The sequence below is a fragment of the Mariniphaga sp. genome, from assembly GCF_041687215.1.
GTDB lineage: Bacteria > Bacteroidota > Bacteroidia > Bacteroidales > Prolixibacteraceae > Mariniphaga.
The window spans coordinates 1-44,866 of sequence record NZ_JAWLCI010000042.1 but is presented as its reverse complement, the minus strand read 5'-3'; the positions used below and the strand labels follow the sequence as shown (position 1 = coordinate 44,866).

At 42.8% G+C, this 44,866-nt stretch carries 33 protein-coding genes and 1 tRNA gene; 17 read left to right on the top strand and 17 right to left on the bottom strand.

What is annotated here, in order from left to right:
- Positions 1-172 precede the first annotated feature (172 nt).
- The 14 genes from ACESMA_RS14350 to ACESMA_RS14285 form a co-directional block, all read right to left on the bottom strand.
- Positions 173-877: a LytR/AlgR family response regulator transcription factor gene (locus tag ACESMA_RS14350; RefSeq protein ID WP_372949534.1), complete on the bottom strand. Its 705-nt coding sequence runs from the start codon at positions 875-877 to the stop codon at positions 173-175.
- Complete coding sequence (locus ACESMA_RS14345) at positions 870-1,880, bottom strand: sensor histidine kinase (RefSeq protein WP_372949533.1); 1,011 nt, start codon at positions 1,878-1,880, stop codon at positions 870-872. The genes ACESMA_RS14350 and ACESMA_RS14345 overlap by 8 nt, the downstream gene beginning before the upstream one ends.
- Positions 1,881-2,239: 359 nt before the next feature.
- A complete protein-coding gene (locus ACESMA_RS14340; RefSeq protein ID WP_372949532.1) occupies positions 2,240-3,400 on the bottom strand; it encodes an endonuclease/exonuclease/phosphatase family protein in 1,161 nt (386 codons plus the stop codon).
- A 21-nt stretch (positions 3,401-3,421) separates the two neighbouring features.
- Positions 3,422-4,135, bottom strand: a complete 714-nt coding sequence (locus ACESMA_RS14335) for a queuosine precursor transporter (RefSeq protein WP_372949531.1) — start codon at positions 4,133-4,135, stop codon at positions 3,422-3,424.
- Between the two features lie 63 nt (positions 4,136-4,198).
- Entirely contained in the window at positions 4,199-5,293 is a 1,095-nt protein-coding gene (locus tag ACESMA_RS14330) for a carbohydrate-binding family 9-like protein (RefSeq protein ID WP_372949530.1), read from the bottom strand.
- A gap of 123 nt (positions 5,294-5,416) precedes the next feature.
- Positions 5,417-5,887 carry a methylglyoxal synthase gene (locus ACESMA_RS14325; RefSeq protein ID WP_372949529.1) on the bottom strand — a complete coding sequence of 157 codons (471 nt, stop codon included), beginning with the start codon at positions 5,885-5,887 and terminating at the stop codon, positions 5,417-5,419.
- 170 nt (positions 5,888-6,057) lie between these two features.
- Positions 6,058-7,440, bottom strand: a complete 1,383-nt coding sequence (gene glmM / locus ACESMA_RS14320) for a phosphoglucosamine mutase (protein ID WP_372949528.1) — start codon at positions 7,438-7,440, stop codon at positions 6,058-6,060.
- A gap of 68 nt (positions 7,441-7,508) precedes the next feature.
- On the bottom strand, positions 7,509-8,189 hold the full coding sequence (locus ACESMA_RS14315; RefSeq protein ID WP_372949527.1) for a hypothetical protein: 681 nt from the start codon (positions 8,187-8,189) through the stop codon (positions 7,509-7,511).
- 6 nt (positions 8,190-8,195) lie between these two features.
- Positions 8,196-8,684, bottom strand: coding sequence for an RNA polymerase sigma factor (locus ACESMA_RS14310; protein ID WP_372949526.1), 489 nt, complete (start codon positions 8,682-8,684; stop codon positions 8,196-8,198).
- 50 nt (positions 8,685-8,734) lie between these two features.
- Positions 8,735-9,556, bottom strand: a complete 822-nt coding sequence (locus ACESMA_RS14305; RefSeq protein WP_372949525.1) for a 3-ketoacyl-ACP reductase — start codon at positions 9,554-9,556, stop codon at positions 8,735-8,737.
- Positions 9,557-9,655: 99 nt separating this feature from the next.
- Positions 9,656-10,825: a Gfo/Idh/MocA family protein gene (locus ACESMA_RS14300; protein WP_372949524.1), complete on the bottom strand. Its 1,170-nt coding sequence runs from the start codon at positions 10,823-10,825 to the stop codon at positions 9,656-9,658.
- Position 10,826: 1 nt separating this feature from the next.
- A complete protein-coding gene (locus ACESMA_RS14295) occupies positions 10,827-11,657 on the bottom strand; it encodes a sugar phosphate isomerase/epimerase family protein (protein ID WP_372949523.1) in 831 nt (276 codons plus the stop codon).
- A 45-nt stretch (positions 11,658-11,702) separates the two neighbouring features.
- Positions 11,703-11,858, bottom strand: coding sequence for a hypothetical protein (locus ACESMA_RS14290; protein WP_372949522.1), 156 nt, complete (start codon positions 11,856-11,858; stop codon positions 11,703-11,705).
- 41 nt (positions 11,859-11,899) lie between these two features.
- Entirely contained in the window at positions 11,900-13,270 is a 1,371-nt protein-coding gene (locus tag ACESMA_RS14285; RefSeq protein ID WP_372949521.1) for a hypothetical protein, read from the bottom strand.
- Between the two features lie 115 nt (positions 13,271-13,385).
- Between ACESMA_RS14285 and ACESMA_RS14280 the strand changes: the two genes are divergently transcribed.
- From ACESMA_RS14280 to ACESMA_RS14210, 15 genes are all read left to right on the top strand, one after another.
- On the top strand, positions 13,386-14,540 hold the full coding sequence (locus ACESMA_RS14280; RefSeq protein ID WP_372949520.1) for a homocysteine biosynthesis protein: 1,155 nt from the start codon (positions 13,386-13,388) through the stop codon (positions 14,538-14,540).
- Complete coding sequence (locus tag ACESMA_RS14275) at positions 14,533-14,943, top strand: NIL domain-containing protein (protein WP_372949519.1); 411 nt, start codon at positions 14,533-14,535, stop codon at positions 14,941-14,943. Before ACESMA_RS14280 ends, ACESMA_RS14275 begins: the two co-directional genes overlap by 8 nt.
- Positions 14,940-15,719, top strand: a complete 780-nt coding sequence (locus ACESMA_RS14270) for a UPF0280 family protein (protein WP_372949518.1) — start codon at positions 14,940-14,942, stop codon at positions 15,717-15,719. The genes ACESMA_RS14275 and ACESMA_RS14270 overlap by 4 nt, the downstream gene beginning before the upstream one ends.
- Before the next feature lie 63 nt (positions 15,720-15,782).
- Complete coding sequence (gene metH, locus ACESMA_RS14265) at positions 15,783-19,451, top strand: methionine synthase (protein ID WP_372949517.1); 3,669 nt, start codon at positions 15,783-15,785, stop codon at positions 19,449-19,451.
- Positions 19,452-19,834: 383 nt separating this feature from the next.
- Positions 19,835-22,810 (top strand): Ig-like domain-containing protein, encoded by a 2,976-nt coding sequence (locus ACESMA_RS14260; RefSeq protein ID WP_372949516.1) that lies wholly within the window; start codon positions 19,835-19,837, stop codon positions 22,808-22,810.
- 190 nt (positions 22,811-23,000) lie between these two features.
- Positions 23,001-24,854 (top strand): DUF5060 domain-containing protein, encoded by a 1,854-nt coding sequence (locus tag ACESMA_RS14255; protein WP_372949515.1) that lies wholly within the window; start codon positions 23,001-23,003, stop codon positions 24,852-24,854.
- 32 nt (positions 24,855-24,886) lie between these two features.
- Positions 24,887-26,773, top strand: coding sequence for a glycoside hydrolase family 36 protein (locus ACESMA_RS14250; RefSeq protein WP_372949514.1), 1,887 nt, complete (start codon positions 24,887-24,889; stop codon positions 26,771-26,773).
- Positions 26,774-27,326: 553 nt separating this feature from the next.
- Positions 27,327-27,488, top strand: a complete 162-nt coding sequence (locus ACESMA_RS14245; protein ID WP_372949536.1) for a hypothetical protein — start codon at positions 27,327-27,329, stop codon at positions 27,486-27,488.
- 277 nt (positions 27,489-27,765) lie between these two features.
- Positions 27,766-28,941 (top strand): InlB B-repeat-containing protein, encoded by a 1,176-nt coding sequence (locus ACESMA_RS14240; RefSeq protein ID WP_372949535.1) that lies wholly within the window; start codon positions 27,766-27,768, stop codon positions 28,939-28,941.
- A gap of 36 nt (positions 28,942-28,977) precedes the next feature.
- Positions 28,978-30,462, top strand: coding sequence for a beta-galactosidase (locus tag ACESMA_RS14235; RefSeq protein ID WP_372949513.1), 1,485 nt, complete (start codon positions 28,978-28,980; stop codon positions 30,460-30,462).
- A gap of 107 nt (positions 30,463-30,569) precedes the next feature.
- On the top strand, positions 30,570-32,018 hold the full coding sequence (locus ACESMA_RS14230) for a DUF4832 domain-containing protein (protein WP_372949512.1): 1,449 nt from the start codon (positions 30,570-30,572) through the stop codon (positions 32,016-32,018).
- A 34-nt stretch (positions 32,019-32,052) separates the two neighbouring features.
- Positions 32,053-34,728 carry an InlB B-repeat-containing protein gene (locus tag ACESMA_RS14225; RefSeq protein ID WP_372949511.1) on the top strand — a complete coding sequence of 892 codons (2,676 nt, stop codon included), beginning with the start codon at positions 32,053-32,055 and terminating at the stop codon, positions 34,726-34,728.
- Positions 34,729-34,736: 8 nt separating this feature from the next.
- Complete coding sequence (locus ACESMA_RS14220) at positions 34,737-35,774, top strand: family 43 glycosylhydrolase (RefSeq protein ID WP_372949510.1); 1,038 nt, start codon at positions 34,737-34,739, stop codon at positions 35,772-35,774.
- Positions 35,775-36,060: 286 nt separating this feature from the next.
- Positions 36,061-38,709 carry an alpha-glucuronidase family glycosyl hydrolase gene (locus ACESMA_RS14215; RefSeq protein WP_372949509.1) on the top strand — a complete coding sequence of 883 codons (2,649 nt, stop codon included), beginning with the start codon at positions 36,061-36,063 and terminating at the stop codon, positions 38,707-38,709.
- Positions 38,710-38,718: 9 nt separating this feature from the next.
- On the top strand, positions 38,719-40,017 hold the full coding sequence (locus ACESMA_RS14210; protein ID WP_372949508.1) for a hypothetical protein: 1,299 nt from the start codon (positions 38,719-38,721) through the stop codon (positions 40,015-40,017).
- A 248-nt stretch (positions 40,018-40,265) separates the two neighbouring features.
- Here the strand turns inward: ACESMA_RS14210 and ACESMA_RS14205 are convergent.
- Positions 40,266-40,338, bottom strand: a tRNA-Gln gene (locus tag ACESMA_RS14205).
- A gap of 173 nt (positions 40,339-40,511) precedes the next feature.
- On the opposite strand from ACESMA_RS14205, the gene ACESMA_RS14200 reads away from it, so the two are divergent.
- Positions 40,512-43,574 carry a protein O-mannosyl-transferase family gene (locus ACESMA_RS14200; protein WP_372949507.1) on the top strand — a complete coding sequence of 1,021 codons (3,063 nt, stop codon included), beginning with the start codon at positions 40,512-40,514 and terminating at the stop codon, positions 43,572-43,574.
- Positions 43,575-43,592: 18 nt separating this feature from the next.
- On the opposite strand, the gene ACESMA_RS14195 is transcribed toward ACESMA_RS14200, so the two are convergent.
- Positions 43,593-44,114, bottom strand: coding sequence for a hypothetical protein (locus ACESMA_RS14195; RefSeq protein ID WP_372949506.1), 522 nt, complete (start codon positions 44,112-44,114; stop codon positions 43,593-43,595).
- A gap of 50 nt (positions 44,115-44,164) precedes the next feature.
- Between ACESMA_RS14195 and ACESMA_RS14190 the strand changes: the two genes are divergently transcribed.
- The gene (locus ACESMA_RS14190) at positions 44,165-44,590 is read left to right on the top strand and encodes a (deoxy)nucleoside triphosphate pyrophosphohydrolase (protein ID WP_372949505.1); all 426 of its coding nucleotides are present in this window, start codon (positions 44,165-44,167) and stop codon (positions 44,588-44,590) included.
- On the opposite strand, the gene ACESMA_RS14185 is transcribed toward ACESMA_RS14190, so the two are convergent.
- Positions 44,546-44,866: hypothetical protein (locus ACESMA_RS14185; protein ID WP_372949504.1), on the bottom strand; the 321-nt coding region annotated here is incomplete at its 5' end. The two genes, ACESMA_RS14190 and ACESMA_RS14185, sit on opposite strands and share 45 nt — an antisense overlap.

Below are 44,866 nucleotides of genomic sequence, written 5' to 3'. Positions count from 1 at the left end.
TTAAAAACAAATATAACCACTATTACCCAATTGAAATTGAATTCTCAAATCGTTTTTGTTTTTACGTTTCAAATGTATTCAAAAATCAAAGAATTTCACAGAACGTTTTTCAGGTAGTTCGAACAACTTTCTGGCATCTTTTCTAGAGCAGTCGGTTTTTTCACACAGTTCGTCAGTTTTTTCCCTCTTTATTTATCCACAATTGAAATTTCTTTTTATAAACTCTGCCAAGTGGAATTATAGCTTTTTCTATTTCAATTTGGGTGGAGGAAAATTTATTTACAAGTTGCAGATTAACAATATAGGAACGATGAACCTGAATGAATTGATTAATAGGTAAGTTATCTTTCCAGTATTTTAAAGAATAAGAAACATGGTGTTTTCTGTTTTTACAGAATATGATTGAATAGTCTCCATCTGCCTGAATATGTGTAATATCATTAAATTGAATTTTAACAAAATCGTATCCCATTTTTATTAAAATGCTTTCCGGGATTTTACTTTCGGCGAATATGGAATTGCTTTCAGCTAAACCCTCCACCTTTAAAACAGCTTTTAAAAAGCGTTCAAAAGAGAAAGGTTTTAAAAGGTAATCCACCACCTCAAGTTCATAACCCTGCAGGGCATAATCAGGAAAAGCTGTAGTTATGATAACGAAAGGTTTCTTGTTTAATACGGTTAAAAAATCGATGCCCGAGAGCTTGGGCAAATGAATGTCAAGAAATATCAAATCAATTTGATGATTACGTAAATACTCCATGGCATCCAGGGCATTTGAAAACACCCCCTTTAGATCCAACTCATTTATATCGCCAATGTATTTTTGCAGAATTCTGCGGGCCGGCTTCTGGTCTTCTATTACAATGCAACTAATCATCTGATAAATCGATTTTAAAAAAAACTTTATACCAATTGTTCTTCGTCTCAATAGTTAGCTTGTACTTATCCGGATAACTCAAATCCAAACGTCCCTTCACATTTTTTAATCCAATTCCATTACTCAGGTTATCTGTATTGGTTTGCCCTGAATAATTGTTTTCGCAATAAAAAGATAAGGTATTATTTAAAACTTTTACCGAAATATTAATTTGAACATCGCTGAGCTGACTGGCAGGCGCATGTTTAAAAGCGTTTTCAACAAAAACCATAAGAATAAGGGGAGCAATTCGTAAAGTTCCCGGGTCACCCTCAACATTAAAAGTAACTCTCCCTTCATCGCCCAACTGTAGCTTGCTAAGTTCTATATAATCATTCAAATTATCTAATTCCTTGCTTAACAATACAGTTTTATCCCGGCAATCATATAACATATACCTTAAAATAGAGGATAATTGAAGGATAATTTCAGGCGTTTTGGGTGAATTCTCCAGCGCAAAAGCATACAGGTTGTTTAGATTATTAAAAAGGAAATGAGGATTGATTTGCGAATTTAAAAACTGTAATTCACTTTCTGCAACCATCCTTTTTAAAGAGTCGATTTTTTGTTGTTTTTGAGTGGCGACCCACGCAAATTTAAAACCAATTATGAGCAAAATTGTAGGCAGACTTTGGATCAGTGTCATTAAATACAAAACGTTTTCATATCGTGGTGAGTTGCGATAAAACAGCCATTCCACAAGATATTCATCAATAATAACAACTGCCGCAAGTACAATTATAAAACAAAACACAAACGCACCATACTTTTTAGCATAAAAATAGCGTGGGAGCAGGTAATAATTTACAGTAAGTGCAGCAAAAATGTAATTGAGTTTATAAACAATTTTATGCCACTGCAAACCCGGTTCATTTTTATCAAAAATATCCAGGAAAATTAATAATGCTATGAAAATGCCTAAAAACAGGTATTCTCTGTTTGTTCGTTTTAATAGTCGGACCATGCAATAACTATATTATAACGAAGATAGTTGCCTTTTTTGAAATGTTTATTTGGAATCGATAAATAACAGAATAAACAGGTCGAACAACAGTAAATAATCTTATCTGGCTATTCAACCAGGATTTTAAGTAGTCAGTCGAAAATATTTTACCTGACGAATATTCTAAACTATCTTGCGGGTAAATTATATAGAAATTTATTGTTCCATACGATAGATTTAGCACATTAATACAGCCTGATACAGAGGTATCAGGCTTTTTTAATGGAATTCTATCTGTTTTGCGGGGAAGCCTTTGCCGGGATACGAAAACTCGTTCCACTTCCTGAACAGCCTCTTGTATTCAGGAAGTTGACAGTTCTTTACCAACTAACATCCACCCACACCAAACGGTGGTCGGAACCTTCGCGGCCGGTTGTGAGGTACGACAACGAATCGGATGGAGCGAACCAGAAAACACCGCTTTCGAGTGGTTGCAAATCGGCCGACGGCAAAACGTAATCAACCCGCCGGTTGAATACAGCCGTTTTATGCTCCGGGTGGCTGTCGTTCGGATTCTCTTCATGCCAGGTTTTGCTTCCCTCGCTCGACGGAACCAATTTACCAGTGGCGGGTTCCGGATGAACGCGGGGATGCTCCAGCAAAAGGTTGATGGCATCTCTGAAACTATTGCCACCAAAAGGATCGGCGTTCATGTCGCCCAAAATAACAAATGAACTGTATTGATTCAGCGAGGCCGGATTGCCATTATCGTCGTACAAATAATCTCCTTCTTCAGGAGAAATGTAATCGGCAAAAAGCCGAATCTCATCGTGATTGCGTTTGCCGTTGCGGTCTTCATCTCCATCAAATCCCGGAGGTGTGGGATGAGCCATCAGCACGTGAATTGTTTTTCCATGGATAGTTACAGGAATATCCACATGATTTTTGCTCGACAACCGGAAAATCTCCAAAACTTCCTGGGAATACCACGAAGTGCTGTCTTCATCAACCGGCAGATGGGCGCCGGGCATATCTTTCCATAAAAACTCCCGGAAAGTGACTAAACTATCCGTTACCAGTGGATATTTCGACAAAATGGCAAATGCATACTGTCCGGGATAAACACCATAGCCAAAAGCATCCTCCGGTGTATTGGTTTCTCCGTCGTTGTTCAGGTCAAGGCCCGATGGAACTCCGGTATTGGAACGAAAGGCCAAAACATACGGATAATGAATGGGTCCTGAACCATTAAACGATTTACTGAGATAATTTTCTTGAAAGAGTTCCAGGTTTTTGCCTGCCTCATTAAAATCAAACTCCTGCAGTGCCAGTACATCGGGCCTTACACGCTGAATGATTTCAGCAATAATTTTAACTTGTTCATCGTCTCCTTTTTCAAGGTCTTTTTGGAGCCGCCCTCCTTCATCTCTGTAAAAAGCCACATTAAAGGTGGCGAAGCGAACGGTTGTTGATTTTTGTTCCGTCCGGCAGCCTGAAAGTAAAAAGGCTAAAAAAATAATGGTGAATGTAAACTGTTTCATGGTTTTGAATTTTTGTATCAATCACTCCATCCAGTAACTGCCTTTCTTAAAAATCCGCCGTGCCCAGTAAACAAAAGGCGTGTCGGCTGCAGCTACAATCCATTTTAAAAAATAGGTAGTGATAAAGATTTCGAACAGCACAGCAGTTTCAAAAACACCGTAAAAAGCGATGAAAACAAAAACCGAACTGTCAATCAATTGCGAAACCATAGTACTAAGATTATTGCGCAACCAAAGTTGGTTTTCCTTGTGAAAACGTTTCTTCCAAAGGTGAAACGCCCACACATCGTGGCGCTGAGAAAGCAAGTAGGCAATTAAACTTGCCACGGCAATGCGGGGCATTAATTTAAAAATGGTACTGGTGGCTTCGTGGGTAATTAGTGAAAATTCATCACCTTCCAATGGTTTAAAGTACAAGGCGAGATTCATCAGTAGTGTCATGGAAATGAGACTAAAAAAGCCAATCCACACTGCTTTTTTGGCCTCCTGTTTCCCGTAATTTTCAGAAAGAATGTCGGTTACCAGAAACGAAGTGGCATATACGATGTTGCCCAGCGTGGCGGCCAGTCCGAATAACTTTACCGTTTGCACTACCTGGATGTTGGCCACAATCACCGAAACGGGAATCCACATAATTAGACCCCATTTACCAAACAGTTTGTATGCGAAAATTATGAGCAGGAAATTTGCCAGCAGCATAGCCAGCCATAACAATTCATTTTGCATTTTTTTCATTTTTAGCCGCAGGGTGATGCCACCTGCGAAAGTTTGTAATTATTTTTTCGGGCGCAAATGTAACTAATTTTTAGAAATCCTTCCTTCGTGGTTGATGGTCAGTTTCAACCCTTCATCAGTTTTCAATTCAGCAAAAAACTGGTTACGGGTTGCCTGCATTTCAATAACAACATCCTTTTCGGAGTTTGCCGGAAAATCCAGCTCCTCCAGCGTTTTTGCAAAGGTTTTATTTTCGCCCCTAAATTGGGATTGTTTGTAGTACAGCAACCAAAGGTAGTCGAGGTATTTTTCTTCGGGAGGCAAAATAAACTCCGCAACTTTTTCACCAGCGTTAAAGGTTGAAAACTGAAGGATTCCCCAGCGTTCGGGGAAATGCATATTGATTACCCCTGCCGGACTCCAGACCCAGTTGTTTTCGGGCAGAATCCGGCCTGTTGTTTCATCCTTCTTCCGAACATATTTCCCGTCAATAACATCGGTTTGCCATTGCACCCGCGAAAAATTGATGCTCCAATACGTTCCGTTTTCGGGCTTTTGAGTATGAACTCCCAACCTCAAATCGTGAAACGGGATGGCCATTTCAATCGTCCAGCTTTTATCGGTATCGTTGGGCTGATTTAATGTTCCATTCAAATGCACCGCACTGCGGAAACCATTCGCATTCCATGAAATCAGCGGAATTCCCCCGTTTCGGTAAGGTTTGGTCATAAACAAATCGAACAAGGTATTTTGCGCATTGATTTCAAATTCAAAATATTCGTGTATATTCCGGTTGGGGTCGATAAAAATTTCAAAATCATTTTCGTGATAAACAATCTGGTCGTGTTTTGTGTAATAGGCCCAAATGTGCGGTTCGGTCAGTTCGGCAAGAATGTATAAGTTTTTATCATCCCACAACATTTTAATTTTTGTTGACCAGGTTGGCAATTCTTTGTTTTCACCTTCAATGTCAACAAACAAATCGGTCCACTGCGCTCTCTCCCAGGAAATCTCGTTGGCTTTTCCATCAATTGCAATTTTTTCAGGAGTTTTATAAACCACATAATTTTTTTTGGGCTGAAAAAGGTGTTCCCAGCCTTCAAAAATATTTTGGGCTTTTCCTTGAAAATCAGCTAAAATGACAAGAAACAGTAATACGAATAAACCGGCAATTCTCATTTTTCAATTTTTGTAATATGCTGCAGTCTGTCTGCCTAAAAATAAACCACTACAAAAAAACAAAAATTCCTTCCGGTTGAGGCAACTTTTTATCAAAAACGAACAGTTTACAATTTTTCAGATTTACATATCAACGTCACGGGAAATGTAACCCGAATAATCTTTCAGAATGGGCTGATAACTTTCGTGAAATAGACTTGACGATACAATAAAATCGGCAGTGGAACGGTTTGATGCGGTTGGAATATTGTACAAAACCGTGATTCGAAGGAGCGCTTTTACATCCACGTCGTGGGGTTGTGGCTGCATGGGGTCCCAGAAAAATATCAGGATATCCACAGCGCCTTCAGTAATTAATGCACCCAGTTGCTGGTCGCCACCCAGCGGGCCCGATTTCAGACGGGTTACTGTTGGGGGAACCACGTTTTCTTCCATACATTTTAAGGTAAGAGCTTCTTCAATTAACTTCCCGGTAGTGCCGGTGCAGATTAAATCATGCGGAACCAGTTCTTTCCAGTTGTATTCGGCCCATTCAATAATATCTTTTTTGCGGTTGTCGTGTGCTACAATGGCTATATTTTTTTTCTTTTTCATAACTTCAAGTTTTAGGGAAACAAATGTTTAAAGGCATTTATTTCCGGTTTTCACGACAAAGATAAACTACATTCTCAAAAGGCCAAAGTAGTAACTTGCTGTATAACAAAAACTTATTTAAATCTTAATTTTCGGCAGTTTAATGATAACGAATTGTTAAGTGAATGTTTCTAAATGAAAGATTCGATTTCTTCAATCATTTTTTGAGCCAGGTTGTCTGCTTCCTTCGCCGATTTTGCTTCGGAATAGATGCGGATGATCGGCTCGGTATTCGATTTGCGCAAATGCACCCACGAATCGGCAAAATCGATTTTTACGCCGTCAATGTCGGTTACCTGCTCATGGGCATATTTATCTTTCATTTTTAAAAGAATACCGCCCACATCAATTTCCGGGGTAAGTTCAATTTTATTTTTCGACATGAAATAGTCGGGATAGGTTTTTCGCAATTCGGAACATTTTTTACCTGTTTTAGCCAGATGGGTGAGAAACAGTGCAGCACCAACCAGTGCGTCGCGTCCGTAATGGCTGGCTGGATAAATGACGCCGCCGTTTCCTTCGCCGCCAATAACCGCGTTGGTTTCCTTCATTTTGGCCACCACGTTGACTTCGCCAACAGCCGCGGCAGTATATTTCTGTCCGTATTTTTCAGTTACATCGCGTAGCACCCGGCTCGACGAAAGGTTGGAAACGGTGTTCCCGGGGGTTTGGCTCAGCACATAATCGCTAACGGCGGCCAGTGTATATTCCTCGCTGAACATGCTGCCATCCTCGTTAATAATCACCAGGCGGTCCACATCCGGGTCCACCACAAAACCTAAATCCACATTGCTTTTTTTGATAATTTCTGAAGTTTCCACCAGGTTTTCGGGAATGGGTTCCGGTGTGTGCGCAAAATGCCCGGTTGGTTCGCAGTTGATTTCCACCACGTTTCGCACACCCAACGCTTTAAGTAATGCCGGCATGGCAATTCCGCCAACTGAATTCACGGCATCCACAGCTACTGAAAATCCGGCAGCTTCAATGGCGGTTTTATCAACCAGTTTCAATCCCAACACTTTTTGAATGTGAATGGTGGTGTAATCTTTTTCAGTAACCGCGCCAAGATCATCCACTTCAGCAAAACAAAAATCACCCTTTTCTGCCAGTTCCAGCACTTTTGACCCTTCATCGGCATTCAGAAACTCTCCTTTCGAATTGAGCAGTTTCAGGGCGTTCCACTGTTTCGGATTGTGACTGGCCGTGAGAATCAAGCCGCCATCGGCATGTTCTTCGGTTACGGCAATTTCGGTGGTTGGTGTGGTAGCCAGGCCAATGTTCACCACATCGCAGCCCATTCCCACAAGTGTTGCAACAACGAGCGAGCTTACCATTTCGCCTGAAATGCGGGCATCGCGCCCCACGACTATTTTGAGTTTTTCGTTTTGCGAATTTTGTTTGGCCCAGGCGGCGTATCCTGCGGTAAATTTAACCACATCGAGCGGACTGAGCCCTTCGCCCGGTTTTCCGCCAATGGTACCACGAATTCCTGAAATAGATTTTATGAGTGTCATTTTATCATGATTGAGTTTGAAGAAACAAAAATAATAACCCTTTGGAAGATGAAGTCACATTTTTGGTATTAATTGTCGATTTCGTTCAACTCGCTAAGGTTTTGTTTTAGTTTGCTGATGTAATTTCCGTAAAGCCGGCGGAATCCCCAGCGCATGAGCAGATAAATGCCGCCAACAGTAATAATTAAAACAATTAACCCAATGACTGCAACCAAAAACCATTTGCCAAGTGGCACATCTGCCGGTAAAATTCCCTTTTGTTCCAGACCTTCGTGCATTCCTGTAAACAGGCCCGAAATGAACTGCAAAATCAGTGAAATGGTTAAAATAATCAGAGCCAGGTAGAATAAGCGTTTGTATATGCGCAGGGTGCCTATTATTTTCACCAGGGTTTCTTTGAGGTTACAGGAAATATCGCAACTTTTTTTCACCCGGTAATATTGAATAACAAAATAGATAAATGTTGTAATAATGAGCGTGTTGGCAAAAACACTTGTAAACATCAGCCATCCAGGAATTACAATATCTGCTGAAACTTCTTTTAACAGCATGGGAGCAAATACAAAATCATCGAGAATGAATAAAACAATCAGTACAAAAAGTACAACAAAACCAATACGAACATTCCGGTCAATCCGGTCGATCAAATTGCTTGTTCTGTGCCGGAGCATCTCCCTAATCTGGTCTTCATCCAACTCTTTGCGGGACGAAAGTTGTTCCCATGTTTTTTTTAAATCTTTTAGTTCCATATCTCCCTATTCCTCCTTATCCATCAGAATTTTCAGTTTCTTTTTAATCCTGTTCATTTTTACCCGCACATAATTCTGGGTAATGCCGGTTATTTCTGCAATTTCTTCGTACTTTTTGTTTTCGAGAAATAACAGGATTATCGATTTTTCAATACCTGTGAGTTGGGCAACAGCGCGGTGCAGGAGTTTAATGTTTTCTTCCGTTTCAGCTTCGTGGTTTTCATCGGCCACCTGAAAATTTTCAAACGACAAACGGTTTTGGTCAGGTCGCCGTTTATTTTTTTTGAAGGATGTAATGGCTGTATTTAATCCTACCCGGTACATCCATGTTGTCACTTTCGATTCACTCCGAAAAGTGGGATACGACTTCCACAACTGGGCAATAATTTCCTGAAAAAGATCATTCCGATCTTCTTCGGCATCGCAGTACATGTTGCAAACCTTGTGGATGATGCCCTGATTTTCGCGGATGATGTGTAAAAATTCCTTTTCCAAAATTAAATTATTGGTAAAACTGCCGGGGAAAAAATTACAACAAACTTCATTTATAATCTTTGAGTGGTCATCCCGCCGTCAACCATTACCACCTGGCCTGTGGAATATGGCAACAATCCGGTGGCCATGGCCATGGCTACTTTACCAACATCTTCAGGCATTCCCCAGCGTTTTTGAATGGTTAGCCCCTGGTTAAACAACCTGTCGTATTTTTCAGTAACGCCGGCTGTCATGTCGGTTGCAATCACTCCGGGCTGAATTTCGTAAACCGGAATGTCAAATTCGCCTAAACGGGCAGCCCAAAGTTTTGTAGCCATGGCAATTCCTGCTTTTGAAATGCAGTATTCGCCCCGGTTTGTTGAAGCCACAGTTGCCGAAACCGATGAAACATTGATGATGCAACATTCAAATTCAGGATTTTCTTTTTTGATTTCCGCCATGTGGCTGGCAAAAATTTGAGTCAGAAAATAAGGACCTTTCAGGTTGATATTCAGCACCTCATCGAAAATTTCTTCAGAAGCTTCCAGTATATCTTTTCGTTCACGTGGCGCCACACCGGCATTGTTCACCAGAACGTTTAGCTGTCCGAACTTGTCAATTACCGTTTGGAAAATTTGTTCCCGGTCTTCCTTATTCGAAACATCTCCCCGGGCATAAACTACTTCCACACCAAATTCACTCAGTTCATTTAAAATATTCTGAACTGATTCCTGTGGCCTCACTCCGTTAATAGCCAGGTTAAACCCGGCATTGGCCAGTTCTTTGGCAATGCCAAGCCCAATGCCACGCGAACCGCCGGTGATAAGTGCCAGCCCCCTAAATCCCCCGGTGGGGGACTTTTTATTATCTGCAAAATTGGTTTTTTTAATCATAATTTTCACCTTTTATCCTCCCTTACATTTGTGGAGGTTTGAAAGAGTCTTTTCTCCTTTCTGCATTTTGGCAGAGAAGGTCGGGCATTTGTGCTTTTCCTATCTTTCCCCCTTCGGGGGAATAAGAAGGGGGCTTACTTCCACCCATGTTTTCTTTTCCCAGCTTTCCAGACCTTTTTCGGCCAGTTGAACCCCTTTGGCCCCCTCGAGCAGGTTCCACGGGAAAGGATCATTTTTAACCACATGCTTCAAAAAAAGTTCCCATTGCGCTTTAAATGCATTGTCGTAATGTTCCTGTTCCGGCACTTTGCTCCAGCCTTCGAAAAAGTTTATAGGTTGCTGAATATCCGGATTCCAGACCGGTTTCGGGGTATTTCCATAGTGTTGTGTCCAGCATTCACGCAAACCGGCCACGGCAGAGCCTTTGGTACCGTCCACATGCAGGGTAAGCAAATCATCGCGGCGCACGCGCGTTACCCACGAAGAATTAAAATGTGCAATTACATCGTTTTCCAGTTCGAAAGTGGCGTAGGCAGAATCGTCGGCAGTACATTCATAAGGTTTTCCCTGCTCGTCAACCCGCTCGGGAATGTGCGTGGCACCCAAGCAAAATACACCTTTCACCTTTCCAAATAAATTATCGAGCACGTAACGCCAGTGACAGAGCATGTCCACAATAATGCCGCCGTCGTCTTCCTTCCGGTAATTCCAGCTTGGCCGCTGCGCCGGAACAGTATGTCCCTCGAAAACCCAGTACCCGAATTCGCCTCGCACCGATAGAATTTTTCCGAAGAAACCGTTTTCCATCAATCTTTTAAGTTTGATGAGGCCGGGAAGCCAGAGTTTATCCTGCACCACGCCGTGTTTTACACCTGCTTCTTCACAAACCCTGTAAAGTTCCATAGCAGTTTCAGTATCGGTTGCCACCGGCTTTTCGCAGTAAATATGTTTTCCGGCTTTGGCCGCTTTTATTACTGCATCGGCGCGGCGGCCGGTTGTCTGGGCATCGAAATAAACGGTATAAGCTTTATCGTTCAGCACTGAATCCAAATCAGTAGTCCATTTTTCAACCCCCGACATTTCAGCCAGTTTTTTCAGCTTGATTTCATTGCGGCCAATCAAAACCGGGTCGGGTACAATAAATTCCGAAGGGCTAACCTGTACGCCTCCCTGTTTAATAATTTCAACAATGGAACGCATCAGGTGCTGATTGGTTCCCATACGGCCGGTTACGCCGTTCATTATTATTCCTACTTTGTGAATTGTCATTTCAGGTGTAATTTAAATAAGCATTTTTTATTTTTTCAAGATACGTTTTTTGATCCATTGCCCAGTATTTATCCGAAAAAATTTCCACTTCATTGTACCCGGAAAATCCGGCATCTTCCATCCAGCCACGTATTTGTGGAACATTGATGCATCCGTCGCCCATCAAACCGCGATCGTTCACAAAATCTCTGGTGGGCACATTCCAGTCGCACACATGAAAAGCAAACAGGTTTCCGTTTTGTCCACACCGCTGAATTTCCCGCTGCAAATTATTGTCCCACCACAGATGATAAACATCAACTGCCACACCTACAAATTCCGAATTGATTTCTTCAGCCATTTGGTTGGCCTGTTCCAGCGAATTAATGGCAGAGCGATCGCCGGCATACATGGGATGGAGCGGCTCGATAGCCAACTTTACGCCTGCATTTTTGGCTTGTGGCAAAATGCGCAAAATTCCTTCCTTAATCTGTTCCCTTGATTTTTCCAGCGATTGTTTTGGGTCTGCACCACATACCAATACCAAAACCGGCGCCCGAACCAGAAAAGCCTGGTCTATTGCCCACAGGTTATCGTCAATAGCAGCCTGCCTTTTCTCTTTTTTTACCGAGGGGAAAAAACCACCCCGGGCCACCGAAACAATCTCCAAATCATAGTCGTTCAGCATTTCACGAACACTGCTTAAATTCTGTCCTTCAAGTACATTCCGCCAGATGGTTATTCCATGGATTCCGGCTGCACTAAAGTTTTTGATGCATTGCTTTAAATTCCAGGGTTTTGTTGTAAGCGTGTGTACACACAGTTTTGAAAAATCTTTTAATTCTGTTGCCATTAAAGTTGCTTTAGTTTTTTCGGATTTTGCTTGTTGTTAAGTGGATTATAAATATTTCTCATAGATTTTACGGGCAGTTTCATGCGAATGAATCCGTCCCTCTTTTAAATCTTGTAACCCTCTTTCAATCGACTCCATTTCTTCTTTTTCCAATTCGGCCAACCTGCCTTTTGAACTATTATGATTTTCAGATTTACGCATTTTTTAAAAAAATTATTATCTATGTGACTTACATGCGGCTTTTAAAAAAACGTCAAATATTCCTCCGCATTATTTACCCGCTGCAAGTACAACGCTGCCTCCCTGGCATGGTAATCGCCCCACATGGACGATTCTCCGCAGGCAATTTTCTGTTTGGCAGGCACATGGTCCCATCCGTTTGGCTGATGATAAATGCTGTGCAGGATTAATCCCTGGTGGCGCGGGTTGGTACTCAGGTACGGATAATCAAGCAGCGTGTTCATTACTGTTAATCCTGCCTGCCAGTATTTTTCGCCCGCCTCCGGTTCATTTTTTTCTTTCAGAAATTTTCCCAAACGTAAAAGTCCCTGTGCACCAATGGCAGCCGCCGAACTGTCAACTGGTTCCCAGGCATTGTAGGGGTCGGCCGGCCTGTTCAGATAATCGCCCAGTTTGTGCAGATTTGGTGCGCCGGTATCCCAGTAAGGAATACCATCAACCGGCGTGTTTTCAATATAAAAATCGCAGGTTGCCCGGGCAGCTTTTAGCATCATCCGGTCTGTTTCTTCTTTTCCGCCAAACGACTCGAACTCCTTTTCACTAATTTGCTGAAAAGCTTCCAGTTCTTCGGCAAAACCGAGCATCGCCCATGCCAGTCCGCGAGTCCAGGTAGAAAAGCCGGTGTAGCCCTGCTGTGAATTGGGGCACCTGAAATTTCCATCGTTCACATTGAAAATACTCTCGTGCGCTGTTCGACCCCAAACATCGAATCGGTCGCGACCTTCGCCGTAAAACACGGAGTACTTTGCGGTAGCCGAAATGTGTTGAACGGCTCTTTCCAACAGGGAAATTTTTTCATCGTTTTCGCTTTGCAAAACGTGTCCAAGGATATGGGAAGCAACCAATATCCTGCATGAACGGATGGTATCCACAAACAGTGAATGTGGTCCGTTAAATGAATAAATAAACCCGCCGTCTTTAATTTTTGTCCAGCGGCCGGCCTGCACCGCACCAGAGATTTTCAGGGCCAGTTCGTAAAAATGCTTTTCCCATTCATTGAACGGAATTTTACCTTCATTCATCAGCCGAAGTAAATTTCCGTAGGTGCTCAGGTTGTTAAAGCCGTGATCGTGAACTCCGGTGTGGCTCACGTGCGGCGCCATTTTTTGCAGCGTGGCTTTCCTGCCAGTTTCCAGGAAATATGAATCCCCTGTGGCATCGAATTGCAAAATGGAAGAACCAAATTGAAATCCCTGCGTCCATTCGGTCCAGCCGCGGGTAGTGTATTTTCCGTCAACCGTAAAAACAGGCGATCCTTTAGATGAATCGTAAATTTTGTCGATGTGTTTAATTTTTTCAGCCGAAAGCTCCCAAAATAATTCAAGTTTTTTCTTTAAATCTTCCGGTTGAATTTGAAAATCAATGTTAATCATTTTGCTGTTTCTCTTTTAGGCACGTAAAATTAGCAGAATGGTTAAAAAAATTGAGGTTATTTGAGCTAAATTTGCAGAATGTCGAATTTTCATTGCAATTTATTACATGTCGAAAATGAAAACCTACGCAGAAATTAATCAAAAACTGAAGCAGGGGAAAGCCGTTGTGCTCACTGCCGAAGAAGTTACTAAAATGGCTGAACATGCCAGTCCGGCTGAAATTGCCGAAAAAGTGGATGTGGTAACCACGGCTACTTTTGGCGCCATGTGTTCTTCGGGCGCCATCATCAATTTTGGTCATGCCAGCCCGCCCATTCGTATGGAAAAAATCAGACTGAATGGCGTGCCCTGCTACGAAGGACTTGCTGCTGTTGACAGCTACATTGGCGCCACAGCATGCGATCCTGACAATCCTTCCTACGGTGGTGCGCATGTTATTCAGGATTTGCTGGAAGGAAAAGACGTAATTCTGGAAGCCTGGGGCAAAGGCACCGACTGCTATCCACGAAAATACATAAAAACATCAATTAACATCAACACCATCAACGAGTTGACGTTGTTTAACCCGCGGAATGCCTATCAAAATTATAATGTGGCGGTGAACACCACAACAAACATGATTCATACTTACATGGGAACGTTGCTTCCCGGAATGCGAAACGCCACCTACTCCACCTCGGGCGAACTCAGTCCGTTACTGAACGACCCCGATTTGCGCACCATTGGCATTGGCACACGCATTTTTTTGGGCGGCGCACAAGGTTTTGTGGTTTGGAACGGAACACAGTTTCACACCACCAAACCCAAAAATGAATTCAGAGTGCCGGTGACCAACGCAGCTACCATTGCTGTTATCGGCAACCTGAAGGAAATGTCGCCGGAATACCTGCAGGCGGTGTACTACGAAAAATATGGCGTAAGCATGTTCATTGGCATCGGAATTCCCATTCCCATTCTCGATGAAGAAATGGCACTCCGGGTTTCCATATCCAACAGCCAGATTGAAACCTCGGTGCTCGATTACGGAACGGAAGGTATGCCAAAGCTGGGACAAGTGACTTACCATGAACTGCAATCGGGCTCCATTAAAGTGAAAGGCAAAAAGGTGCGCACAGCTCCGGTTTCGAGCCTTTCAAAAGCCCGGAAAATTGCGACAGAACTGAAAGAATGGCTACAAAATGGCCGGTTCGAAATAACACAACCAGTGCAGCTTTTCCCGCAAAATACATCGTTAACCAGTTTAAAAGAAACGGAGGCGGACCATGATTAAAAAACGATATGTACTGAACTTTCCGCCCGAGAGCGGCGACAAACCACTGAGTTACCACCTGGTGCGTGACTACGACATCCGCATCAATATTCTGAAAGCCGAAGTTTACCCGGGCAAACGCGGCAGTTTGCTGCTGGAATTGCAGGGAAAAAAGGAAAATATTGAAAAGGGAGTTCAATACCTCACCGACCACCAGGTGATTTGTGAACCACTGGACAAGCGCATTCATTTTCAGGAAGAAAAATGCATTGACTGCGGCAACTGTACCGCGGTGTGTTTTGCCGGTGCACTCACCATGAACCGGGAAACCTGGAAACTGGAGTTCGACAAAAACAAGTGCGTGGTTTGCGAATTGTGCATTCCCGCCTGCCCGCTGCACCTTTTTGAAATTGATTTCAGATGAACCAGGAATTGGAAAAATTACTTCGCCAAAAGTTTGAACAACGAACTTACCGCAGTCAGTTTAACACTTCCCGTTTTACCGGATTCGAAGTAAAACACCGGGAAACTGATTTGTGGATTGGCGTTGATCCGGCATCTTTCAAACCAGAGATGAAAGATGTGGCCTTAAAAAAAATTGAATCGCTTCGCGAAAAACTCGAAAGCTACATTCAATCCGAACCCTTTTTTAAAAAAAGCCTGAAACCATTTCAACCAGCTGAAAACGCACCGGACGAAGCCTTTGAAATGGCACAGGTTGCCGAAAAAGCAGGCATTGGCCCCATGTCAACCGTAGCAGGACTCTTTGCCCGCGAAGTAAGCAATGAAATTATTCAGAACTTTTCGGTTGAGGAGTTGGTTATTGAAAACGGCGGTGACATTTTTGCGCTGCTGAAAAAAAACCTCGTTCTTTCGGTTTTTGCAGGTGATTCTCCGTTATCAGAAAGAATCGGGCTGGAAATAACGCCGCAAAACAGTCCTCTGGGAATATGCACATCAGCCGGAACAGTTGGCCCGTCAATGAGCTTCGGAAAAGCTGATGCGGTTGTGGTAGTTGCCAAAGATGTACTGGTTGCAGATGCCTTTTCCACAGCGTTTGGCAACAAGGTAAAATCGCCGGATGATGTGGAAAAGGTTATTAATCAGGCAGAAAAGTATCCCGAAATCCTTTCGTTATTAATTATTTGCGAAGACAAAATCGGAGTTTGGGGGGAATTTGAAATAAAAATTTTAAAATAGAAGCCCCTCCTAACCTCCCGCCAGCTGGCGGGGAGGGACAAGAGGCAAAACAAAATAGCTGTAATGATAAATAAAAAAGATATTCAAAAAGAACTGGAATCGCGTGTGCTGGTGATGGACGGCGCCATGGGTTCGCTGTTGCAGGAATACAAACTTTCGGAAGAAGATTACCGTGGGGAGTTATTGAAAGATACTTCGCACGACCAAAAAGGGAACAACGACATTCTTTCGCTCACAAAACCGGAAGTAATTTTAGAAATTCATTGCAAATACCTGGAAGCCGGGGCAGATATTTTGCTCACCAACACGTTCAACGCCAACCGCATTTCGCAGGCTGATTACAATTTACAGCATTTGGTTTACGAAATGAACAAAGCTTCAGCTGAAATTGCCCGGAAAGCAGCAGACAAATTCACGGAACAAAATCCGGATAAACCCCGGTTTGTGGCCGGAACACTGGGCCCGACAAACAAAACCTTATCGCTTTCGCCCGACGTGAACGACCCCGGTTACCGGGCGGTTACGTTCGACGAGGTAAAAACAGCTTACCGCGAACAAATTGAAGGCCTCATCGACGGCGGGATTGACCTGCTGCTCATCGAAACCATTTTCGACACGCTGAATGCCAAAGCGGCCATTTTTGCCATCGAGGAAGCGCTGGAAGCCCGAAAAATGCGGTTGCCACTCATGATTTCGGGAACCATTACCGATGCCAGCGGACGTACCCTTTCCGGACAAACACTGGAGGCTTTTCTGAACTCTGTTTCACACATCGACTTGCTGAGCATTGGCCTGAACTGCTCGCTGGGTGCTTCTGATTTGCGCCCTTACGTGAAAGAGCTTTCGCAAAAAGCGCCATTTCACATCAGCGCGCATCCCAACGCCGGCCTGCCCAACCAGTTTGGCGGCTACGACGAAACACCGGAAATTATGGCCGGGTACATCAAAGATTACCTCGACCACAGTTTTGTGAACATTATTGGCGGTTGCTGTGGCACCACGCCCGACCACATCCGGGAATTTGCCAAACTGGCTGAAAAAGCCAAACCGCACAACATTCAACCGAAAGATGAAAACACCCGGCTGAGTGGTATGGAGCCGGTTACACTCACACCCGAAGCCAATTTCATGAATATCGGTGAACGGTGCAACGTTTCCGGATCGCGCAAGTTTGCACGCCTCATCCGCGATAAAAAATACGAAGAAGCGCTCGCCATTGCACGCGACCAGGTGGAAAACGGCGCACAGGTGATTGATGTGAACCTGGACGACGCCATGCTCGATGCTGAAAAAGAGATGGTCACCTTTCTGAACCTGATGATGGCCGAACCCGACATTGCCAAACTTCCGGTAATGGTTGATTCTTCGAAATGGACAGTAATTGAAGCCGGTCTGAAATGTTTACAGGGAAAAGCCATTGTAAATTCTATTAGTTTAAAAGAAGGCGAAGAAATTTTTATTGAGCAGGCCCGGACTATCAAGCGGTTTGGCGCCGCGGTAGTTGTAATGGCTTTCGACGAAACCGGCCAGGCCGATTCGTACGAACGGCGCATTGAAATCTGCGAACGGGCATATAAAATTTTGACGGAAAAAGTGAACTTTCCGCCTCAGGATATCATTTTCGACCCCAATGTGCTGACCATTGGTACCGGCATGGAGGAACACAACAACTATGCGGTAGATTTTATCAAAACTATCAAATGGATTAAGAAGAACCTGCCGCACGCCAAAACCAGCGGCGGTATCAGCAATGTTTCCTTTTCATTCCGTGGCAACGATGTGGTGCGCGAAGCCATGCATTCGGTTTTCCTGTTCCACGCCATCCGTGCCGGCCTCGACATGGGCATTGTAAACCCGGGCATGTTGCAGATTTACGATGAAATTCCCAAAGACTTGCTGGAAAAAACCGAAGACCTGATTCTGAACCGCCGGCCCGATGCCACCGAACGGTTGCTGGAATTTGCCGAACAGGTGAAACAGGGAGACAAAAAAGAGGCAAAAAAAGACGAATGGCGCGAACAAGCCCTCGAAAAACGACTGGAACATGCGCTGGTAAAAGGCATTCCCGATTTTGTGGATGAAGATATGGCCGAAGCGTTGAAAAAATATCAGCCGGCGCTCAACATCATCGAAGGGCCGCTGATGGACGGGATGAACGTAGTAGGCGACCTGTTTGGCTCCGGAAAAATGTTTCTGCCACAGGTGATTAAATCAGCCCGCGTAATGAAAAAAGCTGTGGCCATCCTACTTCCTTACATCGAGGCCGACAAGGCTAAAATGAAAGACGTTTCCAAACAAAAGAAAGTATTGCTGGCCACGGTAAAAGGCGATGTGCACGACATCGGCAAAAACATTGTGGGCGTGGTTTTGGGTTGTAACAACTACGATATAATTGATTTGGGCGTGATGGTCCCCACTGAAAAAATTCTGGATACAGCTATTAAAGAAAAGGTCGATATTGTTGGGCTGAGCGGTCTGATTACACCTTCTTTGGAAATTATGGTGGACATAGCCAAAGAGATGGAACGGCGGAAAATGAATCTGCCGTTACTGATTGGTGGCGCCACTACTTCAAAAATTCATACGGCGGTGAAAATTGAACCGGAATATTCGCATCCGGTGGTGCATGTAAAAGATGCGTCGCTGGCAGTGAACGTGGTTTCGAACCTCATTGCAAAAAATGAAAAATACATTCAGTCGGTAAAGGAGGATTACGAACAAATCAGGCAATTTCAGGGGCAACGCAAACCGAAAGATTACCTGCGGCTGGAAGAAGCACGTGCCAATAAACTGCAAATCGACTGGAACAACACGCCGCTGTACAAACCCAATTTCATTGGCGTAAAACATCTGATAGATTACCCGTTGGAAGAGCTGCGGCAATACATCGACTGGACTTTCTTTTTCCTTACCTGGGGAATGAAAGGCCATTATCCGCAGATATTGAGCGACGAAAAGCAGGGCGAGGCAGCCAAAAAACTGTATGCCGAAGCCAACGAGCTTCTCGACGAAATCATCGAAAAGAAAATGTTACAGGCCAACGCCACCTTTGGAATTTGGCCAGCCAATGCCGATGGCGACGATGTTGTTCTTTTTAAAGATGAAAACCGCCAAACTGAAATCGGACGTTTTTACCATCTTCGCCAACAAGAAAAGAAAAAAGAAAACTCGCCCAACCTGTGCCTGTCTGATTTTGTTGCGCCGGTTGAATCGGGGAAAGCCGATTATGTGGGGGGATTTGCCACGACTGCCGGAATTGGCATCGAACCATGGAAGGATGAATTCAGGAAAGACCTCAACGATTACAAAGCCATTATGCTGGAAGCACTAGCCGACCGTTTGAGCGAAGCGTTTGCCGAACTGCTTCATTTGCGCGTCAGAAAAGAGTTCTGGGGTTATGCGCCAGATGAAAACCTGTCGCACGACGATTTGCTGAAAGTGAATTACCAGGGCATCCGTCCGGCGCTGGGTTACCCGGCCTGCCCCGAACATTCGGAAAAAGAAAATCTTTTCGATTATTTACGAGCAGAAGAGGTGGGCATAAAACTCACAGAGCATTTTGCCATGTACCCCAATGCTTCGGTTTCAGGGCAGTTTTTTGTGCATCCCGAATCGCGCTATTTCAGTCTTGAGAAAGTAGGCCGCGACCAGGTGACCGATTATGCCCGCCGCAAAGGGAAACCGGTGGAGTTTATCGAAAAATTCCTGCCAGCTAATTTGAATTACAAATAGAAAAATACCGCAGGAAATTTCATTTAATGATATGTCATGCTGAATTCATTTCAGCATCCCCATTATCAGTAACAGATTCCGAAATAAATTCGGAATGACTTCGGAATGACTTCAGAATGACTAATGCAGAACCTTGAAAATCTAAAATCAAACTTTTAAGTTTTAAAAATAGCGATGCCCGAAAATAATCGGGTTAAAGGAGAACTGAATATTATCCCAAACGGACAATATTTGCACCCTTGTTTTTAATAATAGAAGTAATTTTGTTTAATGATATTTTTGGTAACATCATTTCTGGAAAAATAAATTCAGGAATAAACAAATCATACAACTGGCAATAATCAATTTTACAGCTTGCATTAATGACTTTAAACATTAATATGATGAAAATTCGTACTTTACTGCTTGTGATTTTTCTTTTTTCAAAAATCACCCAAAGTGTTGGTCAAACTGAATGGACAAATCTGGAATACAATCCGGATGTACCCAATATAGAACATAATCCTATGAAGGGTTGGATGCCAGGCTATAAAAACATCAACAGCGATTTTCCATATAGTGTTGACCACTTCTATATTCGGCTAAGTGATGTTTATAAGAACTGGAATGATTTTGACTGGACGGCGTTTGAAAATGAGCTTGACAGAATCACCGGCGGAGGAAGGCATGTTGTAACCCGTTTTTGGATAAATTATCCCAATCAACCTACCGGATTCCCGGCTTTCCTGTCAGGTGATGTCCCGCTTTATGATGATGGTTCTCCCAATTGGAATGACGAAGACCTGATGCGTGCGCTGGAAGAATTTATTGCCGAATTTGGCAGCCGGTACGACGGTGATAAACGAATTGCCATGATTGAGGCCGGATTGTATGGTAAATGGGGCGAATGGCACACATTTCCCGAAAACGAACGGCAAATGACCCAGGCTAACAAAGACCGTTTGCTTATCGCTTACAGGAATGCATTTGATACTACGCACATAGGGCTTCGCCAATCGAACCATGCAAGTACCTATGAATTAAAGATGTCTGTTGGTTATTACGATGACTCATTTGCCTATAATACATTATGTACGGGTGGTTGGTGCTCATGGAATGGAAATATTGTACGCGATGGGATTACCGATAATTTTAAATACCATCCTTTTGCCGGTGAGCTCCGTCCCGAAATTCAATCCACCATTTTTGATGCCTGGCCCAACGTTACTTCCAATGGCGAAGAAGACCTTGAAACCTGTATCAGAACCACCCATCTGAGTTTCATGAAGGCAATGTATCTTTATTCCAATATCCCAACTCCCACCGAATGGGAAAACGCACTGAAGACACACAAAATGATGGGCTATGAATTTTTTGTCGATTCTGTAAAGCTTAATTCAGATTTGGCAAGCAATATTTCTGTTGATGTTAAAATTCAAAACAATGGTGTCGCCCCTTTTTATTATAATTGGGAGGTGGAGTTTGCTGCCATAAAAAGCAATGGACAGTTTAAAGGCACCATTGGCAGAACAGACTGGGATATTACAACAATTCTACCCGATTCAGGAAATTACTCCCGATCTTTTAATGCAGCCATTTATGGAAATGATACTTATAAAATACTCATGCGATTTGTAAATCCTTTGGAAGAAATTGACGATGATGCACGGGATTTGCGCTTTGCCAACAACCAACAAGATAGCGATCTGGATGGATGGTTAACATTAGGCACAGTTACAATTGAAGCCGATAATGTTGATGTTACCGGTGTGATAATCGAAAACTGCCCTGCGGATAGTATAGATATAGGAACTGCCCATACACTTACGTCTACTATTGTTCCTTTTAATGCTACCAATCAAAACGTATCATGGAGTTCATCTGACCCTTCTGTTGCAACCGTTGATATCAATGGTGAAATAACGACTTTATCCAAAGGATCGACCATCATTACATTGTACAACCACGATCTTACCCTTAGCGAACAATGTTTGATAAAGGTAAAAGAACCGGAAATAACAGATGATGAACTTATCAGCGTTAACTTCCCAAAGCAGGTTTCTCCGGGGGAAACAGTTACCCTGGCCGTTGAATTTTCGGCTACTCAGGAATTGGATATCAGAGGATTTATTCAGCTAAATTCTCCACCGTGGGATACTTACGGAGGAAAAACAATTACCGTTCCCAGAAGTAAAGGGACATTGGAAATTGAATTTCAGGTAAGTGAAACCATTCCGGTGGCCAATGGTGCCTATAAGTTTGTTGTAAACTTACTGCCTGTTGGAGCAGGATGGAACGATAGAATTGATGAGATTATTATACCAGAGATTAGTGTGGTTGTTTTTGTTGACGGGGTAGGTGTTGAAAATTGTCTGGAAGGCGATTTGCCCAAAGGCGATTCACATCAGCTCACTGCAACGGTGACTCCAACGAATGCAAGCAATCAATCCTTAACATGGAGCTCGTCTGATACTAATGTAGCAACAGTAAATGAAAACGGGTTGGTTACAGGTATTCATGATGGTACTGCAAATATCATCGTTACCACAAACGATGGTTCATTTACCGACATTTGCGCAGTTAGTGTAACCACAATACCAGTATCAGGAGTAAACCTGGTGGGTTGCCCCGAAGCAGAACTAATCATTGGAACCACCCATCAACTTGCAGCAGAAGTGACGCCCGCCAATGCTTACGAACATACAATCGTGTGGAACTCTTCTGACGAGACGATTGCATCCATTGATGAAAATGGCCTGATAACAGCTGTTTCTGAAGGATCGGCTACTATTACCGTTACCACAAATGATGGTTCTTTTACAGCTAATTGTGAAGTAAATATTGTTCCCATTCAGGTTGCCGGCGTTTCAATAAGTGGGTGCCCATCTGAAAATCTTATTATTGGTAATACGCATCAGCTTACAGTAAATATAAGCCCTGAAAATGCCAATAACCAAGCAGTAACCTGGACATCTTCTGATACTTTAATTGTTAAAGTTGATGCATCAGGTATTTTGGAAGCCATTTCAGTTGGAAATGCCGTAATAACCGTAACTACAGAAGATGGAGGTTATGCTGATGATTGTACCGTTTTTGTGGAGAGTATAACAAATGTTTCTCCGGAATTTAAACAAGAAGGTAATGACGTAAAAATATTTCCAAATCCAAACTCAGGCATCCTGTTTCTTGAGTTCTCTGAAAATGATGTGAATCGCAAGGTTTTAATTTATAACAGCATAGGACAAATTTTATTTGATGAAAAAATAGAAGATGTACATAGGATGATAGATATTACTAAAGCTATTTCCAGTGGTTTTATATATGTTCAAATTCAATCTGCTCAAAATGTATTTACGCAAAAGGTCAGTGTGCTTAAGTAATGATTTGGGTCACCATTCAAAGTCAGGTTTCACTTTTGCAAAACTTTATTAACAGTAGCTGTCTGCCGTCCTCACCAATATTTATTAATCCGTTCTCTTTTTGAACTGTAATTAGGGCATTATGAACTTTCCTTTGCACCCTTCATTTTCCTTCATGAATTAATTTTGACATTAAATGAAAAAAATAAGTATGACACTAAAAACAAAAATTTTGCAGTTCATAATATTATTGATTTTTGCCTCCAATATCCTTACAGCTAAGCATGTATTTGCAAATGAAGAAGCAGTAAAAATAACAGGCGAGTTAAAAAAATGGCACAAAGTTACCCTCACTTTTGACGGGCCGGAAACTTCGGAAACGGATGAAATAAATCCGTTTATGGATTACCGTTTAAATGTAGTTTTTACACACGACCCCTCGGGTAAATCATACAAGATACCCGGCTACTTTGCCGCCGATGGCAATGCGGGTGAAACATCTTCGACTTCCGGAAACAAATGGCGGGTTCATTTTGCACCGTCGGAACCCGGCGAATGGCACTATAAAGTGGATTTCAGAACAACCAAATGGATTGCCGTTAGCGAGCAGGATGCAAATCCATGGGGAGACCCCAAGGGAGAAGCCGTTGAAGGGGTGGATGGAATTGAAGGAACTTTTCAGGTGGCCAAAAGCGACAAAACAGGTCGCGACAACCGGGCAAGAGGCCGTTTGCAATACGATGGTACCCGTTACCTGAAGTGGGCCGAAACAGGTGAAATCTTTTTGAAAGTTGGCCCCGATTCTCCCGAAAACTTTTTAGCCTACGAAGAATTTGACGGGAATTTCCAATCCGACGGACACAAAGATGACCTGGTGAAAACCTGGGAGGCACATCTAAAAGACTGGAACGAGGGCGATCCTGTCTGGAAAAATGGGAAAGGAAAAGCAATTATTGGTGCCATCAATTACCTTGCTTCGAAAGAAATGAATGCTTTTTCGTTTTTAACGATGAATATTGTGGGCGACGATCAAAATGTCTTTCCTTTTATCGATTATGATACCTACGACCGTTACGATTGCTCAAAACTTGACCAGTGGGAGGTGGTATTTGAACATGCCGGCAAACAGGGAATGTTCCTGCATTTTAAACTTATGGAACAGGAAAACCAGGGTTTGCTGGATCATGGGGGTATTGGCGCCAAAACACAGCTCTATTACCGGGAAATGATAGCTCGTTTCGGCCACCATCTGGCACTGAACTGGAATATTGGAGAAGAGTTTGGCGATTGGGCCGAAGAGCACAGAACACCCCCCTTAAATGCAGTGCAAAGAAGGGCAGCCGCTGAATATTTTTACAACCATGATCCTTACCAGCATCACCGGGTGATCCACAATCCCCCGATGTTCGATGACCTTTTAGGGCCTGACAGCAAATATACCGGAGTTTCCCTGCAAACGGGGCATCCCGATTTCAGGGCGGTGCATGGCCAAATTCTAAATTGGCTGAAAAAATTCGAAAAAGCCGGAAAACAATGGGCAATAGCTATTGATGAACCGGGCGATGCCAGATATGCACTGGTTCCTGATGATGTAGATCCGGTAAAAGACAATGCACGGATTAATGGCCTGTGGGGAGCTTTTACGGCTGGCGCCTGGGGCGCAGAATGGTATTTCGGGTATGATAATCCACATTCCGATTTAACCTGCCAGGATTACCGCTCGCGCGATTTATTCTGGGACCAGTGTAAACACCTGCTCCACTTTTTTAAAGAAATTGATATTTCTTTAGGCGAAACAGAAAACCACGATTACCTAGTGCAGAAGGGTGATTATTGCCTTGCCATTCCGGGAGAAATGTACATTATCGTTCTTCGGAATGGAAGCGGAACCATTAATCTTGAAAACCAAAATGGCGAATTCAGTATAAATTGGTTCGACCCGCGGAACGGGGGCGAGCTGCAAACCGGTCAGATAAAAACCGTAAAAGCAGGTAAAACTCAGGAAATCAAAGGAGCGCCTTCAGAACCGGAAAAGGACTGGGTAGTTTATCTTCAAAAGCTTTAGTGGAATTACCCCAATTATAATCAGTAAAAAAAATGAAAAATAATCATAGCAGTTTTCTTAAAAAGTTGAAACAATTAAACTCCAGACTTTACATTAAACCAAAGGTATGGATCTCGTTCATCCTAATCATCGGGACGAATGCATGCATTCAATCAGAAATTCCACAGGAATGGAAAGGAATTACGGTGAATGTAAAAGCTGACAAAGCCATTGAAACTTCGCAAAATGTAACAAGCGAAGAAAATGGTTTTTACAGGCTTGACATCACCCTTTCAAATCAGGGGTCGGAAATCGTAAGCATTGATAGCATAGAGATTCGCATCCCAATTTCTCAATCCCTGACAAACGATATGAATGTGGCTTTCGGAAGCAGTTGTATGGGACAACGGCCGGTGCTGGTTCATAAAGTGGGCGAAAATCAGGAAAACAGTTACAGCTACATGTATGCCATGGTAAAAATGGATGCCGATCATTACGCTTTTATTGGTTCACTGAGCTGGCGCATTTTTATTCCCACGTTCACGTTGGAAGACAATGCGTTTGTAATTCGCTCCAGTGGCGAAGGCAGGCAGCTTAAACCTGGTGAGACCATCCATTATGAACAAATCGTTTTAAGCCGTCCGTCTGATTGGCAGGAAGTGTTGGATAGCTTTGGCTCAGCCATTGCAAAAGAGAATGGAATTGACCAATTAAAAGATGTCGATTTCAGCGGATGGGCAAGCTGGGATTATTATGCCTACAACTTTGGTGTTGAAGACATTTACGAAAACATGGAAAAACTGAAAGAAATTGCACCAACCGCGAATTTAATACAGATAGATGCCGGATGGTATGCCCATCGTGGCGATTTTGCCCAATCCCGTCCTGATTTTCCCGGAGGAATGGAAGAGGTGGCAAAACAAATTAAGGCAGCCGGAATGATTCCCGGAGTTTGGATTGACGGTTTTCGGGCCAATACCGATTCTGAGGTTTTTAAAAACCATCCCGAGTATTTTCTGCGCGACCAGGATGGAAACATCATAGTTCGACAGATGAGACCGGAAGGTCCTGACAACACCAGGATTTATTTTGACTACACCCATCCGGGCGCCCGCGCACACATGGCAGAATGTATCCGTATTATCAGGGAAGAAATGGGTATCACCTATTTTAAAGTGGACTTCATGCGTTTTGGCCTGAACGATGAAATTTTGAGATTCTGTCCTAAGGGAACCAGCATCCGGCCGTATGACCCGTCAATAACCGATGTTGAAAGGATGCGCCTGGGATTGAAAGTCATCAGTGAGGCAGTAGGACCAGAAAACTACCTTCTGGGTTGCTCGGCAGTATTCGGACCCTGCATTAGTTTTGTGGACGGCATGCGCACCGGTGGAGATATAAATCCACGATTTGAAGACTTTTCTGAGCGGGTGCTAGCCAACGCCGGCAACAGCTATTTAAGTGGAAAAGTTTTTAACGGAGATACCGATTATCTTGTTTTTCGTGCTGCTGAAGATGAGGATGAGACGGTTGCCAGTGGAAATACCAAACATGGAGGTTCAATGACGCTCAACGAGGCGCAAATGTGGGCAGACTTCAATAAACTTTACGGCAATTGCAGATTGAGCGGCGATAAGCTGAGTACACTCCGCCCCGAACGACAGGCCCTCTTACCTGAAGTTTTCAATTTTCCCGTAATGGACAAAACCGTGCCACTCGATTTCTGGCAACATGGGAAAGACCGTAAGGATGGTTATGAAATCTTACTTGCACAAGATGCAGAAGACATTTACCTGGGAATTTTCAACTGGAGCGACGAGGCAAAAGAATACGATTTAACTGCTTTTGGAAGTGGTGTGCAAGCTTTATACGCAAGGAATTCAAAAGTTTTAAAGTATTCAGGCAGCCTTTCCTTTGAAGAATTGAGTAAAGCGCTTTAAGCAGTTTTGAACAGTAATTTATCCTTTCTGGACAATAATTGATTCCCCGAATTTAATGCGATGGGTATTTTTGTTTTCACGAGAAAATAAAAATAATGAAGTCCAACCTTTTCCTCTTTATTGCAGTATTAACCCTTTTTTTATCGTCTGATTTATTGCATGCCCAGAAGTTAATTACTTATCCTGAAATTCCCGGGCGGACTCCTTCCGATAAATATGTGTGTCGCGTGAGGCAGGTTGGAACCGAAGAGTGGAAAGACGCCTTTGTTTTGCAAACCATCAGCAAGCCGGAAGTAAAAGATGCCAATGGGGCAAACTTATCTGGCTATAAAAACAATTTACTCAACTGGACGGCATCGTGGATAGCTTTCGAATTTTCGGAAACCGCGATTGAAGTTGAAATCTCGAAATTCGGCGGAGAAGCCATTAAAAAGGCAATGGTACGCCCTGTGGGACATGCATCAGTAGCAAAAATTGAAAATGGAAAAGCATACATCACTTTTGATAAACCAGCCAATGTAAATGTTGATATCGACGGGCAGATGGAAGACAGATATACCGGAATGGGTTACAGCGGACCACCTGTTCATACGATTTCACTGTTTGCCAATCCTGTATTCAAAGAGCCAAAACTAACCAGTCCGAAAGTTTATGCCCTGAATCCGGGGGAAACCATTCCTGTAGACCGAAGCACCGGGGATACCATTTACTTTAAACCGGGTTTACACCACATCGGAACACCATTTCAAATCAGCTCCAATAAAGTCTTGTATATTCCGGGAAATGCCGTGGTTCATGGTACAATCCATCCACCAAATGCATGGGGTAGCAGTGCGGCTGCAAACTGGTCAGTTTATGGTTCGGGCGCTTTAAGCGGCGAGGAAGTTGCCAGGGCTCCGGGCGAAAAATGGAATAAGCCTTTTACCTATCAGGCAAACCGGGTTCGACTGGAAGGTTTTGTGGTGGTCGATCCTGCACATCACACTTTCAATATGAATAACAGTGATGAAAATCCTGCAAATGTCAATGTGTATAAAAACCTGAAAATACTGGGATGGAGAGTTAACGGTGATGGATTAAATGCATTCAGAAATTCAGAAATTACCGATTGTTTTTTCAGGTGCCAGGATGACCATTTTTATTATGGTGGCGATAATGTGAAAATCAGTAACAGTGTATGCTGGAGCGATTTCAATGGTGCGGTTTTATACGTTACCAAAGGTGCTAAGTCAATGGAATCAAGCTACTTCAAAGACATAAAAGTAATTTATCACCGTGCAGGCTGGCACTATTGGGAAGGGGGCCGGGTGATTTCGTTTCGCGACAGAAAACCTGGTAACACCATTAAAAATGTTCAGATAAAAAACGTATTGGTGGAAGACCCGTTTCCGGCATTTCCACCCTTTTATTTCAAAATGTCGAATCCAGATAACTCCAGTGCATCAGTCGATTACGACAATATAATTATTGAAAACGTGGTACAGGAACATCCCGGGGTGAGCGGTTCCGGAGACAATACTCACGGAAAGCCAAGAAATACAATGCTTGGACTTGATGATGCCAGAAAATTCACAAACATCACGTTTAAAAACTGTTCATACAACAACAAATGGCTGGGCAGTTTTGAAGATGGAGACTTTCTGGTCAATAAATATGTTGAAAATATTACGTTCTTTTTAGACCATGTAAAACATCAGATTTCACTTTCGGTGAATAACGAAACCGGAGGTTCGGTGTCAGGAGACGGAATTTATTCGCATGGTGAAAAAGCAACTGTTTTGGCCACTGCTGCCAATGGGTACAAGTTTGCAGGCTGGACAATAAATAATGATACAGTTTCCGTAAATCCCCAATTTACATTTAATGTTACTGAAGACAGGCAATTAAAAGCAAACTTTTTATTGCTGACAAATACTGGTCAGGATTTTGAAAATACATTTAAATTCTATCCCAATCCGGCTAATGACAAGCTGTATTTCAATTTTACCAGCCAGGATATCGACAGGATTCAATTGATGGATGCAAATGGCAAGGTAGTTTACACAAACAATGAAATAACTCAAAATAACCCCATTGATTTATCTGGTTATTCAGGTGGTTTATACTTCGTTCAGGTTTATACTGCCAAAGATGTTTATACCGCAAAAATTATAATAACCAGAAATTGATAACCTCAAATTAATAATCGCAAATGAACGGCAACTATGAATAAATTAGTGATTTACCTGGTGACCGGACTCCTGTTTTCTTTTTTGATAGATAATAATCTGGTTGCACAAAAAACAGACCTGACAAATCAATGGGATACCGTCCGTCCGCTTGCCAATCCGGACAAAGGATGGTACCACCACATGCTCGACAATGGCGTGCATAAATACCTGATTCAGGATGAAAAGGATTTAATCAACTTTCCGGGAATGGATCATTTGTACCTGCGCCTGGCATGGGCATTTCTGGAGCCGGAAGAAGGCGTGTTCGACTGGTCGTATATTGACGATATTGTGGAAAAATATGTACCAATGGGGTACAAGATTTCGTTCCGTATTTCGTGCAAGGAAACCGGTAAATTAAATGAAGCAGTTCCGCAAGAGGTTGACGGTATTCTTTATGCAACACCTTACTGGGTAAAACAGGCCGGGGCAAAAGGCATTGAACGCCCTGAATTTGGAAGTCCCTCCTGGACCCCGGATTGGAATGACCCGGTTTACCTTGAAAAACTGGATAATTTTCACAAAGCTTTTGCAGCCAAATACGATGGAAAAACGTGGGTTCGATATGTTGATGTAGGCAGCATCGGCGACTGGGGCGAGGGGCACACCTGGAGCTCAACCCGGATTCCGCCCACCTCGGATGAGGTTAAAACACATATCAACCTTTATTTGAAGCATTATAAAAAAACACAGATTATAATTACCGATGACTTGGTTTATTATGGTAAAACGGAAAGCGAACAACAGGAATTACTGGATTTTGCGCTGGCAAATGGTGTTTCGTTTCGCGATGACAGTCCGCTGGTTGCCGGAACCACAAGGGAGCATTTGGATACCTGGGCGGTCAGATCGCCGCTGTTTTTTGAAAAAGCATATAAAACAATGCCAACGGTTTTTGAATTGGAACACTATTCAAAAGTCAAAAACAATGGCGACTGGAGGGTAAAAAACGGCTCGGAAGTTATTCCGGAGCTTGGAGTCAGCGGTGCCGAAATTTTTCTGAATTCAATGAAATTAATCCAACCTACCTACATTGGTTTTCACGGATATTTGGGCGAATGGCTGAATGACAATCCCGAACTGACTGTTACCCTGCTGAACAAGTGCGGATACTGGTATTTTCCAAAATCAATTGAAACCAAAGAATACAAAAACGGTTTACTTTCTTTTGATGTTGAATGGATGAACAAAGGAGTTGCGCCTGCTTACAACTCATATCAGTTAAAAGGGAAGTTATTTCCGGTTGACAACACATCAGAACCCATTGAGTTTGAAATTGAAGATTCAGGAAACAAAAACTGGATGCCAAATGAAACGGTAATTCAGAAATACACTGTTTCACTCTCTGGAAAACCAAAAGGGGATTACAACCTGGCTATTCAACTTTACGATACAAAATCGGGGAAACCGGTTGAATTTGGTTTATCAGCCAACATAAAAGATGATGATTATTTTAAAGTACAGGAAATTTCATTTTAACCTATGAAGAATATGAAACGAGCATGTAAAATATTTACAACTAAGATGATGATTAAAATACATGCGAGTTCCATACTATACCTTGAAAAATAAACAATTTAAATAGTATGAAAAGCATTTTAATTGTAGCAATTGCCATCAAAATGTCAATTTTTGTTTGTTTTGGACAGGCAACTAACCCGGAAGAACCGACCACAATAAATGGGTCAGACTTAATCGTAAAACAATACATTCCCGATTTCACAAGTGTGTTTCCCAACCCGGAGCGCGGCTGGCACAACCGCCGTGATGTTGACGGACGTGGCGGAGACGACGACCGGGACTTTTCAGACGTAAAATCCGCCGGCCACACACTTCTTCACAGCTATTTGCGCCTGGATGATTTTAAAGAGACAGACCGGATACCCCGCTCCTACCTCAATAAACTGCAAGAAGCTCTCGATACCATTCGTGCACAAGGGCTTAAAATCATTTTGCGTCCAACCTATGTATGGAGCGAAATTCCTTCTGTTCCCGAATCGCGAATTCTAAAGCACATCGAACAACTCAGTGCGGTTATTTCCAACAATGCCGATGTAATAAATCACCTGGAGACAGGATATCTTGGGAAATGGGGCGAATGGCATTCCGGCCTCTACACCGATCTTAGCAACCGAAACGATGGTGATACACGCTACCGGATCATCAAAAAAATCCTCGAAACCACACCGGATAATATTCCTCTGGCCATGCGCTATCCGATGCATATCCGGGAAATTCTGGATGAACTTCCCGTGCCTGCCGGTAGTGAGCCACTGACCCAAATCCAGCGGGACCGGATTGGCCATCATAATGATTGTTTTCTTTTTAACGAAAACGACAGAGGAACTTACGCCAGGTTGAACATCTGGTTTGGCGATCAAACGCTGGCGCAACAGAAACAATATACATTTGATCTGATTACCTCCTACGGTGGAAACAAGATTGTGGGTGGGGAAACCTGCTCACCTGCAATTGACCGCATTGACGATACTCAAGTTGAGATGGCAAAGGCAAACTGGACAGAAATCAACATCAATTTTTGGGGGGATGCCATTGATATGTGGAAAAATCGTTGGCTGTCGGCAAGCGGCAATGACCCGGCGGAATCTGAATTTGATCGCATTTCACGCAAACTGGGATATCGTCTGCGACTGATCGACGCCACCTTCCCAATGTCGGCGACAGCGGGAGGCAGCTTTACAATTGCGGCGAATTTTAGCAATGACGGCTACGCCGGTATTGTCAAGTCGCGCCCCATCTACTTAGTCTTTGAGAACGATACCGACCGCTACAATATTGAACTGGCCAACGTGGACGTCCGGAAATGGGTAAGCGGCCCCGTTGTGCTAACCCGGCAAACAGTGAACCTGCCCCCAGGCATGAAATCGGGTACTTACAAACTGGCTCTTTGGCTGCCAGACGCTTCTGTCAGCCTGCAATCACAGCCTTGTTATTCTGTGCGCTTTGCCAACCAAAATGTGTGGGATGCATCCAAAGGGTACAACTTAATAACCGACTCGCTGATAATCAAATGATTTAAACAATAACGATATTGAAGTTTAATTAACCATGAGAAATAAAAGAATTATAATACCGGTTTTCCTTTGTCTGATAATAATAAATCTTAAATATGCACGGGCGCAAAGTTTAAATACGGTTTATCCACAAGAATATACGAATGCCTTACGGAATCCAAATAAAGGTTTTCTAAACAACCCAAATCAGTTAAATGATTATCCTTACCCAACCGTTGTCAGGGCGCGTTTTAAGTGGAACGAATTGGAGAACAATGAAAGTGATGGAGTTGAAAAGATTATAGCGCATTGCAATAATGCATGGAAAGGATATGAAGACCGCAACATCAGGGTGATTCCGCATGTTTATATCGACTGGAATGATCAAAATGGCAATGAATACTGGCCTCAGGATATTGTTGATAAACTGGGTTGCCCCACCTGGGATAAGCGATACTGGCAAAGTGATTTGGTAAAAGATCGCATTGTTAAGCTTATATACAAACTGGGAGAAGCTTGGGACAACGATCCTCGTGTGGCGTGGGTTAATACCGCAATTATCGGCTACTGGGGCGAACAGGAAAATCCGGTGGGCGTTAATGAGGAGGGGTATGTAGCCTTAATGGGAGAAGCATTCAAAAAAGTGTTCAAAAATAAAAAACTGGCTGTGCGCAACCAAAAATACTGGGATCCCGAAGGATATGAATTTGGCGTACAGTGGGGATCGTTTGCTCATCCTGGTCAAAAAAACGGTTCATGGGCCGATATACAGCGAACAAATGCTGAGGGACGCTATTTAACCGAGGTTGTTGCTGGTGAAGTTGCCTATAACTGGGGGTACGATAAGTTTGAACCTGTTTACGGGGAAAATCCTACTATTACACTTGGGACCGACCAGTACACAGATTACATGATTGATGTGATTAAAGAACTCCACTGCACAGGCTTATCATGGATAGCCAGTTATAAAACGGATGGATCAGATGGAACGGACCCGGCTGTGGTGAGGGCAAATGCATCAAAAATTCAAAAAGACTTTGGTTACCGGTTTGTAATTCCAGAGTTTTCCTACTCCTCCCGCGCCGATCAGGGAGATAGTCTGAAAATTAAATTTACAGTACAAAATACCGGATCAGCACCTTTTTATGCCAATTGGCAAACAGCTTTTGTTTTAATCGATGAATCGACACACAAAATTGTCTGGCAGCAGACATTGCCGGGTGTTGACTGCAGAACCTGGCACCCCGGTAAAAATTATAATTACATGACACATCAGTACGATGTATCTGCCCCTTTAAACGAAATCAGTGCATCGCTTGCAGTTCCCGATTCTATCGCGGCCGGCCAGTACATGGCAGGAATTACCATACTGGAACCTTTTTCCGAAACCCCCGGAATATTCTTTGCCGTAGAAAACTTTTTAAAAGAGAGTCAGACCCAGCCGCTTTGCAGAATCGCAATTGGAGAAGATTTAAGCGGCAGCCAAACAATAGATTCAAACCTGTTTGATAATCCGTTAAACGATGATGAACGTTACTACACTTTAACACCACAGGGTATAAGCTATTCGATTTCAAGCGAAACACCGGGAAAAAATCTGAAAATAACACCCGCCGGAGATTCCTATGTTCCAGGAACGGTGGTAACCCTGGAAGCAAAAGATGAATTGGGATTTCGATTTGTGTCGTGGAGTGGTGATGTATCAGGTAATGAAAACCCGATTACAATTACCATGGATGGAGATAAAACTATTTCGGCAAACTTTGAAGAGGTTCCGGTGTTCGATCTTACGTTAAACTCCACCAATGGATCGGTAGCGCTAAATCCCCCGGGTGGAAGATACAATTCTTCGCAGGCGGTAATTGTTGAAGCAATTCCCGACGATGGATATAAATTCAAAGGGTGGAACGATGACCTTTCCGGAACATCAAATCCCGACACCATTGTGATGAATGCCAACAAAACGGTAACGGCAGTTTTTGAGGCGCTTCCAACTTATACACTCACAACCCAAATTGAAAACGGAACAATTTCCCTCAATCCGGCAGGTGGAACTTACCCGGAAGGAACAGCGGTGAAAATAACAGTAACACCCGACGAGAGTTACCGCTTTAAAGGCTGGAATGGTGACCTTTCGGGCTCGGCTAATCCGGCAACAATTGTTGTGGATGGCAATAAAACAGTATCAGCAGAAATGGAAAAATACATTTACATTCTTGATGTACATGCGAATAATGGAACGGTGAATATTATTGCAGAGCGCGAACCATATACTTACGGCACGGGAGTTATTTTACAGGCAATCCCAGATGAAGGATACGAATTTGGTGGTTGGGAAGGCGATCTTTCCGGAATGCAGAATCCCACTTCAATTATTATGGATTCTGACAAAAACATAACCGGTGTTTTCAATCTTGCAACCAGTGCAACACACCTGGAAAATACATCCGCCCAAAGCAGGCTGGGGCAAAATTATCCAAATCCATTCTCCAAAAGAACCATTATTCCTTACCGGCTAAAGGATGTAACGCACGTTAAGTTAACGGTATCCAATATACTAGGCCAAAAGGTTGCTGACCTTATTAACGATCAACAAATTGGCGGGTACTACGAAGTTGAATGGTACGCAAAAGATAACAATGGGAACCAACTGCCCGATGGAATATATTTCATTCACCTTCAACCAGGTAACGGATTATCACAAGTTAAACAGATTATCATAAATAATTAGAAATAGAAATGAAAAAATCAGGAATCATCATGTCCATTGCTGTTTTAGCCCTGGCTTGCAATCAGCAAAAAAAATCAAATGAACAACCAACAAAGCAGACAACTGACATGAGTCAGTTCGAAACTATTGAAGACGTTCAGTATCCTTTTGAATTTAAATACGAAGGAAATCCCCTGAGCAGACTGCATGGCGCTGCCGACCCCGATGTACATGTTTGGGACGATGTTGTCTGGATGTACACATCTCAGGACAGGACTGTGGATTCAACCATACACCCGCATCATTACGCTGCCATGGATGGTTATCATGCTTTTTCATCAACCGATATGATTAACTGGACCGACCACGGAGAAATTTTACATTCCCGTGACGTGGAATGGGGCTGGGAAGACGGAGGCTACATGTGGGCGCCTGGCGCAGCACGAAAAGATGGTAAATATTATTTGTATTTTCCTCACCGCAATAAAAAAAATAAGTGGAGAATTGGCGTGGCAATTGCTGATTCACCGGCAGGTCCGTTTAAAGATTCAGGTCGCCCGATTGAAGGCCTGAGCGGAATTGACCCAATGATTTTGCAAGATGATGATGGAGAATACTATCTGTACAACAACCCGGGCATTGTGGCGAAGTTAAAACCCAATATGACTGAATTGGCTGAAGAAGTGCGAAAAATCGAATATGGGCCCGAAGAGGTAATGGAAAATGACACGCTACAATTTAACGAGGGTGCCTGTATGCAAAAAAAAGATGGCGTTTATTATTTCTCTTATACCAATTGGCACAACAAAACCTATCAGGGATTTTACGCCATGGGCGATAGTCCTTACGGCCCGTTTGAATGGAAAGGCCCTATGGCGCCAAAACCACGTGGAGCACAAGACCATCATTCCATCATAAACTTTAAAGACCAATGGTATTATTTCTACCACATTGCAATTCCGAATTTACCAAAGTTCAAAGAATCTCAGGGAAGAATTGCCTGTTTTGACAAGCTTTATCACAATAAAGATGGCACCATACAAATGGTGGAACATACTGGTGAGTAATTAAATAAAAATTTTCAATATTGCATTAAAGTCGCTCAAAATTCGTTTCGGAGAATTCTAAAAAAAGATTGCAGGTAAAACAATCTTCAGTTTTTGAACTGTAACCTGTCTAATTCTGAACAAAAATTAACACCCCAAATTTGCTGCAGAGTGTATTTTTGATTTTTATAATATTGGTTTAGTTGGAATAGGACAAATTCCTTCCCATTTCTGTTGATTTTGGGAAGGAATTTTACACATTTAAACATTTTTTCATTATTCCATAAAATTGAGAATTACAGATCAAATGAAAACATTAAAATTTCACCTGGCAGTTATTTTGTTTATCCTCCCATCACTGAATTTACAAGCTGAAAATGAAGTTATGGTAATTGGCAACCAAAACTCAGAACAAATTCAGTTTGCCGTTAATGAAATTCAGACGGCGTTAAAGAAAAAAGTTCGGGAATTTGTTTTTCATCCGGTTTCTCAAATAAAACAAATAAAAAGTGATGAATACAACATTATCTTGCTGAATATAAATGACAAGTCTGGCTCAAATCTTTTAAAAGAATTGAACGTTGAAAATATCGACGAATTAAAAGAGGAGGGTTTTATCGTTAACTTATCAGGCGAAAATGGAAGAACCATTTGGGTTTTGGGAAAAGATGATGCCGGGGTAATGTACGGCGGTTTCGAAGTGGCCGAAATTATTCGCTTGCGGGGATTTAACGCCATTGAAAACCAGTTGCAAAATCCGTACATGAAAGTCCGCGGAACGAAGTTTAATATTCCGCTCGATGTTCGGACACCTACTTATACCGAACCTTCGGATGCCGCCCAAATTAACATGGCCGAAATGTGGAATTTTGAATTCTGGAAAGAGTATATCGATAATCTGGCACGTTACCGTTACAACACCATTTCACTCTGGAACATGCACCCTTTTCCATCCATGGTAAAAGTACCTGAGTATCCTGATGTGGCATTGGACGACGTGCGCAAAAGTACCGTAGATTGGGAGGAAAATTATCCGCTGAATGGATGGGATTTTGATGCGCCAGAGATTGTGAATAATTATGAAGTCATAAAAAAAATTACCATCGATGAAAAAATAGAATTCTGGCGCAAAGTGATGGCTTATGGCAAAAAACGCAACGTTCAGTTTTTCATTTTAACCTGGAATATTTTTGATTACGGAGTGGATGGCAAATACGGGATAGATGATAAACTTGAAAATCCGGTAACCACCGACTATTTCAGGCAGAGCATCAAACAAATGGTACTCACCTACCCCGACCTGGCCGGAATTGGGCTCACCACTGGTGAAAACATGTATGCTTACACGGCCACCCAAAAAGAAGAATGGGCTTTTACTACCTACGGGCAGGGAGTTTTGGATGCGCTAAAAGAACAACCCGACAGAAAAATCACATTTATTCACCGCCAGCATCAAACCCAGGCAAAAGAAATCACAGCCATTTTTAAAGATGTGATGAAGAACGAAAATATCAACTTTATCTTCAGCTTTAAATATGCCCAGGCACATGTTTACAGTTCAACCAATCAGGTCTTTCATCAAAATTTTGTAAAAGATATTCAGAGTGAAAACCTGAAAACACTGTGGACCCTTCGCAACGACGATATTTTTTATTACCGGTGGGGAGCGCCTGATTTTGTAAGGGAGTTTATCAAAAACATTCCCTACGATGTATCAGAAGGTTACTATTACGGTTCAGACCAATATGTTTGGGGACGGGAATTTCTCGGAAAATACAGCGAAGAACCGCGGGAACTTGAAATTGTGAAGCACTGGTACCAGTGGATGTGCTGGGGCCGGTTGGGTTATAATCCGGATATGGAAAATGAACGGTTTACCGATGTCATTCAAAACCGCTTTCCGACAGTAAATGCTCAGGATATGTTTGATACCTGGCAAAATGCTTCCATGATTTACCCCTGGGTAAACGGATTTCACTGGGGTGCGCTCGATTTTCAATGGTATATCGAATCCGGTCAGTCGCAACCCGCTCCGGCAAACACTCCTTCAGGCTATCACGATGTAAACCGGTTTATTACCTTGCCTCCCCATAAAGGCACCGGTTATATTTCAATTCCCGACTATACCAAAGCATTCCTTGCCGGCACCGAAACGGAAGGAGAAACTCCGGTTGAAGTGGCTGAAAAAATTAATAACAGTGCTGACAAGGCGCTGGAATGGGTTTTTGGTCAAACAATGGAAATGGACAAAGAACTCCGCAATACAATTGATGACATCAGAACAATCGCATACCTGGGGAAATATTATGCCCATAAAATCCTGGCGGCAACGTATTTGTCGATTTTTCGTGAATCATTTCAAAAAGAATGGGTTGAAAAAAGTATGGAGGAATTGAACATTTCTGCAGGCTACTGGCGCCAGTATGCAGCGGGTTCGCTGGCAAATTACAAAACACCGTTGTGGACCAACCGCGTTGGGTATGTCGATTTGAAAGAAAATTTCCAATGGGCTGTTTACGACATTACGGTGAATGGAGGTGATGTTAATCTGCCGTCGATGAAACCCACTCCGGGAGGGACAATACTTGAGGCAGAAGATGCAAAATACGGAGAAGCTGATGTAGAAAACGACATTGATGGTTATACCGGAGACGGCTATTTAACCAAACAACCCGGCCACGCACAGAACCCGGTGAAATGGACGTACACCGCTGCTGAACCGGGCAGATATATTCTGGAGTTCAGATATACACTGGAACGCCAGCAAGAATTTTTAACGCCGCTTACAATTAATGGTGAAAAGGTTGATGAAATTGGCTTTTGGCAAACCGGTAATGGCGGGGCATGGGTTTGGCTGCGTAAAACAGTTAATCTTGAAAAAGGCGAAAATACAATTGAAATTTCCCCGGAGGGTTATGTATTCCTGGACCATTTGAATGTATTAAAGAACTTTTAAAGTGGAAACATGATGAAATTAACAAATTTAAAAATTATAATACCGCTGTTTTTTTTGATTTTTTTTGGTTCGAAACTTTTGGCGCAGGATGAATTAAACCAACCCAATCTCAGGTTTTATCTTTCAGAAGATAAATCATCGTATGCCGGAGCTGTTTTTGTCAATCAAATCTGGACCCGCTACATTTGGAATAATCCCGATGCACTGGGAAATGATATGGGAGGCGACTTTGATGTTGCCATTCGCCGGAGCCGGGCCATTTTCTATACTTATCTTTTTGACAAGGTTTTTATGTACACCATGCTGGGGTCTGACGGCCATTCCTTTAAATTGCAGGGAAATCCGGCAGTTTCTTTGTACAATGCCCAAACTGAATACATTTTTGTAAAAGAGAAATTTCACCTCGGATTTGGCCTCACTACCTGGAATGGGTTGTCGCGTTACAACAATTGCAAGTTACTGGAGTACCTGGTAGTCGATAATCCGGTTTTTGCTTTTCCGGTTGCCGGTCGTCACGACAAGTTTGGCCGGCAACTGGGAATTTATGCAAAAGGAACCATTTCTAAATTGCATTATCGTGCATCTGTTGCCAAGCCTTTCCGTTATGGGGTAAATGAAAATGACCAAATTCAGAAAGTTACCGAACGTTTGAACAGCAACCTGGCTTTGAAAGGGTATTTTTCGTGGCAGTTTCTGGATAAAGAAGGAACCTTGATGCCCTACATGACCATGAACAACCTGGGTCGCCAAAGAATTTTCAACGTTGGAGGTGGTTTTTATTATCATCCGGAAGCAATGGTTCAAAAAACCGTTGATGGTATTGATTATCCGGATATCTTTTTGTTTGCAGTGGATGCTTTTTTGGATATTCCGCTTACGAACGGAGCAGCTCTTACCTCTTACCTGGCTTTCAATAATTATAACTTCGGAGAAAACTACATTCGTTCGGCAGGGGCCATTAATGTTTCGCTGGCCAATCCAAATTCGGCTCTTGCGCAGGGTATAGGAAACTCGGAATGGGAAGTTGGAACAGGCCAGATTATTCGCGGAGAATTCGGGTACCTGCTACCCGGAAATGGGATGAAAAACCGGTTTCAACCCTACGGAGCTTTTTCGTGGAAAAACTTTGAGGCCTTAAACGAGGCATCAGTTCAATTTGATGCAGGCATAAACTGGCTGATGAATAGCCATAACCTGAAATGGACCCTGCAATATTCTTCACGTCCCATTTATACAGCGGTTGATGGCAATTCTAAATGGACCGAATCGAAAGGGCAGTTTTTGTTGCAAACTCAAATATATTTCTGATAAAAATTTTTCCTTTTACAGATAGTTCAAAATAAGCTGTTTTCTAAAATTTTCTGTATGAGTTTATGGGTTATGAATTCAACGATGCAGAATGTGCACCAATTTGAATTTATCTAATCATAATTTTTAGGAGTCGGATTGTCAGTGTCCCTTTAATTGAGAATGTATTAGAAGGAATCAATACTAAGATAATTAAAAAACAGGAGTATGAAGACAAAGCATACCCCTGCATAGCCAAATTGACATAGTTGTCCCGCCAGGGCTCGAACCTGGACTCTTCTGAACCAAAATCAGACGTGTTGCCAATTACACCACGGGACAATCATTAATGTCTTTTCGTTAAAGACGGTGCAAAAGTATAAATTTTTTTCTTTTCGGGGCTTTTGCCCGATTTTTTTTACCGAATCGCTGTTTTGTTACTTTTTGATTAACTCATTTCGAAGTTGGGGTATTTTTATAAAACTGTATATTTGTCCTGATTCATAAAAAGGCCAATGTACCGGAAAAATACAATCAACATAATTTTGGGATGGGTGGTGTTTCTAATTGCTTTTATCACCTATCTGTTTACCATTGAACCAACGGCCAGTTGGTGGGATTGCAGCGAGTTTATTATCAGCGCATACAAATTGGAAGTGGGTCACCCTCCTGGTGCGCCGCTTCATATTATTCTGGGCCGGTTTTTCAGTCTTTTTGCTTCCGATGTTTCACAGGTTGCATTTATGGTAAACCTGTTGTCGGCTTTGGCCAGCGCAGGAACCGTAATGTTGCTGTACTGGAGCATTGTTCATCTGGCCCGGAAACTTTTCCCCGAACAGCCCTCCAAAGCTGAACAAATTGTTGTTTGGGGAAGCGGTCTGGTTGGCGCACTGGCTTTCGCTTTTACCGATTCATTCTGGTTTTCGGCCGTGGAAGGTGAAGTTTATGCGCTTTCCTCTTTTTTTACCGCTGCTGTATTTTGGGCCATTTTGAAATGGGAAAACGAAGCCGGACAAAAATATGCCGACCGCTGGTTGATTCTAATCGCTTATTTAATGGGGCTTTCCACCGGAGTGCACCTACTCAACCTACTGGCCATTCCGGCAATCGGTTTGGTTTATTATTTCAAAAAATATGAATTCTCCTGGAAAGGAGCCATCTCGGCGTTAATCATTTCTGCATTGGTACTTACCGGAATTCAGTATGTGCTTATTCCCGACATCCCTAAACTGGCTTTTCTTTTCGATTTGTTTTTTGTAAACACACTCGGACTGCCTTTCAACACAGGTATGCTTGCATTTTTAGTTCTGCTCGCAGCAGGATTAGTGTGGGCCATTCGTTATACCCGAAAACGAAAACTGGTGGTTTGGAATACTGCAATTACGGCTGTTGTTGTCATTCTGATTGGGTATTCCACTTTTGCCCTGATTTTGATTCGCGCCGATGCCAATCCGCCCATGAACCAAAACCACCCTGATAATGCTTTTGCACTGCGCCGTTACCTGAATCGGGAACAATACGGAGACCGTCCTTTATTGTTCGGCAATTATTACAACGCACCTGCAATTGCCAGTTCCGGCGAGAAAAAATATTACAACCAGGTAAATGGCAGATACGTAGTTACAGGAACTTCTGCCTCGAAAACGGTTTACGACAGCCGGATGAAAACCATTTTTCCGCGCATGTACAGCAGCGATCCGCGTCATGTTGAGGTGTACAAAAACTGGGGAAACGTTAAAGGAAAACCGGTCAGGGTTCGCGAAGGCGGCGAGGTTAAAACATTGATGAAACCAACCTTCGGAGAAAACCTTCGTTTTTTCTTTACTTACCAGGTGGGTCACATGTATTTCAGGTATTTTATGTGGAATTTTACCGGCCGTCAGAATGATGCACAGGGGCATGGTAACTTTATGAACGGCAACTGGATTAGCGGCATTAAATTTCTGGATGAAGCCAGAATAGGCCCGCAGGATAATTTGCCTGATTTTATGAAAAACGAACCATCAAAAAATACCTATTATTTCCTGCCATTGCTGTTTGGATTAATCGGGCTTTTTTATCAGTATAATCACAGCCGGAAAGGAAAAGAAGGATTTGCTGTGGTGATGACACTCTTCATTCTAACAGGAATTGCCATTATTGTTTACCTCAACCAAACCCCCGTTCAACCCCGCGAACGCGATTATGCCTACACAGGTTCGTTTTATGCCTTTGCCATCTGGATCGGGCTGGCGGTTCCTGCACTTTTTTCGGCCTTTCAAAAAATAGTGAAAGGAGTTCCCGGAGCTGTTTTGGTCATTTTAATTTCACTGGGTTTGGTCCCGGGAGTGCTGGCCACTCAGAACTGGGACGACCACAATCGCTCAAACCGTTACATGACACGCGACTATGCCATCAACTACCTGGAGAGTTGCGCGCCAAATGCCATTTTATTTACGTATGGCGACAACGACACTTTTCCGCTTTGGTATGTGCAGGAAGTGGAAGGCGTCCGAACTGACATAAAAGTGATAAATATAAGCTATCTGAGCATGGACTGGTACATCAGTCAGCACCGGATGGCTACCTATGAAGCCAAACCTGTTCCCTTTTCGTTTGAGGAAAATCAATACTACACAGGTATTCGCGATGGTGTTTTCATCCAGGACCGGCTCAACCGGGCTGTCGATTTGCGCGATGCCATGGAGTTTATGGGCAGTGACGACGAACGCACCAAAGCCGAAACTGCCGGTGGCCAAAAGGTCGATTATTTTCCTTCCAGTGAATTTTACCTGCCAGTAAACAAGCAAAAAGTACTGGAAACCGGAACGGTTCAACCGGAAGATGCCGCTTTAATTTCAGACACCGTTCAGTTTAAAATTAACAAACGATACGTGACCAAAAGCGAATGGGCCGTATTAAACATGATCGCAGCCAATGACTGGGAGCGTCCCATTTATATTGATCACAGCCTGTTATATACCAACAACATCTTTTTTACCGACTGGCTTCAGTTTGAAGGACTGGCTTACCGTTTTGTGCCCGTAAAAACTGAAAGCCGTGCCATGAACATGGGACACATCAATACGAGTATTTTGTATGAAAATGTGATGAATAAATTTGTGTGGGGAAATGTAAACCACCCCGATGTTTTTTTGGATGATTACAACAAAAAAGCCATTCGCATTATTCAGGCCCGTTACATGTTTGCCCGCTTGGCCGAAGCTTTGGTAAACGAAGGTCTGAATAAAAAGGCAGAGGAAGTTATCGACAAAATGTTCGAACTGTTTCCCAACGAAAAAATGCCATTAACCTACGATTCGTTTCCGGCTGTTGAACAATACCTCAGGGCAGGAGCTATTGATAAAGGCATTGAAAAAGCAAGGCAAATGGCAGAAAACGGATTTGCCATGCTGAACTATTACTTTTCATTGCCGGAACATTTTGCCCGCGCGGTACAGGAAGAGCAGGAACGGGAAATGGGAAATATTCAAAACCTGCTGGTACTTACCCGGCCGTATAATTTGCAGGATTTAAACAGTGAAATTGATGGGCGGCTGCAGCAAATGATTAGCCGACTTTCTGATGAATTACAGTAAATGAATTTACCGGATTTCTTATGTTTGCATCATAAGCTTTCTCACCAGTTTTTTCCCTCTCGAAACAATTCCCGGGGTTGGATGCAACTCTATTTCATGTTCAATAATGGACAGCAATTCAGATTTAAAACCCGGTTCTTTTTCAGAAATATTGAATAAAATCTGCATGGCATGTACCCGGTTGGCAATGGGTTCGCTGGCCGAAGTAAAACATTCCAGACAGGAATCAACCAGTAAAGAATGGTATTTCCGGGAAAATTGTTGCTGGCTGATTATCTTGAGATAATGCCGTTTTTTGCTGCTGCTTTTTTCAGTTTTTAGCCGGAGGATCATTTCACAAATAAATGGAGCAATCAACTTCGGATGATTGTCGTTAATTTTATCAGCAATATAGGCTGCACGCCAGCTTTTGGGATGATTATTTTCAAATGCCAAATCCATCAACAGTTTTAGATTTTCATAATCTGTTTCCAATTGCCGGACAAGCAGCGGCAGATTTTCCCATGAAACAATCAGATCGAGCAGTTCTTCTTTGGTCATTTAAGTGTTTTTTGCAAAGATATCAGCTTCCGATTAATTATTTTTGGAAGATGATAAAAGTTACATGTGCCATTATTATTCAGAATGAAAAAATCCTGCTAACGCAGCGGGGCGAGCACCCGCACCATCCTTTTCAATGGGAATTTCCGGGAGGTAAAATAAAGCCCGGTGAAACCGAAGCAGATTGTATCCTTCGGGAAATAAAAGAAGAACTTGATCTTCATCTCGAAATTAAAGAAAAACTGGAGTCTGTTGTATTCGATTACGGTTTCAAAAAAATTGAGTTAATTCCTTTTATCTGTTTTATTCGCGAAGGAAAAATAAAACTAAACGAACATGTTGACTACAGGTGGATTCGTGTTCTGGAAGCCGGCATGATGAACATTTCGGAAGCCGACAAAAAAATCTTATTGGATGAAAAGAATTTCCTCCTAATCGAGAAATACATTGGGAAACAGGTGAATGATTCCCGATAAAACGGCAGCCCATCCCACAATGGAGCATATCATATAAAATACAAGATGCCGCCGGTGCCGATAATATTTTCGGGCAAGAAACGCACCCAGAGGAATGGACAAAATTACCGGGGTGGCAATAACAACTCCCCAATAACCATAGGTTTTTCTGAACCGCGCCAGAAAGCGGTTTTTGCGGGTAAATATTTTTAGTTTTTTGTTGACTTTGCTGTGTTTGCAAATTTTTTGGTAACGGCGTTTTATATGTTGAGGCACCAGCTTACAAATGTATGGCCA

Excerpts from the sequence above, each read along its gene's own strand:
- ACESMA_RS14255 (WP_372949515.1), top strand. The coding sequence starts at position 23,001 with ATGACACTAAAAACAAAAATTTTGCAGTTCATAATATTATTGATTTTT.
- ACESMA_RS14330 (WP_372949530.1), bottom strand. The coding sequence starts at position 5,293 with ATGAGAATTGCCGGTTTATTCGTATTACTGTTTCTTGTCATTTTAGCT.
- metH (WP_372949517.1), top strand. The coding sequence starts at position 15,783 with ATGATAAATAAAAAAGATATTCAAAAAGAACTGGAATCGCGTGTGCTG.
- ACESMA_RS14325 (WP_372949529.1), bottom strand. The coding sequence starts at position 5,887 with ATGAAAAAGAAAAAAAATATAGCCATTGTAGCACACGACAACCGCAAA.
- ACESMA_RS14225 (WP_372949511.1), top strand. The coding sequence starts at position 32,053 with ATGAGAAATAAAAGAATTATAATACCGGTTTTCCTTTGTCTGATAATA.
- ACESMA_RS14270 (WP_372949518.1), top strand. The coding sequence starts at position 14,940 with ATGAACCAGGAATTGGAAAAATTACTTCGCCAAAAGTTTGAACAACGA.
- ACESMA_RS14300 (WP_372949524.1), bottom strand. The coding sequence starts at position 10,825 with ATGACAATTCACAAAGTAGGAATAATAATGAACGGCGTAACCGGCCGT.
- ACESMA_RS14260 (WP_372949516.1), top strand. The coding sequence starts at position 19,835 with ATGAAAATTCGTACTTTACTGCTTGTGATTTTTCTTTTTTCAAAAATC.
- ACESMA_RS14290 (WP_372949522.1), bottom strand. The coding sequence starts at position 11,858 with ATGCGTAAATCTGAAAATCATAATAGTTCAAAAGGCAGGTTGGCCGAA.
- ACESMA_RS14350 (WP_372949534.1), bottom strand. The coding sequence starts at position 877 with ATGATTAGTTGCATTGTAATAGAAGACCAGAAGCCGGCCCGCAGAATT.
- ACESMA_RS14235 (WP_372949513.1), top strand. The coding sequence starts at position 28,978 with ATGAATAAATTAGTGATTTACCTGGTGACCGGACTCCTGTTTTCTTTT.
- ACESMA_RS14230 (WP_372949512.1), top strand. The coding sequence starts at position 30,570 with ATGAAAAGCATTTTAATTGTAGCAATTGCCATCAAAATGTCAATTTTT.
- ACESMA_RS14340 (WP_372949532.1), bottom strand. The coding sequence starts at position 3,400 with ATGAAACAGTTTACATTCACCATTATTTTTTTAGCCTTTTTACTTTCA.
- ACESMA_RS14250 (WP_372949514.1), top strand. The coding sequence starts at position 24,887 with ATGAAAAATAATCATAGCAGTTTTCTTAAAAAGTTGAAACAATTAAAC.
- ACESMA_RS14285 (WP_372949521.1), bottom strand. The coding sequence starts at position 13,270 with ATGATTAACATTGATTTTCAAATTCAACCGGAAGATTTAAAGAAAAAA.
- ACESMA_RS14215 (WP_372949509.1), top strand. The coding sequence starts at position 36,061 with ATGAAAACATTAAAATTTCACCTGGCAGTTATTTTGTTTATCCTCCCA.
- ACESMA_RS14345 (WP_372949533.1), bottom strand. The coding sequence starts at position 1,880 with ATGGTCCGACTATTAAAACGAACAAACAGAGAATACCTGTTTTTAGGC.
- ACESMA_RS14275 (WP_372949519.1), top strand. The coding sequence starts at position 14,533 with ATGATTAAAAAACGATATGTACTGAACTTTCCGCCCGAGAGCGGCGAC.
- ACESMA_RS14335 (WP_372949531.1), bottom strand. The coding sequence starts at position 4,135 with ATGAAAAAAATGCAAAATGAATTGTTATGGCTGGCTATGCTGCTGGCA.
- ACESMA_RS14295 (WP_372949523.1), bottom strand. The coding sequence starts at position 11,657 with ATGGCAACAGAATTAAAAGATTTTTCAAAACTGTGTGTACACACGCTT.
- ACESMA_RS14305 (WP_372949525.1), bottom strand. The coding sequence starts at position 9,556 with ATGATTAAAAAAACCAATTTTGCAGATAATAAAAAGTCCCCCACCGGG.
- glmM (WP_372949528.1), bottom strand. The coding sequence starts at position 7,440 with ATGACACTCATAAAATCTATTTCAGGAATTCGTGGTACCATTGGCGGA.
- ACESMA_RS14190 (WP_372949505.1), top strand. The coding sequence starts at position 44,165 with ATGATAAAAGTTACATGTGCCATTATTATTCAGAATGAAAAAATCCTG.
- ACESMA_RS14220 (WP_372949510.1), top strand. The coding sequence starts at position 34,737 with ATGAAAAAATCAGGAATCATCATGTCCATTGCTGTTTTAGCCCTGGCT.
- ACESMA_RS14210 (WP_372949508.1), top strand. The coding sequence starts at position 38,719 with ATGATGAAATTAACAAATTTAAAAATTATAATACCGCTGTTTTTTTTG.
- ACESMA_RS14195 (WP_372949506.1), bottom strand. The coding sequence starts at position 44,114 with ATGACCAAAGAAGAACTGCTCGATCTGATTGTTTCATGGGAAAATCTG.
- ACESMA_RS14315 (WP_372949527.1), bottom strand. The coding sequence starts at position 8,189 with ATGGAACTAAAAGATTTAAAAAAAACATGGGAACAACTTTCGTCCCGC.
- ACESMA_RS14200 (WP_372949507.1), top strand. The coding sequence starts at position 40,512 with ATGTACCGGAAAAATACAATCAACATAATTTTGGGATGGGTGGTGTTT.
- ACESMA_RS14240 (WP_372949535.1), top strand. The coding sequence starts at position 27,766 with ATGAATAACAGTGATGAAAATCCTGCAAATGTCAATGTGTATAAAAAC.
- ACESMA_RS14280 (WP_372949520.1), top strand. The coding sequence starts at position 13,386 with ATGAAAACCTACGCAGAAATTAATCAAAAACTGAAGCAGGGGAAAGCC.